Annotated in this window: 45 protein-coding genes, 6 tRNA genes and 1 riboswitch; of the genes, 24 read left to right on the top strand and 27 right to left on the bottom strand. The window is 72.4% G+C overall.

The genetic code is table 11. From position 1 onward, the window contains the following. Window positions 1–34: 34 nt before the first annotated feature. The gene (locus IG02_RS0109015) at window positions 35–910 is read right to left on the bottom strand and encodes an LLM class F420-dependent oxidoreductase (RefSeq protein ID WP_030743977.1); all 876 of its coding nucleotides are present in this window, start codon (window positions 908–910) and stop codon (window positions 35–37) included. A gap of 366 nt (window positions 911–1,276) precedes the next feature. Here IG02_RS0109015 and IG02_RS0109010 point away from each other — a divergent pair, with 366 nt between their 5' ends. The 4 genes from IG02_RS0109010 (at window position 1,277) to purM (ending at window position 6,237) form a co-directional block, all read left to right on the top strand. Beyond that, window positions 1,277–2,089, top strand: a complete 813-nt coding sequence (locus IG02_RS0109010; RefSeq protein ID WP_030743975.1) for a maleylpyruvate isomerase family mycothiol-dependent enzyme — start codon at window positions 1,277–1,279, stop codon at window positions 2,087–2,089. A 173-nt stretch (window positions 2,090–2,262) separates the two neighbouring features. After that, on the top strand, window positions 2,263–3,258 hold the full coding sequence (locus tag IG02_RS0109005; protein ID WP_030743972.1) for an META domain-containing protein: 996 nt from the start codon (window positions 2,263–2,265) through the stop codon (window positions 3,256–3,258). A 130-nt stretch (window positions 3,259–3,388) separates the two neighbouring features. Further along, window positions 3,389–4,915 carry an amidophosphoribosyltransferase gene (gene purF / locus IG02_RS0109000; RefSeq protein WP_030743970.1) on the top strand — a complete coding sequence of 509 codons (1,527 nt, stop codon included), beginning with the start codon at window positions 3,389–3,391 and terminating at the stop codon, window positions 4,913–4,915. 251 nt (window positions 4,916–5,166) lie between these two features. Next, window positions 5,167–6,237: a phosphoribosylformylglycinamidine cyclo-ligase gene (gene purM / locus IG02_RS0108995; RefSeq protein WP_030743968.1), complete on the top strand. Its 1,071-nt coding sequence runs from the start codon at window positions 5,167–5,169 to the stop codon at window positions 6,235–6,237. Between the two features lie 231 nt (window positions 6,238–6,468). Here the strand turns inward: purM and IG02_RS0108990 are convergent, their stop codons facing one another. Beyond that, entirely contained in the window at window positions 6,469–6,720 is a 252-nt protein-coding gene (locus IG02_RS0108990; protein WP_030743966.1) for a DUF3073 domain-containing protein, read from the bottom strand. A gap of 489 nt (window positions 6,721–7,209) precedes the next feature. After that, window positions 7,210–8,310 carry a Leu/Phe/Val dehydrogenase gene (locus IG02_RS0108985; RefSeq protein ID WP_030743963.1) on the bottom strand — a complete coding sequence of 367 codons (1,101 nt, stop codon included), beginning with the start codon at window positions 8,308–8,310 and terminating at the stop codon, window positions 7,210–7,212. A 191-nt stretch (window positions 8,311–8,501) separates the two neighbouring features. On the opposite strand from IG02_RS0108985, the gene IG02_RS0108980 reads away from it, so the two are divergent. Together IG02_RS0108980 and bldC are read left to right on the top strand one after the other, a co-directional pair. Beyond that, window positions 8,502–9,365 (top strand): hypothetical protein, encoded by an 864-nt coding sequence (locus IG02_RS0108980; protein ID WP_030743962.1) that lies wholly within the window; start codon window positions 8,502–8,504, stop codon window positions 9,363–9,365. A 688-nt stretch (window positions 9,366–10,053) separates the two neighbouring features. Next, the gene (gene bldC, locus IG02_RS0108975; RefSeq protein ID WP_030743960.1) at window positions 10,054–10,260 is read left to right on the top strand and encodes a developmental transcriptional regulator BldC; all 207 of its coding nucleotides are present in this window, start codon (window positions 10,054–10,056) and stop codon (window positions 10,258–10,260) included. A gap of 583 nt (window positions 10,261–10,843) precedes the next feature. On the opposite strand, the gene IG02_RS36115 is transcribed toward bldC, so the two are convergent. The 8 genes from IG02_RS36115 to IG02_RS0108935 form a co-directional block, all read right to left on the bottom strand. Further along, window positions 10,844–11,071: a DUF6274 family protein gene (locus tag IG02_RS36115; protein ID WP_037802628.1), complete on the bottom strand. Its 228-nt coding sequence runs from the start codon at window positions 11,069–11,071 to the stop codon at window positions 10,844–10,846. 595 nt (window positions 11,072–11,666) lie between these two features. Continuing rightward, window positions 11,667–11,741, bottom strand: a tRNA-Asp gene (locus tag IG02_RS0108965). A 194-nt stretch (window positions 11,742–11,935) separates the two neighbouring features. Continuing rightward, window positions 11,936–16,201 (bottom strand): ATP-dependent RNA helicase HrpA, encoded by a 4,266-nt coding sequence (gene hrpA / locus IG02_RS42650; RefSeq protein WP_030743958.1) that lies wholly within the window; start codon window positions 16,199–16,201, stop codon window positions 11,936–11,938. 182 nt (window positions 16,202–16,383) lie between these two features. Beyond that, window positions 16,384–16,460 (bottom strand) — tRNA-Phe (locus IG02_RS0108955). 21 nt (window positions 16,461–16,481) lie between these two features. Further along, window positions 16,482–16,556 (bottom strand) — tRNA-Asp (locus tag IG02_RS0108950). 39 nt (window positions 16,557–16,595) lie between these two features. Then, window positions 16,596–16,668 (bottom strand) — tRNA-Glu (locus IG02_RS0108945). A gap of 129 nt (window positions 16,669–16,797) precedes the next feature. Then, entirely contained in the window at window positions 16,798–18,687 is a 1,890-nt protein-coding gene (locus IG02_RS0108940; RefSeq protein ID WP_234314671.1) for a metallophosphoesterase family protein, read from the bottom strand. Window positions 18,688–18,888: 201 nt separating this feature from the next. Next, on the bottom strand, window positions 18,889–19,239 hold the full coding sequence (locus IG02_RS0108935; RefSeq protein WP_030743955.1) for a metallopeptidase family protein: 351 nt from the start codon (window positions 19,237–19,239) through the stop codon (window positions 18,889–18,891). A gap of 211 nt (window positions 19,240–19,450) precedes the next feature. Here IG02_RS0108935 and IG02_RS0108930 point away from each other — a divergent pair, with 211 nt between their 5' ends. The 3 genes from IG02_RS0108930 to IG02_RS0108920 all read left to right on the top strand — a co-directional run bounded on the left by IG02_RS0108930 (window position 19,451) and on the right by IG02_RS0108920 (window position 22,788). Further along, a complete protein-coding gene (locus IG02_RS0108930) occupies window positions 19,451–20,110 on the top strand; it encodes a hypothetical protein (protein ID WP_051764725.1) in 660 nt (219 codons plus the stop codon). A gap of 326 nt (window positions 20,111–20,436) precedes the next feature. Then, on the top strand, window positions 20,437–22,512 hold the full coding sequence (locus IG02_RS0108925) for a DEAD/DEAH box helicase (RefSeq protein WP_030743951.1): 2,076 nt from the start codon (window positions 20,437–20,439) through the stop codon (window positions 22,510–22,512). A gap of 203 nt (window positions 22,513–22,715) precedes the next feature. Continuing rightward, window positions 22,716–22,788 (top strand) — tRNA-Lys (locus tag IG02_RS0108920). Window positions 22,789–22,944: 156 nt separating this feature from the next. Here IG02_RS0108920 and IG02_RS0108915 read toward each other — a convergent pair. From IG02_RS0108915 to IG02_RS36105, 5 genes are all read right to left on the bottom strand, one after another. After that, window positions 22,945–23,382, bottom strand: a complete 438-nt coding sequence (locus IG02_RS0108915; RefSeq protein ID WP_030743949.1) for an NUDIX hydrolase — start codon at window positions 23,380–23,382, stop codon at window positions 22,945–22,947. A 456-nt stretch (window positions 23,383–23,838) separates the two neighbouring features. Beyond that, entirely contained in the window at window positions 23,839–24,237 is a 399-nt protein-coding gene (locus tag IG02_RS36110) for a hypothetical protein (RefSeq protein WP_234314670.1), read from the bottom strand. A 244-nt stretch (window positions 24,238–24,481) separates the two neighbouring features. Then, window positions 24,482–24,730, bottom strand: coding sequence for a hypothetical protein (locus IG02_RS0108895; protein ID WP_030743947.1), 249 nt, complete (start codon window positions 24,728–24,730; stop codon window positions 24,482–24,484). Beyond that, entirely contained in the window at window positions 24,727–24,942 is a 216-nt protein-coding gene (locus IG02_RS0108890; RefSeq protein WP_030743945.1) for a hypothetical protein, read from the bottom strand. Before IG02_RS0108890 ends, IG02_RS0108895 begins: the two co-directional genes overlap by 4 nt. Next, the gene (locus IG02_RS36105; RefSeq protein ID WP_051764721.1) at window positions 24,939–25,406 is read right to left on the bottom strand and encodes a hypothetical protein; all 468 of its coding nucleotides are present in this window, start codon (window positions 25,404–25,406) and stop codon (window positions 24,939–24,941) included. Before IG02_RS36105 ends, IG02_RS0108890 begins: the two co-directional genes overlap by 4 nt. A gap of 166 nt (window positions 25,407–25,572) precedes the next feature. Between IG02_RS36105 and IG02_RS0108880 the strand changes: the two genes are divergently transcribed. The 4 genes from IG02_RS0108880 (at window position 25,573) to IG02_RS0108865 (ending at window position 30,640) form a co-directional block, all read left to right on the top strand. Further along, complete coding sequence (locus IG02_RS0108880) at window positions 25,573–26,853, top strand: tetratricopeptide repeat protein (protein WP_158712265.1); 1,281 nt, start codon at window positions 25,573–25,575, stop codon at window positions 26,851–26,853. After that, a complete protein-coding gene (locus IG02_RS0108875; RefSeq protein WP_051764719.1) occupies window positions 26,850–27,338 on the top strand; it encodes a GNAT family N-acetyltransferase in 489 nt (162 codons plus the stop codon). Before IG02_RS0108880 ends, IG02_RS0108875 begins: the two co-directional genes overlap by 4 nt. A 433-nt stretch (window positions 27,339–27,771) precedes the next feature. Further along, the gene (locus tag IG02_RS0108870; RefSeq protein WP_030743932.1) at window positions 27,772–28,026 is read left to right on the top strand and encodes a hypothetical protein; all 255 of its coding nucleotides are present in this window, start codon (window positions 27,772–27,774) and stop codon (window positions 28,024–28,026) included. 445 nt (window positions 28,027–28,471) lie between these two features. Beyond that, window positions 28,472–30,640, top strand: a complete 2,169-nt coding sequence (locus IG02_RS0108865) for a peptidoglycan recognition protein (RefSeq protein WP_234314669.1) — start codon at window positions 28,472–28,474, stop codon at window positions 30,638–30,640. A gap of 216 nt (window positions 30,641–30,856) precedes the next feature. Here IG02_RS0108865 and IG02_RS0108860 read toward each other — a convergent pair whose 3' ends face one another. Next, entirely contained in the window at window positions 30,857–31,852 is a 996-nt protein-coding gene (locus IG02_RS0108860; protein ID WP_030743927.1) for a helix-turn-helix transcriptional regulator, read from the bottom strand. A 94-nt stretch (window positions 31,853–31,946) separates the two neighbouring features. On the opposite strand from IG02_RS0108860, the gene IG02_RS0108855 reads away from it, so the two are divergent. Further along, on the top strand, window positions 31,947–32,345 hold the full coding sequence (locus IG02_RS0108855; RefSeq protein ID WP_030743926.1) for a VOC family protein: 399 nt from the start codon (window positions 31,947–31,949) through the stop codon (window positions 32,343–32,345). A gap of 330 nt (window positions 32,346–32,675) precedes the next feature. Next, a complete protein-coding gene (locus IG02_RS0108850; protein ID WP_030743923.1) occupies window positions 32,676–33,419 on the top strand; it encodes an SDR family NAD(P)-dependent oxidoreductase in 744 nt (247 codons plus the stop codon). 65 nt (window positions 33,420–33,484) lie between these two features. Here the strand turns inward: IG02_RS0108850 and IG02_RS0108845 are convergent, their stop codons facing one another. Both IG02_RS0108845 and IG02_RS0108840 read right to left on the bottom strand, forming a co-directional pair. After that, a complete protein-coding gene (locus IG02_RS0108845) occupies window positions 33,485–33,805 on the bottom strand; it encodes a hypothetical protein (RefSeq protein WP_051764717.1) in 321 nt (106 codons plus the stop codon). 263 nt (window positions 33,806–34,068) lie between these two features. Next, a complete protein-coding gene (locus tag IG02_RS0108840) occupies window positions 34,069–34,302 on the bottom strand; it encodes a hypothetical protein (protein ID WP_037802667.1) in 234 nt (77 codons plus the stop codon). Window positions 34,303–34,493: 191 nt separating this feature from the next. Between IG02_RS0108840 and IG02_RS0108835 the strand changes: the two genes are divergently transcribed. Further along, a complete protein-coding gene (locus IG02_RS0108835) occupies window positions 34,494–34,709 on the top strand; it encodes a hypothetical protein (protein ID WP_030743914.1) in 216 nt (71 codons plus the stop codon). A 28-nt stretch (window positions 34,710–34,737) separates the two neighbouring features. Here the strand turns inward: IG02_RS0108835 and IG02_RS0108830 are convergent, their stop codons facing one another. After that, window positions 34,738–35,415, bottom strand: a complete 678-nt coding sequence (locus IG02_RS0108830; protein ID WP_030743912.1) for an HAD family hydrolase — start codon at window positions 35,413–35,415, stop codon at window positions 34,738–34,740. 94 nt (window positions 35,416–35,509) lie between these two features. Here IG02_RS0108830 and IG02_RS43605 point away from each other — a divergent pair, with 94 nt between their 5' ends. The 4 genes from IG02_RS43605 to IG02_RS0108810 all read left to right on the top strand — a co-directional run bounded on the left by IG02_RS43605 (window position 35,510) and on the right by IG02_RS0108810 (window position 39,238). Then, a complete protein-coding gene (locus IG02_RS43605; RefSeq protein ID WP_324604724.1) occupies window positions 35,510–35,773 on the top strand; it encodes a hypothetical protein in 264 nt (87 codons plus the stop codon). 84 nt (window positions 35,774–35,857) lie between these two features. Beyond that, a tRNA-Met gene (locus IG02_RS0108820) sits at window positions 35,858–35,931 on the top strand. Window positions 35,932–36,538: 607 nt separating this feature from the next. Then, a complete protein-coding gene (locus IG02_RS0108815; protein WP_051764715.1) occupies window positions 36,539–37,627 on the top strand; it encodes a PP2C family protein-serine/threonine phosphatase in 1,089 nt (362 codons plus the stop codon). Window positions 37,628–38,027: 400 nt separating this feature from the next. Beyond that, window positions 38,028–38,180, top strand: a riboswitch (cyclic di-AMP (ydaO/yuaA leader). An 11-nt stretch (window positions 38,181–38,191) separates the two neighbouring features. Next, complete coding sequence (locus IG02_RS0108810) at window positions 38,192–39,238, top strand: M23 family metallopeptidase (RefSeq protein ID WP_030743905.1); 1,047 nt, start codon at window positions 38,192–38,194, stop codon at window positions 39,236–39,238. A gap of 245 nt (window positions 39,239–39,483) precedes the next feature. Here IG02_RS0108810 and IG02_RS0108805 read toward each other — a convergent pair whose 3' ends face one another. From IG02_RS0108805 to IG02_RS0108790, 4 genes are all read right to left on the bottom strand, one after another. Then, on the bottom strand, window positions 39,484–40,782 hold the full coding sequence (locus IG02_RS0108805; protein WP_051764714.1) for a PrsW family intramembrane metalloprotease: 1,299 nt from the start codon (window positions 40,780–40,782) through the stop codon (window positions 39,484–39,486). Window positions 40,783–41,008: 226 nt separating this feature from the next. Beyond that, on the bottom strand, window positions 41,009–41,758 hold the full coding sequence (gene trmB, locus IG02_RS0108800) for a tRNA (guanosine(46)-N7)-methyltransferase TrmB (RefSeq protein WP_234314688.1): 750 nt from the start codon (window positions 41,756–41,758) through the stop codon (window positions 41,009–41,011). 211 nt (window positions 41,759–41,969) lie between these two features. Then, window positions 41,970–43,187, bottom strand: a complete 1,218-nt coding sequence (gene lhgO, locus IG02_RS0108795; protein ID WP_030743899.1) for an L-2-hydroxyglutarate oxidase — start codon at window positions 43,185–43,187, stop codon at window positions 41,970–41,972. 359 nt (window positions 43,188–43,546) lie between these two features. Continuing rightward, window positions 43,547–45,073, bottom strand: a complete 1,527-nt coding sequence (locus IG02_RS0108790) for a hypothetical protein (RefSeq protein ID WP_030743897.1) — start codon at window positions 45,071–45,073, stop codon at window positions 43,547–43,549. Window positions 45,074–45,869: 796 nt separating this feature from the next. Here IG02_RS0108790 and IG02_RS0108785 point away from each other — a divergent pair. Beyond that, window positions 45,870–47,984 (top strand): asparagine synthase-related protein, encoded by a 2,115-nt coding sequence (locus tag IG02_RS0108785; protein WP_030743895.1) that lies wholly within the window; start codon window positions 45,870–45,872, stop codon window positions 47,982–47,984. A gap of 240 nt (window positions 47,985–48,224) precedes the next feature. On the opposite strand, the gene IG02_RS36100 is transcribed toward IG02_RS0108785, so the two are convergent. Further along, window positions 48,225–50,192, bottom strand: a complete 1,968-nt coding sequence (locus IG02_RS36100) for a sigma-70 family RNA polymerase sigma factor (RefSeq protein WP_051764712.1) — start codon at window positions 50,190–50,192, stop codon at window positions 48,225–48,227. Window positions 50,193–50,458: 266 nt separating this feature from the next. After that, a complete protein-coding gene (locus IG02_RS0108770) occupies window positions 50,459–51,271 on the bottom strand; it encodes a TetR/AcrR family transcriptional regulator (RefSeq protein WP_030743891.1) in 813 nt (270 codons plus the stop codon). A gap of 336 nt (window positions 51,272–51,607) precedes the next feature. On the opposite strand from IG02_RS0108770, the gene IG02_RS0108765 reads away from it, so the two are divergent. Beyond that, window positions 51,608–53,077, top strand: a complete 1,470-nt coding sequence (locus IG02_RS0108765) for an NAD(P)/FAD-dependent oxidoreductase (protein WP_051764709.1) — start codon at window positions 51,608–51,610, stop codon at window positions 53,075–53,077. A gap of 233 nt (window positions 53,078–53,310) precedes the next feature. After that, window positions 53,311–55,212, top strand: coding sequence for an ATP-binding SpoIIE family protein phosphatase (locus tag IG02_RS0108760; protein WP_030743888.1), 1,902 nt, complete (start codon window positions 53,311–53,313; stop codon window positions 55,210–55,212). A 21-nt stretch (window positions 55,213–55,233) separates the two neighbouring features. Here the strand turns inward: IG02_RS0108760 and IG02_RS0108755 are convergent, their stop codons facing one another. Then, complete coding sequence (locus tag IG02_RS0108755) at window positions 55,234–56,565, bottom strand: MFS transporter (RefSeq protein ID WP_051764708.1); 1,332 nt, start codon at window positions 56,563–56,565, stop codon at window positions 55,234–55,236. A gap of 146 nt (window positions 56,566–56,711) precedes the next feature. On the opposite strand from IG02_RS0108755, the gene IG02_RS0108750 reads away from it, so the two are divergent. Further along, complete coding sequence (locus IG02_RS0108750; RefSeq protein WP_030743886.1) at window positions 56,712–57,278, top strand: MarR family winged helix-turn-helix transcriptional regulator; 567 nt, start codon at window positions 56,712–56,714, stop codon at window positions 57,276–57,278. Window positions 57,279–57,671 lie beyond the last annotated feature (393 nt).

Below are 57,671 nucleotides of genomic sequence, written 5' to 3'. Positions count from 1 at the left end.
CACGGGTGGTGGTGCGGTGGCGGGGCCGGCCGGCTCAGGTCAGTACGTCGGCGAGGCGGCGCCACTGCGCACGGGGCAGGGAGGCCGGGCCGCTGAGGGTGGTGTCCGGGGTGACGATCTGAAGGGCCACGTGGTCCGCGCCGGCCGCGTGGAAGGCGTCGACGCGGCTGCGGATCTGTTCGTCGGTGCCCCAGGCGTAGACCGCGTCGATGAGCCGGTCGCTGCCGCCGCCTGCGAAGTCGTCCTCGGTGAAGCCCAGCCGCTGGAAGCTGTTGGTGTAGTTCGGCAGGGCCAGGTACCCCGCGAGGTAACCGCGAGCGGTGGCCCGGGCCGTGTCCGGGTCGGCATCCAGGACGACCTTCAGCTCCGGCGCGAGGAGGGGGCCGGCGCCCAGGATCTCCCTGGCCTGTGCGGTGTGCTCGGGGGTGACGAGGTACGGGTGGGCGCCGCCGGTCCGGTCGCGGGCGAGTCCGAGCATCTTCGGGCCGAGGGCGGCGAGCACCACGCGCTCCGCCGGGACACCGGCCGCGTCCAGGCCGTCCAGGTAGGTGACCATGGAGGAGTAGGGGCGCCGGTACTGCGAGGCGATCTTGGCATGGCTCGCGCCGATGCCGAGCACGAACCGTCCGGGGTGTGCGGAGTCCAGCGCCTGGAACTGGCCGGCGACGTCGGTGGGCTCGTGCTGCCAGATGCTGAGGATGCCGGTGGCGACGGTGAGCGCGGAGGTGGCCTCGATCAGGGGTACCGCGTGCTCGACCGCGCTGTTGCCGCCCAGCCAGACGGCTCCGAAGCCGAGTTCTTCCAATTCCGCCGCGGCCTCGGGGATCTCGGCACGGAGTGCGGACTCCTCGGAGCGCAGTTCCGCGCTCCAGATTCCGTAGCGGCCCGGCTTGTCCTGCGGCGCTGCCATGGTGTCTCTCCTGACGTACTGGAAGTCTGGACTCTGGACTTGACGTGCTCCGAGTTCGGCGACGAACCGTGGAAACGGGGACGCTCGATCCGCCGCACGTCCCAGGGACCGGTCCCCGCGGAGCGGTCCCCACGGCCGGTACCCACGGTGGCACAGGGGGATGGCCGGTGGCGCGCCGACCCGCACGTCCCGTCAGGGGTGTGGCGTGGCCGGCCAGTTCGGTCGGGGCGCGCAGTCGCAGGCCTTTTTGGGGGAACGCACACTCGTGTCAGGCGTTGCGTTGCAGGCGCTCGCCGACGCTCGACCGGCGCGGACTTCACTATCGCGGCTGTGACCGGCGCGCTGCCACGGCATAGCCTCACCCCCATGCCACCTGCCAAGAAGCGCCCGCGCGGTTACGACCCCGTCAGGACCCGGGCCGCCGTGCTCGCGCAGTTCGGGAACGTACGGGAGGCCGTGGGCGGGTTGTCGGAGCGGCAGCTGGCGCTGCCGGCCGGGCTCGGGGGCTGGAGCGTGCGGGAGCTGGTGGCGCACATCGCCATGGGCGTGGACTCCGTCAGCCGGTACATCGAGCAGCCCGCACCGCCCGGGGCGGGGAGCGGGCCCGCCGGTCCCGTCGTCGCGCTCACCGAGTGGCCCTTCGCCACCGCCCGGCACGCCGGCGCCATCTCCGAGGACGTGGCGGCCCTCGCCGCCTCGGCGGAGCCCGCCGAGCTGTTCGAGCGGGTCGCCGAGCGCTGCGCCGCGCTGTGGCCCGGGGCGTCCGGGGAGCGGGTGCTCGCGGTACGCGTCGGGGCCATGCGGCTCGCGGACTACGTGGTCACCCGCGCCGTCGAGCTCGTCGTCCACACCGACGACCTGAACCGGGCGGCCGGGTTGAGCATCCCGTACGACCGGCAGGCGCTCGCCGCCTGTACGCGGGTGCTCGCCGACGCCCTCGCGGTGCGGGCGCCCGGCGCGTCGACCGAGGTCCGGGTGCCGCCGTACGCCGTCGTGCAGTGCGTGGCCGGTCCCCGGCACACGCGTGGCACCCCGCCCAACGTGGTGGAGACCGACCCGCTGACCTGGGCCCGGCTGGCCACGGGCCGCACCACCTGGACCGAGGAGATCGCCGCCGCGCGGGTCACCGCGAGCGGGGAGCGCGCCGACCTGGGCGGGCTGCTTCCCCTGATGCGGTGACGCCTTGACGCGGTGAGGCGCTGATGGGGTGACGACTTGAGGCGGTGACGCCCTGACGCCCTGACGCCGCGACAACACGGCCCCCGCGAGGCCGCCGCACCCGCGATACCCGCGACACCGCGACGTCGGGACACAGGACGGAACCGCGACCCCGCCCCTCCCGTCCCATCGGCATGCGGAAACAGCAGATCATTCCTGTCACTGCCGTCACTACCGTCGCGCTGCTCTCCCTGGCCGCCTGCGGCACGGAGTCCGGGTCAGGGTCCGGGTCCGGGGCGTCCGCCTCGAAGCAGGGCAAGGGGAGCGGTTCGGTACGTACCGACCTCCCGCTCACCGGCGTCCGCTGGAGCGTCGACAGCGTCACCGTCGACGGCGAGAAGGCCGTCCCGCCCGCCGACGCGAGCGTGGAGATCGACGACCGGGGCCGGGCCAGCGCGCGCACGGGCTGCAACTCCATCGGCGCGAAGGTCACCGTCGACGGTGACACCGTCACCGTGGGCGACAAGCGCACCACGGAGATCGGCTGCGAGAAGGAACTCCAGGACTTCGAGAAGGCGCTGAACGGCGCGTTCTCCGGGAAGCTCACCGCGAAGGTCCAGGGCGAGGCGAAGGACAGGCGGCTCACCCTCACCACCTCCGACGGCGCCGCCACCATCGCACTCAGTTCCCAGCCCGACTCCTCCCTCATCGGCACCAAGTGGAGCGTCAGCGCGCTGACCGACGGCGACGTCGCCGCCTCCCTGCCCCGGGGCACCGACGGCAAGGCGTACTTCACGTTCAGTGAGCAAGCCGGCAAGGAGGCCGGCAAGGAGGCCGGCAAGGAGGCCGGGGGAGGCACGGACAAGGCCGAGGGCGCGAAGGGCGAGACCGAGGGGGCCAAGGACAAGACCGAAGGCACCCTGAAGGGCAACCTCGGCTGCAACCGCTTCAGCGCCCCCGCCACCGTCTCCGGACCCACGATCAGCGTCGGGCGGATCGTCTCCACCCGGATGTCCTGCGCGGAGCCCGAGATGAAGCTCGAACAGCAGGTGAGGAAGGTGCTGGAGGGACAGATCACATATGAGCTGCGCCACCGTTCCCTGACGCTCGAGACGGAGGGCGGACAGGGTCTCGACGCCGTCGCCGCCTCCCAGGAACCCTCCGGGAGGGCCGCCCCGCCACGGGCTTGACGCGCGTCCGGCGTACGGCCTGGCATGCGCCTGATCAGGCGGCTCCGTCACCCCCGCCGGAGCGCCCCGCCCGCGCCGGGCCCGTATCCCCAATTCGGACCAGTGGTCGATCTCGCCTACACTCGGTGGCGTGCCTCGTGGTGATGGACGACTCAACCACGACCTGCTCCCCGGCGAGAAGGGCCCCCAGGACGCATGTGGCGTCTTCGGAGTCTGGGCTCCGGGCGAAGAGGTCGCCAAGCTCACCTATTTCGGTCTGTATGCCTTGCAGCACCGTGGACAGGAGTCCGCGGGCATCGCAGTGAGCAACGGGTCCCAGATACTGGTCTTCAAGGACATGGGCCTGGTCTCCCAGGTCTTCGACGAAACATCGCTCGGCTCGCTCCAGGGCCACCTCGCGGTGGGCCATGCCCGCTACTCCACCACCGGAGCCTCGGTGTGGGAGAACGCGCAGCCGACGTTCCGGGCGACGGCCCACGGCTCCATAGCGCTGGGCCACAACGGCAACCTGGTCAACACCGCCCGGCTCGCCGAGATGGTCGCCGACCTCCCCAAGGAGAACGGCCGGGCCACGCAGGTGGCCGCCACCAACGACACCGACCTGGTCACGGCGCTGCTGGCCGGGCAGACGGACGACGACGGCAAGCCCCTCACGGTCGAGGACGCCGCCGCCCGAGTCCTGCCCGAGGTCAAGGGCGCCTTCTCGCTCGTCTTCATGGACGAGGGAACGCTGTACGCGGCCCGCGACCCGCAGGGCATCCGCCCGCTGGTCCTCGGCCGGCTGGAGCGCGGCTGGGTGGTCGCCTCCGAGAGCGCCGCGCTGGACATCTGCGGTGCGGCCTTCGTCCGGGAGATCGAGCCGGGCGAGCTGATCGCGATCGACGAGAACGGTCTGCGCACCCAGCGATTCGCGGAAGCGAAGCCCAAGGGCTGCGTCTTCGAGTACGTGTACCTGGCCCGGCCGGACACCGACATCGCCGGCCGGAACGTCTACCTGTCCCGGGTCGAGATGGGCCGGAGGCTGGCCGAGGAAGCCCCTGCCGAGGCCGACCTGGTCATCGCGACGCCCGAGTCCGGCACCCCCGCCGCGATCGGCTACGCGGAGGCCAGCGGTATCCCCTACGGCTCCGGGCTCGTCAAGAACGCCTACGTCGGCCGGACCTTCATCCAGCCGTCCCAGACCATCCGCCAGCTGGGCATCCGCCTGAAGCTGAACCCCCTCAAAGAGGTCATCCGCGGCAAGCGCCTGGTCGTGGTGGACGACTCCATCGTCCGCGGCAACACCCAGCGCGCCCTGGTCAAGATGCTCCGCGAGGCCGGCGCCGCCGAGGTGCACATCCGGATCTCGTCGCCGCCCGTGAAGTGGCCCTGCTTCTTCGGCATCGACTTCGCCACCCGCGCGGAGCTGATCGCCAACGGCATGACGGTCGAGGAGATCGGCGTCTCGATGGGCGCGGACTCCCTCGCCTACATCTCGATCGACGGGATGATCGAGGCCACGACCATCGCCAAGCCGAACCTCTGCCGGGCCTGCTTCGACGGCGAGTACCCGATGGACCTGCCCGACCCCGAGCTGCTCGGCAAGCGGCTGCTGGAGACGGAGCTGGCGGCGGGCACGGCGAACACGGCGGCGACCGACGCGCTGCGGCGCCCGTAGGACCGGCGCCCGCTCGCGTCCGCCTCCGTACGCTCATGTCCCGCCGATGCCCTCGCGTCCGCCCGCGCCGCCCGCGCCCGCCCGTGGCCGGCGCTCCCGCCCGCCCGCTCGTCCGCGACAGCGCCACGCCGGGCGCCCACAACAGCCCGTACGCCCCCGACACGCCGTACGCCCGTACCGCCCCGTCCGACGGTGACGGCGCACCGCACGTACCGTCCGACGACCGAACGCCGACAGGAAAGTAGCCAGCCATGTCCGAAACGACCACTGGTGCCAGCTATGCCGCCGCGGGCGTCGACATCGAAGCCGGAGACCGCGCGGTAGAGCTGATGAAGGAGTGGGTGAAGAAGACCCGCCGCCCCGAGGTCCTCGGTGGCCTCGGCGGCTTCGCCGGCCTCTTCGACGCCTCCGCCCTCAAGCGCTACGAGCGCCCGCTGCTCGCCTCCGCCACCGACGGTGTCGGTACGAAGGTCGACCTCGCCCGGAGGATGGGCGTGTACGACACGATCGGCCGCGACCTCGTCGGCATGGTGGTCGACGACCTGGTCGTCTGCGGGGCCGAGCCGCTGTTCATGACCGACTACATCTGTGTCGGCAAGGTCCACCCGGAGCGGGTCGCCGCCATCGTCAAGGGCATCGCCGAGGGCTGTGTCCTGGCCGGCTGCGCGCTGGTCGGCGGCGAGACCGCCGAGCACCCGGGGCTGCTCGGCGAGGACGACTTCGACGTCGCGGGCGCCGGTACGGGCGTGGTCGAGGCGGACCGGCTGCTGGGCCCGGAACGTATCCGTACGGGTGACGTGGTGATCGCCATGGCGTCGTCCGGTCTTCACTCCAACGGGTACTCGCTCGTCCGGCACGTGGTCTTCGACCGGGCCGGCTGGGCGCTGGACCGGGAGGTGCCGGAGTTCGGCCGGACCCTCGGCGAGGAACTGCTGGAGCCCACCAAGATCTACTCGCTGGACTGCCTGGCGCTGACCCGGACCACCGAGGTGCACGCCTTCAGCCACATCACGGGCGGCGGACTCGCGGCCAACCTGGCCCGGGTCATCCCCGAGGAACTGCACGCCACGGTGGACCGCTCGACCTGGACGCCCGGCGCGGTCTTCGACGTCGTCGGAACGGCAGGCCGGGTGGAGCGCCTGGAGCTGGAGAAGACGCTGAACATGGGGGTCGGGATGATGGCCGTCGTCCCGGCCGAGTCGGCCGACGCCGCGCTCACCACGCTGGCGGACCGGGGGGTGGACGCCTGGGTCGCAGGAGAGATCACCGAGCGGGGCGACCACGTGGAGGGCGCCGCGCTGACCGGCGACTACGCCGCCTGAGGCGGAGGCGGACTCCGGTGCCGGGAAGGGCCGAGGGGGCCGACGGGATCGTCGGCCCTGTCCGACCCCACGGTCACGGACCCCACGGTCACGGACCCCACGGTCACGGACCCCACGGTCACGGACTGTTCCGGCTCACCGGCGTACGGGCAGCACAGAACCCGGCCCGGGGCGGTGGCCCCGGACCGGGTCCGCGAGGTACTGCTGCGAGGAAGACGGACGATCTGGACGTCAAGCGCCGCGGCGCTGCGTCGAGGGCCCGGCCTCGTCGTCCTCGTCCTCGTCGGTGTTGTACCGATCCGCGTACTGTGCGTACGGGTTGTCGTCCTCGTCGTCGTCCTCGAACGGCTCGCCGTTCGGCGGCTGGCTCGAGGTCGACGCGCCCAGCTCGTTGGCCAGACGCGACAGGTCAGTCCCGCCGCTGTTGTACTTCAGCTGGCGGGCGACCTTCGTCTGCTTGGCCTTGGCCCGGCCGCGCCCCATGGCTCGACCCCCTCGGTGACGGGGCTCGACGGCCCCAGAGTCTTGACACGCGTTCATGAATCAGAACGAGCTCCCCGCGGAGAGACCCGTCCGTAGGGCTTCAACGGTACCTGCTTCTGCGGCCATACGGTACGCCGCCCGCATGACGCGCCCTGGCGCAGGCCCGGCGAGGCGCCCCGTCCTCGCTGGTCAGCTGCGATTTTAACCTCTTCTGGGCGGGGCGACCCGCCGACCGGCGTGAGTCTCGTCTCCTGTACCGCGACGGGTCGCCCCTCGCGAGCCGCCTATGTCATGGACGCGTCAATCACCACGCATCCACGTCGCCTCCAGTGTCGATTTTCCGTCGTTCTTACGGCGATTTTCAGACACCACGGCGACGGGTACGGGCCGCCCCGGCAAGGCCGGCGCGGTTCCGCGGCGGCCGGCGCGCGGTCTGTGACGGCCACCGCGCGGTCCCGTGACGGCCGGTTCGGGGCGGCCCGGTGACGGTCAGCGCGAGCCGGCCTCCAGGGCTCCGGCCATCCGGTGCTCGGCGAGCCGGTCCGCCGCCGCGGCCGGCGGAATGCCGTCCGTCTTCGCACGTGCGAATATCCCCAGCGTCGTGTCGAAGATCTTCGCTGCCTTCGCCCGGCACCGCTCGAAGTCGAAACCGCGCAGTTCGTCGGCGACCTGGATCACACCGCCCGCGTTCACCACGTAGTCGGGCGCGTACAGGATGCCGCGGTCCGAGAGGTCCTTCTCGACGCCCGGGTGGGCGAGCTGGTTGTTGGCCGCGCCGCACACCACCGCGGCGGTCAGGACGGGCACCGACTCGTCGTTCAGCGCGCCGCCGAGCGCGCACGGTGAGTAGATGTCCAGGCCCTCCGTGCGGATCAGGGCGTCGTTGTCGGCCACGGCCGCGACCTGCGGATGGCGGTCGGTGATCGCCCGTACCGCCTGCTCCCGTACGTCCGTCACGACGACGTGGGCGCCGTCCTGGAGCAGGTGCTCCACCAGGTGGTGCCCGACCTTGCCGACGCCGGCGACGCCGACCGTGCGGTCCCGCAGCGAGGGGTCGCCCCACCGGTGCTGGGCGCTCGCGCGCATGCCCTGGAAGACTCCGTAGGCGGTCAGGACCGAGGAGTCGCCCGCGCCCCCGTTCTCGGGGGACCGGCCCGTCGTCCAGCGGCATTCACGCGCGACCACGTCCATGTCCGCGACATAGGTGCCCACATCGCACGCCGTGACATAACGGCCCCCCAGAGAGGCAACGAACCGGCCATAAGCGAGCAGAAGTCGCTCGGTCTTGATCTGTTCCGGATCGCCGATGATCACGGCCTTGCCGCCGCCGTGGTCCAGTCCCGCGAGGGCGTTCTTGTACGACATGCCGCGGGAGAGGTTCAGCGCGTCGGCGACGGCGTCCTCCTCGCTCGCGTACGGGTAGAAGCGGGTGCCGCCGAGGGCGGGGCCCAGGGCCGTCGAGTGGATGGCGATGACGGCCTTGAGGCCACTGGCACGGTCCTGGCAGAGCACGACTTGCTCATGGCCGCCCTGCTCGGAGCGGAACAGGGTGTGCAGCACATCGACAGGCACGCCGGTCACATCGGTCACGGTGGTGACTCCCAAGTACGAATCGGCGATGGGGAACGACCCTCCTGTGGGTGGGGAGGGCCGCCGGGCGGGCGCGGCGGACACGCGCCGCGGGCCGGGCAAGCAAGAGCGTAAGTCCTCCGGGGGTGTGGATCAGCCGCAGTGCTGTGGATCACCCCCTTGCGGAGTACGGGCATGGGACGATGCGCCGCATGCCGGCGGTGTCTGCGATTCTCGTCCCTTACTCGTCCTACCTGCGGATCTACGAGCCGTTGGCGGCGTTCCCCGAGCCCGAGAGGGCGCACTGGGCGCGTTACGCCAAGCGGGACCGTACGCCGACCGCACAGGACGAACTACGGCGCTCCCTGGCCGATTTGGTGCCCACCCCACCGGTCCCTGTGCCGGTCCACGAGAGCGGCGACGCGTTCGTCACCGAGGTGGACGGCGTGGTGTGCGTCTGCCCGTGGCGGACCCGGCTGCGCGGCTGGCTGGCGCTGGAGGAGCTGAGGGAACAGCTCCCGGCGCCGCTGCTGGACGCCGTGCTGCCCCCGGTCGTGCGCGGCCAGGCGGCGGCCGACTACGAGCGCTGGCGGGAGGGCAATCCGGACGCGCGGCCCTGGATCAGGACGGCGGTCTGGCAGGTGCCGGCGCGCTGGTTCGCGCTGTTCTCGGACGACGAGCGGCTGTACGAGGCGGGCGGTACCGGAGCCGGGAGCGACGGCGGCGGGGCCGCCCCGGTCCTGCGCTACCGGACGCCGATGGTGCAGGCCAGGCGGCGTCTCGCCCGCGCGCTGAAGACGCTGCGGGACACGATGGACGACGGGCCGCTGATCGAGGGGCTGGTGGACGTGGGGCGGTGGCTGGAGGAGTTCCACCCGCGCTCGCTGGTCGAACTGGACTACGGCGGGCTGGTGCACGCCCTGCCCGAGTCCGCACTCGCCGAGGACCGCTCGGCGGCCGACGTGGCCGCCGCGATCGCCGCGCTGCGGGACGGCGACGGCGAGGGCGCGGGGGAGGCGTACGGGCGGCTCATGGAGCGCTGGCGGGCCGTGCGGGAGCGGCAGTTCGCCAACTGAGCGGTCGATCGTCCGCCGACTGGCTGGTTCGTCCACCGTCCCCCGAGAAAGCCCTTACCCTTTGTGATCCGTGACTCACGAGGCTCACGGGTTTCGCGGGAACCATGAGGCTCCATGAAATTCATGTAACCCATGCGACTCGTGGGGTTTCTGTGAGCTCATGAGTCACTGAGGTGTGCGTGACTGGTGTTACGTGGCTCACGTGGCTCACGTGGCTCAAGCGGTTCGTCGCCCCGGGGGAGGGGCGGAGGTCCTGATCCGGGCTTTTGCCTCAAGCGTGATGGACCGCACTAACAGGGCTCTTGCGCCCATCGCCCACCCTCGTGTCAAAATAGGACAAGGAGTCCGGGGAGGGTTCCTTCCGCCCAACCATGGGCGGAATGCTCGGCATTGCCACTCTATATGGGGGGTCCGGTGACTCCTGATCGCTGTGTGACTGATCGTATCTGTGACGTGACTGTCCGCTATGAGATGGTCCATCGGCTTCCGCCGCTGATGAACACCTCAGAGGGCAATTCCATCGGTTTGGCCGACGCGGCTGGACGGATGGTGTAGTTGTAGTGCCGAGGACAAGCCGTTCGTCCTATAACCGACTCGGCCTGCGTCTGCCATTTCGGGCAACGTGGGTCAAGGTGCAGAATTTAGAGGAAAGAACCGAGATCGTTCGGTTCTCCCGAGGAGGCCGCTCATGACCGCTCGCACCCCTGAAGCTGAGGCGCTGCTGACTCCGGCTGAGGTTGCCACGATGTTCCGCGTGGACCCGAAGACGGTCACGCGCTGGGCAAAGGCCGGCAAGCTCACGTCCATCCGTACCCTCGGTGGGCATCGTCGGTACCGCGAGGCAGAGGTCCGCGCACTGCTCGCGGGTATCCCGCAGCAGCGCAGCGAGGCCTGAAAACCCCCATCCGAGCCCTTTTCGGGCTCATGACCAGGGTGCAGCCGGGCCCCCCAATCTCGGTCGTTCCCGCCCCATAGCTCCACACGACGGGCGCCTGCCCCAACAGGCCCCATGCCCACGCAACATGGGTACGTCGTCGACCGCGCTGGACTCCGCCGGGTCCAGCGCGGTCTTTTTTCATGTCCCGGGGAGGCGGGAGTCGAGGCCCTGTTGGCGGTGCGGGGAGGGCTGAGGAGGGCTGGGGGAGGAGTGGGGAGGGGGCGGGGAGTGGATCGGGGAGCGTTGGTGGGATGGTGGGCAGAGAGCTGAAAAGAGGGTGCAATTGCACATATTAAATTGGTGGTTTGTATGGACCCGGTAAATGCCCTCTTTTTCGGAACGGATTCGGTGATGCCCATCACATGGCGGGTCTCTTGCCAAGAGAGGGCGCGTCCACTAATGGATCTTGAGGATTCGTAGGCCGATGGAGCGGAGTCCGGGAGACCGGTCGTGAAGATCTGGTCGCCGGGGACGGTCGTGGGGACGGGGACGGGGGCGCGGGAGTCGGTCGCGAGGGCCGGCCCGCGGTCCGGACGGCGCGCTACCGGCTGTCGGTCAACCGGCCCGCGAAGAAGCCCCCTTCGAGGAAACCGTCGTCGATGCTGTCCTCGGCCGACCTGCGCTCTCTGGCGAGCCGTTGGAGGCGGTGGCAGATGGCGCAGGCGCCGGTGCGGTGCGGATGCCCGGAGGCCGCCGCCAGGCCGGACGCGGCCACCAGATGGGCGCGTAGCAACGCGCCGGTCTCGTGCTTCGTCGTCGATGCGGTCACGCCACCACCCCCGGTGTGGGTCCCCGGGATGCGATGAGCGGGACCCTGATGCTTGAGTACCCCCCGGCCGTTGGCGTCGTCAAGACAGGAATGGCCAGGCCCACCCGATTTGGGGGCGCCATTACTGCCGCGTTACCGCGCCGTCGACGGCACTTGCCGTATGCAATGGGGTCCGTTTCATACAGCCGTCTACGCGCCAGGGAGACGCGCGAGGGAGGGCGAACGGCTCGCGACGGCGTCCCGGCGGCGCGCGAGGCAGCACTTTCCGGCCTCTTCGGGGGGGGCGGGCATCGGGTACGCGAAGCGGCCCGCGTCTTCGGTAAGACGTGGGCCCCTTGGTCGCTGCGGTCCTGACGGGATTTGCTGTGTCCGATGGCGGCTCCGCCGCGGGCGCGGCCTCTTCGGGGGGCGGGCGTCGGGTGTGCGAAAGGGCCCGCGTCCTCGGTGAGACGTGGGCCCCTTGGTCGCTGCGGTCCTGACGGGATTTGCTGTGTCCGATGGCGGCTCCGCCGCGGGCGCGGCCTCTTCGGGCACCGGGCACCGGGCATGCGAAAGGGCCCGCGTCTTCGGTAAGACGTGGGCCCCTTCGTTACTGCGGTCCTGACGGGATTTGAACCCGCGGCCTCCACCTTGACAGGGTGGCGAGCACTCCAAACTGCTCCACAGGACCAGACGGCCGCCGCACCAGCGGATTCACCGGACCGTTCCGTCCGATCGCCCGCTGTTCCGTGGCTGCGAGGAAGACTGTACAGCAGCTCAGAGGGTGCGGTCGAACTGAGGACGCGCGGCTCACTCCGGCCGGGCCGGAGGCCGCTCGCGCCACGCCGCGACCGCGTTCCGGCACGGCCCCCGCCACCGCCCCCGCTACGGCACGGCCGCGTCGATCGCCTTCACGATCCGCTTGTCCGAGACGGGGTACGCCGTGCCCAGGGCGTGCGCGAAGTAGCTCACCCGCAGCTCCTCGATCATCCAGCGGATCTCCAGGACCTGCTGCGGGACCGGCCGCCCCTGGGGCAGCTGCTCCAGCAGCCAGGCGTACTCGTCCCGCATCTCGTGGACCTTCTCCATGCGCGTGGTGTCGCGCTGGACACCCGTCGGCATCTGTTGCAGCCGGCGGTCGACGGCCACGAGATAGCGCATCAGGTCCGGCAGCCGGCGCAGCCCCGCGCGGGTGACGAAGCCGGCCGGTACGAGGCCCGTCAGCTGCTCCCTGACGTCCTGGACGTTCTTGACCAGGGCCGGGCTGCTCGTGGCCTTCAGACGGCGCTCACAGGCCTGCCAGGCGGCCAGGACCTGCCGTACCTGGTCCACCGCCCGCACCGTCGCGTCCACCAGGTCCGCGCGCACCTTGTCGTACAGCGCCCGGAACGACGCCTCGTCCCAGGCCGGGCCCCCGTGGTCCGCGATCAGTTTGTCGGCGGCGGCCGTCGCGCAGTCGTCGAACAACGCCTGGACCGAGCCGTGCGGGTTGCTCGACAGCGCCAGCTTCTGCTGGTTGGTGAGCCTGTCCGAGGCGAACTTCGCCGGATTGACCGGGATGTTCAGCAGGATCAGCCGCCGGGTGCCCGCCCACATCGCCTGCCGCTGCTCGGCCTCGGTGTCGAAGAGCCGTACGGCCACGCTCGCGCCCTCGTCGACCAGTGCCGGGTACGCCTTGACGGGCTGGCCCGCCCGCCGCGTCTCGAAGACCCGCTCCAGCGTGCCGATCGTCCAGTCGGTCAGCCCCGTCCGCTCGACGGCCGCGCCGCCCGTCCGCTCCGCGGTGGCCGCGGCGGCCTTGGAGAGCGCCTGCCGGGCCTTGGGGCGCAGTTTCAGCCGCAGGGCCTCCAGATCCTTGTCCTCGGCGATCCCGCGCCGCCGTTCGTCCACGATCCGGAAGGTGACCTTGAGGTGGTCGGGCACCCGGGACAGGTCGAAGTCGTCGGCCGTGACCGGGACGCCGACCATCCGCTTCAGCTCGCGGGCCAGCGTGGCGGGCAGCGGCTCCGCCAAGGGGTCGGGGAGGGAGGCGACACGCTCCAGGAACGCCTTCGCGTAGTTCGGCGCGGGCACGTAGTGGCGGCGGATCGGCTTGGGCAGGGAGCGGATCAGCTCCATGACCACCTCCTCGCGCAGGCCCGGGATCTGCCAGTCGAACCCCTCGTCAGAGACCTGGTTGAGCACTTGGAGCGGGATGTGGACGGTCACGCCGTCCGCGTCCGTACCCGGCTCGAACTGGTACGTCACCCGGAACTTCAGCCGGCCCTGGCGCCAGGAGTCCGGATAGTCGTCCTTCGTGACCGACCCGGCCTTGTCGTTGATGAGCATCGACCGCTCGAAGTCGAGCAGTTCGGGCTCCTCGCGGCGCTTCTTCTTCCACCAGGAGTCGAAGTGCGCGCCGGAGACCACCTCGGCCGGCACCCGCTGGTCGTAGAAGTCGTACAGGGTCTCGTCGTCCACGAGGATGTCGCGGCGCCTGGCCCGGTGCTCCAGCTCCTCGACCTCGCCGAGGAGTTTGCGGTTGTCATGGAAGAACTGGTGGTGCGTACGCCAGTCGCCCTCCACGAGCGCGTGCCGGATGAACAGCTCGCGCGAGATCTCCGGGTCGATCCGGCCGTAGTTGACCTTGCGCTGCGCGACGATCGGCACCCCGTAGAGGGTCACCTTCTCGTACGCCATCACGGCCGCCATGTCCTTCTCCCAGTGCGGCTCGCTGTACGTACGCTTCAGCAGGTGGCCGGCCAGCGGCTCGATCCACTCGGGCTCGACCTTCGCGTTGACCCGCGCCCACAGCCGGGAGGTCTCCACCAGCTCGGCGGACATCACGAAGCGCGGCGGCTTCTTGAACAGCGCGGAACCGGGGAAGACGGCGAACTTCGCGCCGCGCGCGCCCAGGTACTCGTTCTTCGCGCCGTCCTTCACGTCCTTCATGCCGATGTGCGACAGCAAACCGGCGAGCAACGACACGTGGACGGCCTGGTCCGCCGCGTCGTCCTCGTTGAGATGGATGCCCATCTGCTTGGCGACCGTACGGAGCTGGGAGTAGATGTCCTGCCACTCCCGGATCCGCAGGAAGTTCAGGTACTCCGCCTTGCACATCCGGCGGAAGGCCGACGAGGACAGCGCCTTCTGCTGCTCCCGCACGTACCGCCAGAGGTTGAGGAAGGCCAGGAAGTCCGATGTCTCGTCCTTGAAGCGGGCATGGCTCTGGTCGGCCTGGGCCTGCTTCTCCGCCGGGCGCTCGCGCGGGTCCTGGATGGAGAGCGCGGCGGCGATCACCATCACCTCGCGCACACAGCCGTTGCGGTCGGCCTCGATGACCATGCGGGCGAGCCGCGGGTCCACGGGCAGCTGGGAGAGCTTGCGGCCGAGCGGCGTCAGCCTCTTCGAGGAGTCCTTCCGGGAGCCCCGGCGGGAGTCTTCCCGGGGGCCCTTCCGGGACTCCCGCACGGGCTGCTCGGCGTCCTGCCGTACGGGCTGCTCCGCGTCCTGCTCCTGCCGTGCCGCCTGTCCCGATTCCTGCCGTGCCGCCTGGGCGACGTCGAACGCGCCCAGTTCCTGGAGCAGTTGCACACCGTCCCGGATGTTGCGGTGGTCCGGCGGGTCGATGAAGGGGAACTTCTCGATGTCCCCGAGGCCGGCGGCGGTCATCTGGAGGATGACGGACGCCAGGTTCGTCCGGAGGATCTCGGCGTCCGTGAACTCCGGGCGCGACTCGAAGTCCTCCTCCGAGTACAGCCGGATGCAGATGCCGTCGGACGTACGGCCGCACCGGCCCTTGCGCTGGTTGGCGCTGGCCTGCGAGATCCGTTCGATCGGCAGGCGCTGGACCTTCGTGCGGTGGCTGTAGCGCGAGATACGGGCGGTGCCCGGGTCGATCACGTACTTGATGCCGGGCACGGTCAGCGAGGTCTCGGCGACGTTCGTGGCCAGCACGATCCTGCGACCGCTGTGGCGCTGGAAGACGCGGTGCTGCTCGGCGTGCGAGAGGCGCGCGTACAGGGGCAGGATCTCGGTGTTCCTGAGCCTGCGCTTCTCCAGGGCGTCGGCGGTGTCACGGATCTCTCGCTCGCCGGAGAGGAAGACGAGGATGTCGCCGGGCCCCTCGGCCTGGAGCTCGTCCACGGCCTCGGAGATGGCGGTGATCTGGTCGCGGTCGCCCTCGTCGCCGTCCTCCTCCAGGAGGGGGCGGTAGCGGACCTCCACGGGGTAGGTGCGGCCGGACACCTCGATGACGGGGGCGGCGGCCACGGCGGGGCCCGCCGGGCGGGGGCCGGCGACAAGGCCGCCGGCCGTGGGGGCCGCCGGGCCGGGGCCGGCGCCGGTCGCCTCGACGGTGCCGGTCGCGGTCGCGGTGCCGGGGCCCTTCGCGTCGCCGGGGCCCGGCACGTCGCCCGGTCCGTTCGGGCCGCGCGCGCCCACGGTGGCGAAACCGCCGAAGTGGCGGGCGAAGCGCTCCGGATCGATGGTCGCGGAGGTGATGACGACCTTGAGGTCCGGCCGTCTGGGCAGCAGCTGGGCGAGGTAGCCGAGCAGGAAGTCGATGTTCAGGCTGCGCTCGTGGGCCTCGTCGATGATGATCGTGTCGTACGCGCGCAGCTCGCGGTCCGTCTGGATCTCGGCGAGCAGGATGCCGTCGGTCATCAGCTTGATGAACGTCGTGTCCTGGTTCACCTGGTCCGTGAACCGGACCTTCCAGCCGACGGCCTCACCGAGCGGGGTGTCCAACTCCTCCGCGACGCGCTCCGCGACCGTACGGGCGGCGATCCTGCGGGGCTGGGTGTGCCCGATCATGCCCCGGACTCCCCGGCCCAGCTCCAGACAGATCTTGGGGATCTGCGTGGTCTTGCCGGAGCCGGTCTCGCCCGCCACGATCACGACCTGGTGGTCGCGTATCGCCTTGAGGATCGCGTCCTTCTTCTGGCTGACCGGCAGCGCCTCGGGGTACGAGATCCTGGGCACCCGGGCCCCGCGCAGCCGCGTCCGCTCGGCGGCCTTCTCGGCCTCGTCCGCGATCTCGTCCAGCACGGCCTGCCGCGCCTCGGGTTTACGAATGCGCCGGGCGCCTTCCAGGCGGCGGCCCAGCCGGTGTGCGTCACGGAGCGAGGCGTCGGCGAGCAGGGTCTGGAGGTCGGCGAAGGAAGTAGACATACCGAAACCAGGATCTCATTGGGCGCGCGCGGCTTGCGAACGCATTTCGCGCGGCGGTACGGGAGGGCGGGGAGGCGGCCGGTACGCGACGGCCGGGCCGTACGAGCGCCCGCGCGCACCCCGAACGGAAAAGCCCCCGCCGAAGATCTCAGATCCGGCAGGGGCCGTGCCCTCGCGGGCGGTGGTGGCTGGGGCCGGGATCGAACCGGCGACCTATCGCTTTTCAGGCGATCGCTCGTACCAACTGAGCTACCCAGCCACGCAACCTCACGGTTGCAAGCGGTCCTGACGGGATTTGAACCCGCGGCCTCCACCTTGACAGGGTGGCGAGCACTCCAAACTGCTCCACAGGACCAAACAATGTGCGAGCACCAGTCTCGCACACGGTGTTGCGTGCCCCCAACGGGATTCGAACCCGTGCTACCGCCTTGAAAGGGCGGCGTCCTGGGCCACTAGACGATGAGGGCTAAGGGCCCGCCTGGGCGCTTTGCAGCGCGTCGGGGACGTGAGAAGCATATGGGATGGCAGGAGCGATCGCCAAAACGCTTTACGGGGGCGCTCCCCGGGCCGCCGGTCGGGACACCCCGCGCAACGCCCTACGGGGTGGAGGCCGGGGCGGGCGCCCGCGGCGAGGGGGCGGCCCGGGCGTCGGACGGCGAGGGACGGGGGCCCGGTGGCACGGGCCGGGCGCCCGGCGGCGCGGCACCGGGCCGGTCGTCGGAGGCGGGGCCCGGAGGGGTGCCCGAGGGCCCGGCGGCGGGCGGGACCGACGTACTGGGCGACAGGGACGGTGACGGGGACGGTTCCGCGCCCGGCGCCCCCGCCTCCTGCGGCAGGTGCCTGCTGACCTCGGCCGTCGTCAGGCCGAGACCGCCCAGGGTGATCTCGTCCCACGCCTGGAGCCGCTTGGTCTCGCGGTCCAGGTAGAGCACGGAGGTACGGACCTTCTCGGGCGCGTCGTTCTGCACGGCGCGCAGCCCGCCGCCGCCCGTCGAGCCCTCGATCTTCAGCCGGGTCCCCAGCGGCAGGACCTCCGTCTCGCGGTGGTGGACGTGGCCCGAGAGCACGAGCGGGACCACGCCGTCGGTCTCCCGCGCGGCCACCGGGTTGTGGGCGACGGCGATGTCCACGGGGGTGCCGGCCCGTTCCTGGTCGCGCAGGGCGGAGGCGAGCCGGATGCCCGCCAGGCGCTCCGCCGGGTCGCCCTGGGCCTCCACCGAGCGGTCGGGGGTGTACTGCGGGTCCCCCGTGCCCGCCACGCGCACCCCGGCCACGGTCACGGCCCGGCCGTCGTCCAGCACCCGGACGTTCTTCATGCGCTTCAGGTACTCCTGGGTGCCCTGCGAGTCGTGATTGCCGCGCACCCAGACATAGGGGACGCCGAGGTCGGCGACCGGGTCCAGGAAGGTGTTCTCGGCGGCGGCGCCGTGGTCCATGCTGTCGCCCGAGTCGATGATGACGTCGATCTTGTACTGCTCCACGAGCGAGCCGATGATGTGCCAGGCCGCCGGGTTGAGGTGGATGTCCGAGACGTGCAGCACCCGCAGGGTGGCCGGGTCCGGCTGGTACGTGGGCAGCGCGGAGGTCGCGTCGTACAGCTTGGTCACATTGGTCACCAGCCGCGCCAGCTCCTTCTGGTAGACGTCGAAGTCGCTGACGATCGAGCGCGCGTTGCCGACGACCTGCGGGGCGGACGAGAGGAGCCCCGAGAACTTGGGCTCCAGGACGGACTTCGGGTTCCAGGTGGCGTACGCGCCGACGCCGGACGCGGCGAGGAGCGCCAGCGCGAGACCGCCGGCGGCCAGCGCGCGGCCGGGGCGTCGGTAGACGACGAGGCCGAGGGCGGTGGCGCCGGAGACGACGGCGACGCAGGAGCGGACGGCCAGGTCCGTGGTGCCGTTCAGGACGTCGTGCGAGACCTCGTCCTGGAGGCCGGAGAGCCGCTCGGGGTGTTCGACCAGGGCCGTGGAGCGCACCGGGTCGAGCTGGTCGACGTCCACGTCGAGACGGATGGGCCCGGTGTGGGTGTTCAGCTCCAGCGCGCCCAGCGGCGAGACGTTGATCTTCGTGCCCCCGGCCAGGGAGGGGCGCAGGGTCATGCTCGTGTCCATCGGACCGACGGGGGTCCGTACGCTCCCGACGATCAGCAGCCCGAGCCAGGCACCGAGCAGGACGACCGCGGTCAGGGCGAAGGCGCGGGCGTACGGGTTCGGGGGGTCGGCGGGGAGGAGGGGACCGGGCAGGGGCGCTTCGGCACGGGTACGGGATGGGGACCGGAGTCGTGACCGGTCCGGCCACAGGGACCGGACGCGGGCCCACGACCGGGAATCTGACCGGGACCCGGTTCCGGACCGGGGTTCGGTTCCGGGCCGGGGTCCGGGGCGCGGCGAGGGCCGGAACCGCCGGGGGAGCCGGGACCGGAGACGGCCTGTGATGCGGCCGAAGGCGGAACGGAGGGACGAGCGGCGGCGTACATCACGGGCCATTGGGCGCGTATTCCCTGCGGGGCGGGCGGACATGCGCGCATTGGGCCGGGTGGCCGCGCACGCCGCCGTACGCGCGGTGCGGGGACCTCTTGCGTCGCCGTACGTCGTCCCGCGCCGCCGCGGCGCGGGACGGCCCGTTCGGCTTCCGGGGCCGGCGGCCGGTGGCCGGGTGGTGAACGGTTCCCGCGCGGCGCCCGGCCGTCAGCCCCAGCCCAGTTCGTGCAGCCGCTCGTCGCTGATGCCGAAGTGGTGGGCGATCTCGTGCACGACGGTCACCGACACCTCCCGCACCACCTCGTCCTCCGTCGCGCAGTGGCGCAGGGTCGGGCCCATGTAGATCGAGATGCGGTCGGGCAGGACGCCCGCGTACCACTCGCCCCGGTCCGTGAGCGGTGTGCCCTCGTACAGCCCCAGCAGTTCGGGGTCGGAGGGGTCGGGTTCGTCCTCCACGAAGACCGCGACGTTGTCCATCACCCGGGTCAGCTCCGGGGGGATCCGGTCGAGGGCGTGGCTCACCAGCTCTTCGAACATCTCGCGTGTCATCTCCAGCACATGGTCATTGTCCAGTGCCCGCCTGTGGTTCCGCGCCGGTCCGCCGGCCGGCCGTCCCGTCCGCCGCCGCCGAGGAGCCGGGGCCCGGGCCGCGCTTCTCGTACGAGCTACCGGTCCGGGCGTGTCCCTGGTGGCGGAAAGGAAGTTGAGCAGTGCGATCGACCTCCGCCGTCGGCGGGGAGATTCCGTCTCGCGCCCCCCGGAGGCCCTCGTGCGCCAGTTGTCCGCCCCAGGCCGTCTCGCCGTCTGGATCGCCGCGTCGCTGGCGGTCGCCGCGACCGGGGGCTGTATGAACGTCGGTGACGACGGAGGGAAGCCCGTGCCGTCGCGGTCGGCGGACCGCGTCGAGGACGGGACGGAGCCCGACGGCGGTACGGACGAGGTCGGGGGAGCGCCGCACTCCTGGCACGGCCGCGCGGGCGACGGGAGCGGGGCCCATGAGCACGGGGACGCCAAGGGGGGCGCGGACGGCAGGGACGGCGACGGTGACGGCAGCCGGGGCGGCGGGGCCGAGCGGGCGCGCGGCGCCTCCGCGGAGCCCGGGGCGCGGACCGAGCCCTCGCGGCCGTCGTCGGCCGGTGGCGGGAAGGCGCAGGGGGGCGACGGGCCGAGCGCGCCGGGCCGGGACGGCGAGCCCGCTCCGGAACCCCCGCACACCACGCCGAGCGCCCCCGTGCCCCCGGCGCAGAGCCCGGACCCGGGCCCGGGGCCCGTACCGGAACCGGAGTCGCCGAAGCCGGCGGACCCGTCCACGACCCCGTCGGCCGCGGTGCGTTCGGGCGGGCTGGCGGCGGCCGGCGGGGCGGGGCCGGAGACGGGGCAGGGGATGCGGGACGAGCGGGAGGCGTCGCCTCAACTGGGCCCGAGGTAGCCCCTGAACGCGGCCGCGGCGGTCGCGCGTCGCGTGCCGGTACGGGGGTGCGGGGTGTGCGGTGCGGTGGCGCGGGGTGCCGACGGCCGGCCGTACGGTGGGCGGCCGTACGGGCGGGCCGTACGGACGATCCGGAGGCGGTTTGCCTTACCGGGGGGTGGGTGCGTATGGTAGTAGATCGTTTGATCATTGCCCGGCGCCGAAACAGAAGAGCGCCGTGTGGCGCGTACTCTCCCTCTGCCGTGGCAGACCGCATTGAGGCGGTCGAAATGCGAAATCACGGGGTTTGGGCGCGTGCCGAGACTCCGGAAGGTTTCGCATTTCGCATGTCCATTTCCAGCGCTGACCGCGTCGTCGTGTCCGAGGACGACTTCATCGACAACGAGCGTGACGACCAGCCCGCGCCCACGGCCGCCGAGGACGCCGTGGCAACCGACGGGGCCGGGGCCCCGGAGGTCACCTTCGCCGACCTGGGCCTGCCGGACGGCATCGTCCGCAAGCTCGCCCAGAACGGCGTCACCACCCCCTTCCCGATCCAGGCCGCGACCATCCCGGACGCCCTGAACGGCAAGGACATCCTGGGCCGTGGCCGTACCGGCTCCGGCAAGACGCTCTCCTTCGGCCTGCCGCTGCTGGCCACGCTGGCCGGCGGCCACACGGAGAAGAAGAAGCCGCGCGGCGTCATCCTCACGCCGACCCGTGAGCTGGCGATGCAGGTGGCGGACGCGCTCCAGCCGTACGGCGACGTGCTCGGCCTGAAGATGAAGGTCGTCTGCGGCGGGACGTCCATGGGCAACCAGATCTACGCCCTGGAGCGCGGCGTCGACATCCTCGTCGCCACCCCCGGCCGGCTGCGCGACATCATCAACCGGGGCGCGTGCTCGCTGGACCGGGTCCAGATCGCGATCCTCGACGAGGCCGACCAGATGTCGGACCTGGGCTTCCTGCCCGAGGTCACCGAGCTGCTCGACCTGGTGCCGGCCGGCGGCCAGCGCATGCTCTTCTCCGCGACCATGGAGAACGAGATCGGCACGCTGGTCAAGCGCTACCTGACCGACCCGGTCAGCCACGAGGTGGACAGCGCCCAGGGCAACGTCACGACCATGACGCACCACGTGCTCGTGGTGAAGCCGAAGGACAAGGCCCCGGTCACCGCGGCGATCGCCGCCCGCAAGGGCCGCACGATCATCTTCGTACGGACGCAGCTGGGCGCCGACCGGATCGCCGAGCAGCTGCGCGAGGCCGGGGTCAAGGCGGACGCGCTGCACGGCGGCATGACGCAGGGCGCGCGGACGCGGACGCTGGCCGACTTCAAGGACGGTTACGTCAACGCGCTGGTGGCCACCGACGTCGCCGCCCGGGGCATCCACGTCGACGGGATCGACCTCGTACTGAACGTGGACCCGGCCGGGGACCACAAGGACTACCTGCACCGCTCGGGCCGTACGGCGCGGGCCGGCAAGTCCGGCGTCGTCGTCTCGCTGGCGCTGCCGCACCAGCGCCGGCAGATCTTCCGGCTGATGGAGGACGCGGGCGTCGACGCCTCGCGGCACATGGTCGGCGGGGCCGGGGCGTTCGACCCGGAGGTCGCGGAGATCACCGGAGCCCGGTCGCTCACCGAGGTCCAGGCGGACTCCGCGAACAACGCCGCCAAGCAGGCCGAGCGGGAGGTCTCCGACCTGACCCGGCAGCTGGAGCGCGTCCAGCGGCGCGCCGTGGAACTGCGCGAGGAGGCCGACCGGCTGGTGGCCCGCGCCGCGCGGGAGCGGGGCGAGGACCCGGAGGCGGCGGTGGCGGAGGTCACGGCCGAGGCCGAGCGGGCGCTGGAGGAGGCCGTGGCGGCAGCGGCGGCGGCCGCCGTACCGGCACAGCGGGAGGAGCGCCGGGGCGGCCGCGACGAGCGGGGCAACTTCGGCCGCCGTGACGACCGCGGCGAGCGCAGCGGGCGAGGCGGCGCGCGGGGCTACACGCCGCGTGACGACCGCGCCGGTGACCGCGGTGAGCGGAACGACCGGGGTGACCGTGGCGACCGTGGTGGCTTCCGCCGGGACCGGCGCGACGACCGCCGGGACGACCGGGGCGGTTTCCAGCGCCGGGACGACCGGGGTGACCGGGGCGGCTTCCGCCGTGACGACCGGCGCGACGACCGCAGGGACGACCGTGGCGGGCGCTCCTTCGAGCGCCGCGACCACCGGGGCGGCGACCACCGGGGCGGCGACCGCCCCTTCAACCGCGACCGGCGCGACGACCGCCCCTCGGGCGGCTACCGCTCCGGCGGCCACGACCGCCCCGCGACCCGCCGCGACGACCACCGGAGCGACTTCCGGGGCGGCTCGACGGGCACCGGCACCGGATCCTTCGGCCGCCGCGACGACAAGCCGCGCTGGAAGCGCAACGGCTGACGCGTGAGTCCGAACGGCCCGACGCGGCCCGTGACCTGACGCTCCACCAGGGCCCGTGCCCCACCCCCGGGTGAGGCACGGGCCCCGCGCCACCTCCGCGACACTCCCCGAGAACACGCCCCACCCCGCGCGACATCCCCACAGGGGGGATACCCGATCGGCTCACCGCCCCGGGCGGGCTATGCTCGTGTGTGTTGTGCCGAGGGCCGTTAGCTCAATTGGCAGAGCAGCGGACTTTTAATCCGTTGGTTGTGGGTTCGAGTCCCACACGGCCTACCGATCGCAGGGCAAGGAAGCATCCTCTGACCTGCTACTCAGCGCCTCGACCGACCGAAGCCGGTCGAGGCGCTTCGTCGTACCCGGACGCGTGCACGCCACCCGGGCCGGCTCATCTCAGTGGCGGCCCAGTGGCATGTTGACGTACTCGAAGGCTCAGAGCGATGTCTCGCCTCCGAGACTTCCGGTAGTGATGGCGCCCCGCAGGACGTGAGCGATCTCCTCGGGCTTGAGGTCGATGCCGTCGAGCCCCTCCGCGGTCAGCGGGATCTCCTCCAGCGCGTATTCGCCGCGGCCCTCGGCGCTGAACTCGGGACCGGTGCGGTCGTCGAAGGACCAGGTCGCGATGCGGGCGAGGTAGAAGAGCTGACGCTCGTCGTGGGACTCCATCGTGTGGAGGAGGCGGATGATGTCGGCCTTCCCCGCGATCTCCTCGTGGATCTCCCGGTGGAGGGCGGCCTCCCGGGACTCGTCGCCGGGTTCGACGCCGCCGCCGGGCAGTACCCAGTACTCGGGGATGTCGGGCCTGGTGCGGCGGATGACCAGCATCGTGTCGTCAGCGGTGACGAGGACGGCGCGGACTCGTTCGATCATTTCGGTTCGTCTCCTTGCTTGTTGGCGGTCTCAGTGCAGCAGCCGGCCGCCGTCGACGTGGACGGACTCGTGGCGTACAGCACCGCGAAGGCCGGGCTCCTGGGCCTGACCGCCGACCGGTCGGGGCGAGACAGGGACCCCGTCGGCAGGGTCAGGCGGCGCCGCCTCCGCAGCACAGGCATGGCACGGTGACCGGCCCGGCGGCGGTGGCCATTACGGTGAACCCGCCTCCGAGACACCGGGGTGCCCCAGCGGCACGCCTCTTGGGCCGCCGCGCGGCCACCGTCCTCCACCGGCTATGGAAGGCCAGGACGGCGGCCATCTGCCGATCACGAGGTGTAGTCATGTCGACACCCTGGAGTCGCGGTGTTCAGTTCGGGGACGGATCGCAGGTGGGTGCATCGCATGGGTAGTCCTCGCAGGAGCTCGGGCTGTGCCGGCAGTCGGCGGCCACCCTCATGGACCGGTCACGCGCCGGCTGCCACAGCTCCTGATCGACGTCGAAGCCGGCCGCGTTGATGGCGGTCTGCGTGACCTCCAGGATGCCGGGGGCCCGGTCGGCGTCCGGCGCCTGGGGCACGTGGTGGACGTACCCGCCGAGATCCCGGCAGAGCCGGTGTAGACGCGGGTGTGCAGAATCAGCGCGTGCCACCCCTCGTCCACGACCCGGGACGGCGCCAGCTGGAAGCCGGGCCGGGCCGCCGCGGTGGCCACGAACTTCAGGCTCTCGGTGACGACGCGCCCGGCGTTCGTCTCGTCCAGGTCCGGGTTGGCGCGCTGGACGGTTCCGGCGACGGCCACGAACTCCTTGGCCGTCAGCAGGTTCCGGGCGTCTCGCTCGGCGGTGATACTCATCGTGCCTCCTGTTCTCGGATGGGTGGTGGAACCTGCCCCGGCCGGGAGTCCTGCCAGGGATGCCTCCGGCCGGGGGCGGAGGATCAATGGGGGTGGCCGGCGGGGGCCGGACCGGGCCGGGGGCATGCGTTCCGGTGGAGGAGTACGTCGGCAGCGGCGGCCGAGCCCGTGTCCACGATGTGGCGGTCGATGTCGTCCGGTGCGATCGGCTGATCGCAGCGAGCACAGAGCATCAGGTCCTCCGTCAGCAAGGATGGCCGGCGGTTACGTACGGCCGGGCCGGGTCGGCGTGTGCGGTGTGGTGCATGAGCATCAGGTGTCCCAGGCAGCCGCGGCAGACGAACAGTGGTGTGTCGTACGCGTCGTGCCCGGGACCGCCGGGGCTGGACATCGTGCCGATCCGGACCGTGGCGAGCTCGGGCCGACGGCAGACGAAGCAGGCGCCGAGCTTCCAGTCGACGGCTCCGGGAAGTGCGAGCCCGAGGGAGATCACGGGCAGGCCCAGACCTCGGCGTTCAGGACGTGCGCGCCCTGCGAGCCACGGGACCACCCGGCGTATACGGCGCCGGATGTGAGCCGGGCCTCACACGCGTAGCAGTTCCAGACGCGGGCCTGCCCGTACGTGAGTGCGTGCACGGACGGGACAGGCGCCTCGCGGCAGGGGACCGACGCGACCGTCGGAGGCGGCTCGGCCGGTGCGGTCACCAGGCGCTCCCCCGGAGATCGGCGGCGGTCAGGAGCTGGGCCACCGCGTCGGGTTCGCACAACTGGCGGGGTTGCCTGACCGGGACGGCCCAGTGGGCGCCCGTCGGTCCCGTGCGGTCGATCCGAGGGGCGGCGAGGTACGCGCCCCTGCCGAGAGCGACCGCGTCCGGCGAGCGCCAGGACGACGCGGTGCCTGCTGGCACGAGCGCGTAGTGCCGGCAGGCGGGGGCCCAGACGACAGGGCCGCCCAGTGTGGCCAGGGCGGCGGACACGGTGCTTCGGTCGGTGGTGCCGGCCGCCGCGTAGACGACACGGTCAGGGATTTTGATGGCGTCGAATCGGGTACCGAGCGCGAGCACGGCAGGCCGGCCGTTGCTCCAGTCCCAGGCCGCAGAGGTGCGGTCGGCGTTCGCGGCCGCCAGCCACTCCTCTGCGGAGGTGAGGGCAAAGTGATGCTGCGTCATGGTGGCTCCATGTGACGGCTGTATGGCTCACGTCACACCGTCCCGCGTCGGGTGGAGACGCGAAAGGAAAGTCCTTCGGCAGCGACTTCACGGGAGGGGGAAACTTCCCTTCGCAGCGAGTCACCACCCGGCTACCGTGGCGACCGACACGCGGCAGGGAGTCTTGATGACCAGCCATCACTCCAACGAGACACTGCGGCGCCTCATGGCCGCCTTCGGGTTCACGCGGGAGTCGCTCGCAGACGAAGTGAACACCGTAGGCGAGAAGATGTTCGGAACCGAGGGCAGATGCTCAGCCCGCCTCGTCGGCCTCTGGACCAGCGGGAAAGTCACCTGGCCCCGAGACCGAAGTCGGCTTCCGCTCGAAGCGATCTTCTGCAGGCCTGCCAGCGAACTCGGCTTCCGGGCTCCCAGCTCAGCACCCAGGCGCGTTACCGTGCGAAGACCCGCACACGCCACACACCAGGACGCTCCCGTGCACCGTCGACGATTCGTCCTCAACCTGACGGGCACCCTGCTCGCACTCCCCGCCCTGCCCGAATCCGGCCGTCTCGGTATGGCCGACGTAGACCGCGTCCGGACCGTCGCCGTTCGACTTCATCAACTCGATGACAGTCACGGGGGCGCGGAACTGTCCGCAGTCGCCGGCCACTACATCCAGCACGTAGAGGAAGCGGCCCGGCGCTGCACTTACAGCGACCGCGTACAGACCGGCCTCTACAAAGCGCTCGGCGAAGTCGCCACGTCGGCCGGGTGGTTCGCCTTCGACACGGGGAACCAGCGGACAGCTCGACGGTGGTGGGACACCGGGCTCCGCTACGCCATGCTGGCGCAGGACAAGGCGCTCCAGGCCCGCATCTGGTCGTCGATGTCCCACCAGGCCGCCGTCCTGGGACACGGAGGCGAAGCGGTCGCCATCGCCCGAGCCGCGCTCGCTGAAACACGGGGCCGACGGGACGGTCAGCTCTCGGCCCTCCTGCACACCCGGGTCGCCCGGGGGCACGCGGTGCAGGGGGAATCGGGGCGGTACGGCCAGTCCATGCTCCGGGCCGAGCAAGAGTTTGAACGGCACCCCGAGGAACCGCAGCGCTGGTTGAGGTTCTTCAACTCGGGCGAGATCTCGAGCGCGGCCGCGCTCTCCGCCCTCGACCTGGGCCGGCCCGACAACGCGGTGAAGGCATCACGGGAAGCGCTGGCCGTTGTGCAGGCAACGCCGCTGCGGCGAAACGAGTTCGCAGCACACGTCAGGCTCGGGCGGAGCCTGGCCGCTGCCGACGAACTGGATGAGGCCATCGCGTCCGGGGACAAGGCGCTCGACCTGCTCCCCGGGGTGAGCAGTCCCCGTATCAGCGCCGTCTTACGACAGCTGCGAAACGATCTGCTCGACCGCTGCTCAACCCGAGCTGCGGATTTTTCAGCGCGCTACGAGGCGGTGGCTACCTCATGACCGTAGATCTGCTCACGATCACGTACTACACCCGAGAACGGCTCCCGGAAATCCGGGACACCATCCTGGACGTATACGCCGATGTGTACGCGGACGAGGTCGCGACCAATCCGTTCTTCTCCATGGACCGCTTCGAGGAGCGACTGCAAGGACACACCTCCGCCCCGGGATGGTCCTGCGCCGTGGCTCAAGTCGGCGACCAGGTCGCGGGCTACACCTACGGATTCACGGCCCGGGACGAGGCCGGAACGTTCAAGCTGTGCGAAAACATGCTCCGGCCAACCTGGCGCAAGCGGGGCATCGCCAAGCTGATGCACGACGAACTCGTGGCACAGCGGACAGAGGAGCGTATCCAGCTCCTGGTGCGCCGCGAGCGGCCCCGCCTCCGGGCGATGTACGAGCGGTGGGGATACGAGCACGCGGGCGAGAAGCTGCCGTTCCCGGACTCGCCGCTGTACGACGTGATGGTCCTGCCACTGCGCTGAACAGCCGGAACGACGAAAGCGCCCCTGCCCTCCCGGAGGCTTAGGTTCTCACGGTCGCTGCGTCTACCGGCTCGGGCATCGTGCGAAGTGCGGGCGCGGCGCCGGCGGGGGTGTCTCCGGTGAGGGAGAGGCCGGCGAGCAGAGTCGGCGCGGCGAGGACGGCCGTACGACGTGGATGACGTGTCATGTCGCTCATGCTCTGAGGCGTGCGGTCAGGGGGAACGTCTCTGCAAACGGGAATCACTCGAATGCATGACGACGAACCAGAAGTCAGGTCGCTTCCACGGCAGGCGACGCCGGGTGCGGTTACTTCTCAGGGGTGGTTTGGCAGATGGATCCCCCATCTGGCGGTTGAGGGCAATCCGGGCGGGCGAGCGTAGGGGTGCGCGAGGCCCGCCGATGGCCTGCGCTCCCGGGCAGGAAGGAGGAAGTCATGGCCACGTACAACACTGAGATTCAAACCGGTGGTGGCGGCTGGCAACGAGATGAGCCGCTGGAACTCAGCATCAAGAACCGCCGCAGCGTTGTCCCCGCGGACGGCCGCCCCGCAGAGGGCACGACGGTGAGCTGGAGCAGTGACGCGGGGAAGGGGTCGGTGACCTTCTTCGACGGCGGGAACAACTTCCAGGGGACTGCACAGTTCCCGGGCGAGGGCCCAGTCGCGTACCGGGGCCAGTTCCGGGGGTGACCCGGCTTATGCGTAATGGGCTCCCCCGCCCGGCAACAGCCAGGGCGGGGGAGCCCATTACGTGCTGGTTCGTCGGAGGAGAGCGAGGGCGGCCAGTCGCGGTGCCGGTCACCCCGGCGAGGGAGGCGATCGTCGGGCGCGGCCACCGCACCCGCTTCCCCCAGGGCGGATGAAGCGGGTGCTTCTCGTGTCGGTGTATGTTCCCGGCGGGTGCCGAAGGTGACGATATGGGTGCGCTTTCGGCTCATACGCATTCATACATGGACAGGGGTGGGGCTGCGTGAAGCGGCGTCTGGTGTGGAGTGCCGCGGCTGTCGCCGTGGCGGGGGTGACCGGTGTGCTGGTCGTGCAGGGAGGCGTTGGGGGTGATTCCGCTGATTCCGCCGGAGGGGGGTCTTCGGACAGCAGACCCGGGCCCGTCAGGGCGCAGGCGGAGACGGCGGGCATGAAGCGGGGAGAGGACGGCCGGAGTGCGTCGCTGGAGCGACGGGACACCCGGCCGTTCAGCATGGTGGGGGTGACGTGGACGGATCCGGCCGCGCGGGTGACCGGGACGGTCGAGGTCCGGGCGCGCGAGGCGGGGAGTGGCGCGTGGTCGCCGTGGCTGCGGCTCGACGGTGACAGCGGGCAGGGGGAGAGCGGGGCCGCCCGGGGCGGTACGGAGCCGGCCTGGGTGGGGCCGTCCGACGGGGTGGAGGCGCGGGTGCGTTCCGCGGCGGGGACCTCGGCCGGCCTGCCGGCCGGGCTGCGGCTGGACCTGATCGACCCGAAGGCCGCCCCGAGTTCCGAAGATGCCAACGCCATGGAGCCCGCCGCCTTCCGTGTCGGGGAGGTCGGGGAGAGCGACGAGCCCGTCCCCGACGGAAGCGGGCCGGCCTCCCAGGACCCCGCTCCGGACGGTTCGTCGGATCCGGCCCCCCAGGAGACGGAGGAGCCCGCGCCGGAGGTGTCGCCGTCCGTACCCGAGACCTCCCCCTCCGCGCCCGCCCCGGGTGGTTCCGCGTCGCCGTCCACACAGCCGTCGCCGTCCGCCCCACCGTCGGCGAGTGCCACGCCGAGCGGGACGCCGTTGCCGCCCGCGCCGCCGTCCACCGCGCCCAGGCCGCCGATCACTTCGCGGGCCGGGTGGGGAGCGGACGAGTCGATCAGTCCGGAGGAGCCGGGGTATCTGCCCGACGGCAAGGTCAAGGCGGTCGTGGTGCACCACACCGCCGAGTCCAACAGCTATACCTGCGCCCAGGGGCCCGCTGTCGTGCGGGGCATCTACGCGTACCACGTCAAGCAGCTGGGCTGGAAGGACGTCGGCTACAACTTCCTCGTGGACAAGTGCGGCACGGTCTACGAGGGCCGCAAGGGCGGTGTCGACCGTCCCGTGATGGGGGCGCACGCCTACGGCTTCAACGCCGAGACCACCGGCATCTCCGTGCTCGGCACCTACACCGACACCGCGCCGCCCCAGGCCGCGATGGTCTCCGTGGCGCGGATCGCCGCGTGGAAGCTCGGCCAGTACGGTGTCGACCCGGCCGGCACGACCACACTCACCGCGGGCGACAGCGGCCGCAACTACACGGGGAAGACGTGGGCCAAGGGCGCCGGCATGACGTTCCCCACGATCCACGGCCACCGCGACGGCTACAACACCCAGTGCCCCGGTGACGCCTTCTACCAGCAGCTCGCCACCTTGCGCTCCTGGGCGGCGGGACCCGTCACCGGTCTGACCCTCTCCTCGGTGACCGGCGCCGGAAAGGCCGGGACCACGTACTACACCAAGGCCGGGATCACCGTGAAGTGGTCCGCCACCACGCCCACCGCGCTGATCAAGCAGTACGAGCTCCTCGTCGACAACAAGGTGGCGGCGACCACGACGGGCGGCGCGACCTCCGCCACCGCCAGTCTGGCCGCGGGCAAGCACGCCGTCGCCGTACGGGCCGTCCACCAGTCCGGCAGGACCACGACCACACCGGCCGTGACGGTCGTCGCCGAGACGACCGCCCCGTCCTTCACCACCAAGCCCTCCCTCGCCCTGCGCACCGGCACGGTCAGCACCACCGCCGTACCCGTCACGCTGGGCTGGAAGGCCACCGACGCCGCCGCGCTGAAAGAGGTACGGCTGACGGCGCCGGTCGCCAAGGTCTACGGTCCCACCACCTCCAGCGCCGCCCACACGGCCAAGCCGGGCACGGCGACGGCCTGGAAGATGACGGCCCACGACCAGGCGGGGAACACCGCGAACGCCTCGGTCACCCAGACGCCGGTGATCGTCCAGGAGACCTCGGCCACCCGGGCCGGCAGCTGGACGGCCAAGTCCTCCAGCAGCTACCTCGGCGGCAAGTCCTACTCCAGCTCCGCCAAGAACGCGAGCCTGAGCTGGACCTTCACCGGCAAGTCGGTGGCCTGGATCGTCTCCCGCGCCTCGTCCTCCGGCCAGGCGCACGTCTACGTGGACGGCACCAAGGCGGCGACGGTCGACCTCAAGTCCGCCACCACCAAGTACCGCGACGCGGTCTGGACCAAGACCTGGTCCACCAACGCCAAACACACCATCAAGATCGTCGTCGTCGGAACCTCGGGCCGCCCGACCGTCACCACCGACGGGATCGCCTACCTCAAATAGGGGGAGCGAAGCGGCACGACGTCGGGGGGCGGAAGACTGGCGAACTGCTGGTCTCCCGCTCTCCGTTCGCCGAGCTGTCTCTCGACAGCGGGTTCCTAGGGGCGTTCTCGTCCCGGCCGGCTCGACCGGCCCGCGGCCGGCTGATGTGAACCGTCGCCGGCAGGACCCGCTCACCTGACGCGCGGTGTGCCGCCTCATGACAGCGGGTCCTCGCCGTCAGGCTCGGCGGGCGTAGGACGTGAGGCGCTCGGCGAGCGCGACGACGAGGTCGCGCAGTTCGTCGGGGCGCTCGACCACGAACGGCCGGTCGAGTGAAGCGAGTACCGGAGGCAACCAGTCGAGCCGCTCCACCCGCAGCTCGACGCGCAGCCAGCGCTCGGTCGCCCGGTCCGCGACTGCCGCGGACTCGTACTCCTCCGTCTCCAGACCGGCGACGGTGGCGGGAAGGCGGGCGCGGATCTGCTCGACTGTCCCGTGGATCCGCAAGGTCACCTCATGCCGGTACTCGGCCGTGGCGAACGCTGCCAACACCCGTTGTGCCGGACCGGGACCCACGGGCGGTTCGAACGACCCGGGCAGCGGCCGCGCGTCCGCGATGCGATCGAGCCGGAAGGTCCGGTCCTCGCCGATCCGGTCGTCCTTGCCCGTGACGTACCACCGGCCCGCATGGGCGACGATCCCGTATGCGTGCAGCGTGCGTTCGCTGCGCCGGCCGTCGCGGTCGGTGTAGCGGATCGAGACCGGTCGGCGGTGGCGCACCGCGTCGGCGACGGCGAGCAGGACCTCGGCGTCCGGGGTGTCGAAATCGCCGGGCTGATCCGTGAAGGCGAGAGCCTCCAGAAGTGTGTCGAGCCGACGGGCGAGGTGCTGGGGCAGCACCCGCCGGATCTTCGCCGACGCGGTCTCGCTCGCCGTGTGCTCCGTCGTCGTCAACCCCGCTCGGCGGCCGGCGACCAGGCCGAGCAGCACGGCCAGCGCCTCGTCGTCGCTGAGCATGAGCGGAGGCAAACGGTACCCGGGGGCGAGCCGGTACCCGCCGTAGCGGCCGCGCACCGATTCCACGGGCACGTCGAGGTCGATCAGATGGTCCACATACCGCCGCACGGTGCGCCCTTCGACGCCGAGCCGGTCGGCGAGTTCGGCCACGGTCCGGGTGCCGCCCGACTGCAGCAGCTCCAGGAGTGTCAGCACGCGGCCGGTGGGTCGAGGCATGTTTTGCAGCCTAACGCGAATAGTGGACCGATTCTGTCCACTATTTCTCCTAGTCTGCGACCTGTACGCCGTCGGCACAGCCAAGGAGATTCCCATGGACTTCGTCTCGATCCGCATCATCACCAGCGACGTGGCGCTCCTCGTCGAGTTCTACGAGCGAGCCACCGGGACGCGGGCGGCCTGGGCCACCGAAGACTTCGCCGAACTCAAGACCGCGGGCGCCACCCTCGCGATCGCCGGCAGCCGCACCGTCCCGCTGTTCGCCCCGGGCTCCGCCCGCCCGGCGGACAACCACAGCGTGATCACCGAGTTCCTCGTCGACGACGTGGACCGCGTTCACCAGAACCTGACCGGCTTCGTCACCGACTTCGTCAACGGGCCCACCACGATGCCGTGGGGCAACCGGTCGCTGCTGTTCCGCGACCCCGACGGCAACCTCGTCAACTTCTTCACCCCCGTCACCCCGGCGGCCATCGAAAAGTTCGCACGTTGACGCCACTCCCTGTAAGGCGCTGCGCCCGGGAAGGCTCGCCCGGACGGCTGTCCGTCGATCCCCGGGCGATCGGTGCCGCCACTCGTGTGCGCGGCCACGGCTGGCTCTCGCTCAGCCGGCCGGGCATCGGCCACAAGAACCTGGACGCTCTCGTGCGGCCGTGAGCCGGCGCTCACCCGACGCGACCGGCCTGCCGCGTCCCGCCCCACCGGCGTGTGCCTCCCCGGCCGGGCGTGGGAACCGAACGTGAGGTCGAAATGCCGCCAGACTCCTCGCCCCGGACGTACGAGCATCGGCATGTCCGCGAACACGACAGAGGGATGGGCGAACATGACCGCGGTGCTTGAGGGCAAGGTGGCATTCGTGACCGGTGGCAGCCGGGGCATCGGCGAGGCGGTCGCGCTGAGGCTGGCCGAGGACGGCGCCGATGTCGCGCTGACCTGTCAGCACGGTGTCGAGCGCGCGGCCTCCGTGGTGGACCGGATCAAGGCTCTGGGCCGCCGCGCCTGGGCCGTCAGCGCCGACTGCGCGGATCCGGCGGCGGTGCGCGACGCGGTGGATCGGGCCGCAGCCGAGTTCGGCCGGCTCGACATTCTCGTCAACAACGCGGGGGTCGGTGTGCTCGGCCCCGTCGAGGACCTGTCGCCGGCGGACGTCGACCGCGTGCTGAACGTCAACGTGCGGGCGCCGTTCATCGCGTCCCAGGCCGCGCTCCGGCACATGACCGAGGGAGGGCGGATCATCAACATCGGCAGTTGCATGGCCGAGCGCGTCGCGTTCCCCGGGGGTTCCCTGTACGCGACGAGCAAGACCGCCCTGACGGGCCTGACGAAGGCGCTCGCGCGTGAGCTGGGTCCGAGGGGCATCACGGCCAACCTGATCCACCCCGGGCCCATCGAGACCGACATGAACCCCTCCGACGGCCCGGGCGCCGAGACGCAGCAGGGTTTCACCGCGCTCGGCCGCTACGGGCAGCCGTCGGACGTCGCCGCGACCGTGGCCCACCTCGCCGGTGCGGGCGGCCGGTACATCACGGGCGCCGCCATCGCCGTGGACGGTGGCTTCGCCGCCTGAAGCCGCCCGGCACCTCGGGATCTCGGCCGCGTCGGCGGGCGTGGCCGGTGCGCCGGCGGGGCGTGTCACAGGCGGGGATAGGGGAGCGTGCGGTTTCCCGCGTGGGGGGTGCGGGCGGCCGGCCCCGTCCTGGCGGATCCGCAGCCGCGGCACGCTCTGCGGGTCGCGGCGAGCACGCGGCCGGCCGGGCCGTACCGGTAGCGGTCCTCGACCATCCCGCCGCACCCGGCGGTGGAACACCGCGCGGTCACCCGGGCGGTCGAGAGCACCGGGCCGGGGCTCGGCGGGCGGTCGCAGAAGAGGCACGGGAAGAGGGTCTGGCCGTCCTCGTTCTCCACGTAGGCGATCGCGTCGGCGGCCTTGCAGTGGGGGCAGATGAGCGCCATGGCGTCCAACCTCGTCTTGTGGGGACGGACGAGTTCTATGCCATGGAGTGACGGGTGTGGGCCGGTCCGGGCTGTTCTCACCCGGTCGGGTGGATCCGCACGGCCGGGCGGATCCGCGGCGGGCGGATGGCGCCGCACGGGGCGGTGTGCGCCCGGGGCGGGGTGTCCGCACGGGCGGGTGGGGCCGCTCGGCCGGCGGGACGTCGGCGGGCCGTCGGCAGGACGTCGGCCGCCGGGGCCGCCAGGGCCGTCGGGCCCGGTGGTCAGGCCAGGCGGTTCTGCATGTCCGGATCCTCGGCGGCGGTGGGCAGGGGGCGGTGGCCCTCGGAGTGGTGGTTGACCCAGCCGCAGACCCCGCAGCTGTAACGGCCGTCGAGGCCGGCGATCTGCGTACCGCACTTGCGGCACTCCGCGTACGTGATCTGCGGGCCGTCCTCCGGCTCGGGAGCCGTGACCGGCTCCACCTCGGGAGGCCATGTGCCGATGCGCTCGCTCATGTACCGGAGGTTACCCAGCATCGGCGCGGGCACCGCGCCGGAGTGTGACCATCGCACCGCAGGGTGGGGGTGTGACAGCCGGACAGGTCCTGGACCGTCGGGCACCGCGGGCCGTCGGGAGCCGCGGACCGTCGGGAGCCGCGGACCGTCCGGAACTGCGGACCGGTCCGGAACGTCGCACCCTGGGGCCTATGGGTGAGGCTCCGATCGTCGTTCACCGGCCGTCCAGGACGGGCGGCAGGAGGGTCACGGTACGGGGGCGGATCATGGGGCTCGCCCATTCGGACGACCATCTGATCGAATTTCTGCGCCAGGCGGGGCTGCCGGACGCGTGGGAGCTGCTGGACGATCCCCGCTGGGTGGAGTGGCAGGGCGGGGCGCCGCACGAGTACGACGCGGGCGTGTGAGCGTTCGAGCGGCGTTCCCGGAGGCGGTTCAGCCGCCGGCGTCCGGCTCGCCCGGTGTGTTCCCGGTGCCGCCGCCCGCGATCGCCGTCAGTTGCGCCAGGCCGTCGATCCGCCAGTCCGCCGCCGCCACGACCTCGGGGGCGTCCGCCCACAGGTAGCCCCACGGCCCGCGCCGCAGATGCGCCGTCCGCAGGCCCGCCGCCCGCGCCGGGAAGAGGTCGTACGCGGGGTGGTCACCGACGTACACCGTCCGCTCGGGCGCCGTCCCGGCCACCTCGATGACGCGCGCGAAGAACTGGGGCGAGGGCTTGGCCACACCCCATTCGGCCGAGGTCGCCACGAGATCGGCGGGCAGGCCGAGGCCGCGCAGCAGTTCACCGGCCCGGTGGGTCTGGTTGCCCGCCAGGACCACCCGGACGCCGAGCGCGCGGACGTCGGCCAGGGCGGACCGTACGTCCGGGTAGAGGTCGCTCTCGTCCAGGTGCTCGCCGTGCCCGGCCGCCTCCCGGGCCCGGTACGCCTCGTCCAGGTCCAGGCCCGGCCGGAGGAGCCGCAGCGCGTCGCCGGCGTCGTGGTTCCGTACGGTGGCGGCGCCGACGAGCGCGGAAACGGTGTGCCGGGGGACCCCCAGCCAGTCGGCCCACGAAGCCCACTGACGGTCGTCGCGGACGAGTGTCTCGCCGATGTCGCACACGATGGTTTCCATGGTCGTCAAGGGATCAACCATCGGTCCCACTCCCGGTGTTGGATTACGGGACACGCTCTGCCCATTGTCAGTGGCGGGCCGTAGCCTAGTACCCATGTCCGCATCCTCACCCGCTTCCTCAGACGACCGTGTGACCGACCGTGCCGACGACGCCGCCACTGACGGTGGTGCCGCCGCTGCTGCTGCTGCTGCTGCCGCCGCTGCCGCCGTTCGCTCCGCCGCTGTGGTCAACGCGGAGATCCGGGCCCTGTGGGGCCGGGCCGGCGGTGCGCTCTCGCCTGCCGAGCAGGAGCACTATCAGCGCCTGCTGGTCGAGTGGGCCGCCGCCGTCCGGGCCGATGTGGTCGAGGCGGCCTGACGCCGGCCCGTGGTGGTTTTCGTCAGCCCGCGGCGGGATGTGGTCATGAGCTTGCTCAGGATGGCGTAGAGTTGTGTTCACCGACGCGGGGTGGAGCAGCTCGGTAGCTCGCTGGGCTCATAACCCAGAGGTCGCAGGTTCAAATCCTGTCCCCGCTACTAGTAGGGCGAAGGCCCGGATCCTCCGAGGATCCGGGCCTTCGCCGTTGTCCGGGCGCGCACCGCCCCCGCCCGGGTGCGCCGACCGCCGCGGCCTCGACCGGCCGATCGCTCCATCCGTCGTCTTCCGACCGCCCCGTTGTCCACGTATTGGACGCTTCGCCCACTCGGCGGACGGCGAGTCGCCGCTCGGGCGAACAGCGGTCAGCCTGGATAGGCAGGGCGCGGTACCGTCCGCAGCCGCAGGCGGACCGGCAGGAGACCTTTCGTGGGGATGCTGACGAAGCTGCGAGAACGCGCCGGCCGTGACGGCGGTGCGAACGCCGGGGGCGGGCGGGGGGCCGACGCGTGCCCCGACGAGAGCCGCGCCGGGCGCGGGCCGCGCGGGCAGGCAGGGCGGACCGGGTCAGGAGCCGGCTCGGGGGCGGGAGCCGGATCGGGCACCCACTCGGGCTCAGGCGCGGGCGGCGACCGCGGCGGTCTCGGCGGACACCACCTCAGTGGTCTCGGCGGCGGTTTCGGCGGCGGTCGTGGTGACAACCCCGGCAGCGGACGCGGCGGTCATGCTCGGAGGCCTCGCCGGGGCGCCGCCGCCGGGCGCCGGCTCGTGCGCTACCTGCCCGCCCTCGTCATCGTCGCGGGGCTGCTCTTCGACTACCTCACCCCGTCCCGTATCACCGCCTCACCCCTCTTCGCCGCGGCACCGCTCATCGCCGCCCCGTTCTACTCGCTGCGCGGCACCCTGATGGTGGCCGTCGCCGCGCTGCTCTCCGAACTGGGACTGCATCTCTACGTCGGATCCGCCTACAAGGTGGAGTCGATCAGTGAACTGCTGACCGTCCTGGTGGTCGCCGGCCTCGCGCTGTACATCAACGGTGTCGTGCGCCGCAGCGGTCAGCGCCTCGCCTCCGCCCGCATCATCGCCGAGACCGCGCAGCGCGCCGTGCTGCCCCGGCCCGCCGAGCGGATCGGCGGGCTGCGGGTCGCCGCGCGGTACGAGGCGGCACAGGAGGGCGCGTTCATCGGCGGTGACCTGTTCGCCGTGCAGGAGACGCCGTACGGGGTGCGGCTGGTGGTCGGTGACGTACGGGGGAAGGGACTGGTGGCGGTCGAGGCCGTGGCCGTCGTCATCGGAGCCTTCCGGGAGGCCGCCGAGCAGGAGACGTCGCTGGAGGGGGTCGCGCGCCGGCTGGAGCACTCGCTGACCCGCGAGATGCTGCGACGGGAGGGGCTGGACGCCGTCGAGGGCTTCACGACGGCCGTCCTCGCCGAGATCCCGCCCGACGGCACCGTCGTCCGGCTGGTGAACCGGGGACATCCGGAGCCGCTGCTCGTGAACGGCGACGGCGCGGTACGGACCCTGGCACCCTGCGACACCTCGCTGCCGCTCGGGATGAGCGAGCTGGGCGGGTGGCCGGACCGGATCGAGCAGGCCGCGTACCCGCCCGGCGCGACGCTGCTCTTCTACACGGACGGCCTCTCCGAGGCGCGGAACCCCCAGGGGGTGTTCTACGTCCCCAGCGAGCGGCTGGACGGGCGGGTCTTCCAGGGGCCCGACGAAATGCTCCAGGCGCTGATCGACGACGTGCGGGTGCACACGGGCGGCGGCAGCCAGGACGACATGGCGCTGCTGGCGGTCACCAGGCCCCCCGAGGGAGCCCCGGAGCGCCGCCGGACCATACCGATCGTGCCGTGACGGCCCGCGGGGACCGGACGGGCGGGGGCGCCGTGACGATCCGGCCGGTCCGCCGGACACCGACGGGCATCGCGAGGCGCCGTCGGACCGTGCGGGGGGCCGCGGGCAGCCAGCCGTATCCGGGCACCGCCGGGCACCGTCGGCCGCCGGTAGTCGCCCTCGGGCGCCCATGGGCACCGTACGTAATCGAAAGATCTCCCTCCGCATAACAGTTGACATACCGTCAGGTTTGTTGTCGCCCCCGAAAAGCGGTCAACTCGCCCTGTTGTGCCCGCGTATGCGCTGGTGCGTCCGTTGCGAAGTTGTTAACGATCACTCGGAACAGCTTGGAATAAGGCCCCGACGTCTATTAACGTTCGATAACGCAGCGCGGTCGTCCCAGTCGTCGCCAGAGACGACGCCGTGCGCGGCGCCGAATCCCGCAAGGGAACCGGGGAACCACCACATGGGGTGAATCGGACGTCTTTTGCCGCCCTGGCGGCCGAAGCGCCCGTAGGAGACCTTCCTGCTCCGAACCCGTCAGCTAACCCGGTAGGCGAGAAGGAAGGAAAGGAGCACGCCCCAGTGGCGTCCAACAAGCCTGCCCCCGCGGCCACCATCGAAACCCACTCCTTCGCGGCGACGGACGCGACGAGGGAGTCGGAGGCGACGTGGGGGGAGTGGAATCCCACCGCGGAATCCATTCGTCCCGTCCGCGGCAGGCACCGCGTGACCAGCAAGCGCAACGGGCTGGCCCGCAGCTCCACCGTCCTCGGCGTCGGCGTCATCGCCGCCGTCGGCGCGGGTGGCATCGCCACCGCGCAGGACAAGCCCGCGGTCTCCATATCCCTGCCCGACGCCATCGCGGACAATCTTCCGGACGCCTCCTCCCTGCCGGGCATGAGCTCGCTGGCGACGGACGACTCCGAGACCGAACTCCTCGCGAGCGCGCCGCTCACCACCGCCGGGCTCACCGCGGAGGACGCGGAGCAGGGCACCGCCGACGCCGGCGAGGCGCTGCGCGCCCGTATCCTCCAGCAGGCCGAGCAGCAGCAGTCCGCGGCCGAGGCGGCGCGGCTGGCGGCCGCGGAGACGGCGGCGGCCAAGAAGGCCGCCTCGGACGCCGCCAAGCAGCAGTCGCAGGCCGAGAAGGAAGCCGCCGAGGCGAAGAAGAAGGCCGAGGAGGAGGCCAGGGCGAAGGCGGAGGCCGAGCGCCTGGCCAAGCTGGCCGCCAGCTTCTCGCTGCCGACCTCCTCGTACACACTGACCTCCACCTACGGTGAGTCCGGCTCCCTGTGGTCCTCCGGCTACCACACCGGCCTGGACTTCGCCGCCCCGACCGGTACGCCGGTCAAGGCGGTCCACGGCGGCACGATCAAGTCGGCCGGCTGGTCCGGCTCGTACGGCTACCGGACGGTCCTGGAGCTCGACGACGGCACGGAGATCTGGTACGCCCACCAGTCCTCGATGACCGTCAGCGCCGGCCAGAAGGTCACCGCGGGCGAGGTCATCGGCCGGGTCGGCGCGACCGGGAACGTCACCGGCGCGCACCTGCACCTCGAAGTGCACACGGCAGGCGGCTCGGGCATCGACCCGATGGCCTGGCTCCAGAGCAAGGGCGTCACTCCTTGATCCTCGTAATCCCCGGATCTCCGTGATCCTCGGGACCCCGTGATCCCCGGGGCCTCGTGATCCTCGGATCCCCCTGATCCACAGCAACGTCCCCGCCCCGGAGGGCCGGCCGCACACCGCGGACCGGCCCTCCGGCGCGTGGCCATCTGCTGTCGGTCGCCGGTGCTCGGTCCTCGGTCCTCGGTGCCGTCCGTCGGCAGTCGGGAGTCGGCGGTCAGCCATCCAGTCGTCACCGGCCCCCACCGCTACTGGCGGTAGGGGTTGTAGTCCTCGTAGTCGACGTACTGCGGCGGTACGGCCATCCGGCCCGTGGCCCGTGCCGCATACGTGAGCGCGGGCCCGGCCGTCTCCCTGCGCTGCCACAGGTGGTGGAGCAGTTCCTGCTCGCGCGCCACGAAGTCCGGCTCCGCCGAGCCTCGGTGGGCCCGGTGGCGCAGGAAGGCCAGTGAGGTCGCGAACGCCTCGTACTCCCCGACCGAGCGTGCCGCCGCCGCGCCGTACGTCCGCCTCGCGAAGTCACGTGCCATCGTGCGTGCCCGCATCGAGGAGAGCGCGTGCGCCGCGGCGGGGGCGAGCCAGCCGGCGGCGGCGTACGCGGGCAACTCGGCCGCTATCGTGCGCAGCTCGCGCTGCCGGGTCCATATCGACAACCAGGTCAGCAGCGCGAACACCGGTGCCATGAAGGCTCCGTAGACGATGTAGAAGCCGAACGGTCCGAAGAGGCCCGTCGAGCCGTTCCACAGGGCGTGCATGCCCATGGCGAGCGCCAGACCCAGCAGCGGCAGGACGACCCGGCGGACCCTGCGGCGCCCGGCGGCCGCTGCCGCCAGCCCGAATCCGATGCCGGTGAGCACGGTGAACAGCGGGTGTGCGAACGGGGACATGACGACCCGCACGAAGAAGGTCGCGACCGTGACGGAGGCGAGGCCCGAGCGGCCCATGTTCTCGTCCTCGCCGAAGGCGTTGCCGAGATACAGCACGTTCTCGGTGAAGGCGAAGCCGGTGGCGGTGAAGCCCGCGATCACGACGCCGTCCACGAGCCCGGTGAAGTCGCGCCTGCGGAAGAGGAAGACGAGCAGGACCCCGGCCGCCTTGGCGCTCTCCTCCACGACCGGCGCTATCACCGTGGCGCCGAGTGATTCGGCGCTCGCCGGGTCGGCGGTGGCGGTGGCGATCCACTCCGTCGCGAAGGAGTTCGCGATGATCGAGATCAGGGCCGCCGCGCAGGCGCCCCAGGAGAAGGAGAACCACAGGTTCGCCCAGGGGCCCGGCTCGACCCGGTCCAGCCAGCGGAAGGCCGCCAGGAGGAGCGGCACCGGCAGGACCGCCAGACCGAGGCCCACGACGAAGCCGCGCGTGCCGGTCTCGTCGCGCACGAGCGCCAGGATCAGCAGCCCGCAGAGAGCCAGCAACGTGAACACGGCGGCGGCCCGGAACGCTCCGTGCCGCCAGAACGCGCGGCGCGGCCGGTAGCGCCCGCGGCCCGGGGCCGGCACCGCGGCCCACAGGTCACCGTCCCGGAGCTGCCGCTCGTACACGGGCATCTCCGGGCGGCCGTGCGGACCGGTGGGGCCGGGGGGTTGAGGATGTGGTTCTGACACCTGACGACCCTAACGACGACGACCGACATCGTGACGACCGACATCGTGACGACCGACATCGTGAGGACGGACCAGCGCCATTACCTTCGGTCACACCTGGGGCCGCCGCCCCGGGGCCCCGCCAGAGGCGCACGCCCGGGGTCACGCGTCCGCCGCCAACGGGTCCCGGTCACTCCGCGAGTGGCTCCTCGGCCCGGCGGAACAGCAGGTCGTGCACGACATGCCCCTTCTCCAGGCCCTGCCCCTCGAACCGGGTCAGCGGACGGTACGCGGGCCGTGGCGCGTAGCCGCCACCGGGCGCGGTGTTCTCGAAGGCCGGGTGTGCCGTGAGCTCCGCGAGCATCTGCTCGGCGTACGGCTCCCAGTCGGTCGCGCAGTGCAGTACGGCACCGGGCTTGAGCGCTCCCGCCGCCAGCGTGAGGAACTCCCGCTGGATCAGCCGCCGCTTGTGGTGCCGCTTCTTGGGCCACGGGTCGGGGAAGTAGATCCGCAGTCCGTCGAGGGACGCGGACGGCACCATCTCCCGGAGCAAGATGATCGCGTCCCCGTTCGCCACGCGTACGTTGGTGAGCCCGGCGCGCTCGGCGAGACCCAGCAGGTTGCCCTGGCCCGGCGTGTGAACGTCGACGGCGAGGATGCCGGTGCCGGGGTCGTCGGCGGCCATCCGCGCGGTGGCCTCGCCCATCCCGAAGCCGATCTCCAGGACGACCGGCAGCCCCCCGAACATCTCGTCCAGGTCCAGTACCCGCTGCCCGTCGATGTCCAGGCCCCACACCGGCCACAGCCGCCGCAGCGCATCGCCCTGGCCCGCGGTGACCCGGCTGCGGCGCGGCTGGAAACTGCGGATGCGCCGCTCGAAGTGCGACCCGGCGGGATCGGCGGCGGGCCCGGACCCGTCCGGGAACATCCGGCTCATCATCCGGTCACCGGCGCTGGGCGCCGCACCGGTCGGCCGGCCGTTCTCGGTCGGCTGGGCCGTCTCGGCCATGTCAGTCATCTCGGTCTTCTCGTGCTCGGCCACAGTGCTTCCGATTCTACGGAGACCGGGCCGCCCCCTGTTTTCCCCTTTTTCTCCCGCTTCCTTCTGCCTTCTCCTGCTTTCTCCCGTTCTCCTCCGGTCGTCGCCCTCCTCAGCCCGCGGTCAGCAGCTCCAGTGTCCGGCGGGCCACCTCGCGCCCGATGGGCAGGGACGCGGTGGCCGCGGGCGACGGGGCGTTCAGGACGTGGATCGTGCGCGGGCGCCGGGCGATCAGGAAATCGTCGGCCAGGGTGCCGTCCCGCAGCACGGCCTGGGCGCGTACGCCGGCCTCCGTCGGCCGCAGGTCCCCGTCCTCGACCGCGGGCAGCAGCCGCCGCACCGCCGTGGCGAAGGCGTGCTTCGAGAGGGAGCGGTGCAGCTCGCCCGCCCCGTACCGCCAGTGCCTGCGGGCTATCCGCCAGGCGCCCGGCCAGCCGAGCGTCCCGGCCAGCTCGGCCGGGCGTACGTCGGACCAGGCGTACCCCTCCCGGGCCAGCGCCGGAACCGCGTTCGGCCCCACGTGGACCTGTCCGTCGACGCCTCGGGTCAGATGCACCCCGAGGAACGGGAAGGCCGGGTCCGGCACCGGATAGACCAGCCCCCGAACGAGACCGGGCCGGGCCAGTTCGTAGTACTCACCGCGGAACGGCACGATCCGCATCTCCGGCTCGTCGCCCGCCAGCCGCGCCACCCGGTCGCAGTGCAACCCCGCGCAGTTCACCAGCGCCCGGGCCCGGACCACCTGGCCCGTCGCCGTACGGACCGCGACGCCCCAGGGGCGGCGGTCGACGGCCGCGACCTCCGCGCCGTACCGCACGGACGCGCCCGACGCCTCCGCCGACTCCGCGAGCCGGCGCGCGACCGCCGTGAAGTCGCACACACCGGTCGTGCCGACGTGGATGGCCGCGAGGCCGCGCACCTGCGGCTCGTAATCGGTGATCTGCGCGGGGCCCAGCTCGCGCACCGGGATCCCGTTCTCCCGGCCGCGCTGGACCAGGGCGTGCAGCCGGGGCAGCTCGTCCCGCCGCGTGGCGACGATGAGCTTGCCCGTGGTCTCGTGCGCGATGCCGTACTCGGCGCAGAACTTGACCATCTCGGCACCGCCGCGCACCGCGTACCGCGCCTTGAGCGAGCCGGGCCGGTAATACACCCCGCTGTGGATCACTCCGCTGTTGCGGCCCGTCTGGTGCCGCGCGGGCCCGTGCTCCTTCTCCAGCACCACGATCCGGGTCCCGGGGGCGGCACGGGTGATCGCGTACGCCGTCGACAGGCCGATGATCCCGGCACCGATCACCAGCACGTCGCAGTCGAACCCGGCGCGTCCGCCCATCGCCGTCACCTCCCACCCCGATAGTGCACTGGCCCGCTGACAACGCGCTTAAACCCGTGAGCGCGCCGGTTCGACAGGAAAACGGGGGAGCCGGACCGCCGGGGCTCGTTCGGCGGCCGGGCGGTGGCCGCGTGGCGACCGGGCGGTGGCCGATCGAGCGCGGCCCGACGCGGCCGGAGCCGTGGCGCCGTAGCCGTGGCATCGCGGCCGTCGCGCCGCGGTCCTGACGTCACAGCCGTGGCGCCGCGGCCGTCGCGCCTCAGCCGTCGACCGGGCGGCCCCGGGCACGGCCGGGCACGACCCGGTGCCGACGGTCGCGTGCCCCCGGCACCGCCGGATGGGCCGGTGCGGCCCGCCCGTTACGCCGGTGCCACCAGCAGCGGGCGCGCCCGCTCGCGCAGTTCGACCACGCGCGGCTCGTCCCCGTACGGCTCCAGGCGGTGCAGCAGGTCCCGTACGTACTCGGTCGTCCGCGCCGACGAGATCCGCCCGGCGACCTCCACCGCGCGCGTGCCCGCCGCGCAGGCCGCGTCGAGATTGCCCGACTCCAGCTCGGCCACCGCGCTGACGACCAGGCGCAGGCCGTGCGAGCGCACGAACTCCTCCGTCGGCCGGGACAGCGCCTGCTCCGTGAACTGCCGCACCTGGCGCGGTGCCTTCAGGTCGCGGTAGCACTCGGCCGCGTCCGCCGCGAAGCGGTCGTACGAGTAGAAGCCCAGCCACGCCGGGTCCGCGTCGCCGTCCCGCGAGCGCTCCAGCCAGCCCTCGGCCGCCTTCAGGGCCGCCCCGGCCGCCACCGCGTCGCCCGCCTTCGCGTGCGCGCGCGCCTCCACCAGCCGGAAGAAGCTCATCGTGCGCGCCGTGGCCAGGCCCCGGTTGCGCTCCAGCGCCGCCTGCGCCAGGTCCACGCCCTCGTCCGCGAAGCCGCGGTAGATCGCCTGGAGCGCCATCGAGGCGAGCACGTAGCCGCCCAGCGGTACGTCGGCGGCGGCCCGGGCCAGGCGCAGGGCCTGGATGTAGTAGCGCTGCGCGGCCTCCTGCTGGCCGGTGTCGAAGGCCATCCAGCCCGCCAGCCGGGTCAGTTCGGCCGTCGCTCCGAACAGGCCCCGGCCCACCTCGTCGCTGTACGCCCCGAGGAGCAACGGCGCGGCGTCCACCCGCAGGCACTCCGGCACCATGGACGAACGCCAGTCCCCGCCGCCGTACTTGGAGTCCCAGCGGCGGGCGTCGGACGCGGCCTCCCGCAGCTTGGCGACATCGCTGTGGCCCACGCGCAGCGCGGATATCTCCCCCTGCGCGCCTCCCGCGCTCCCCGCGCCGCCCGGACCGGCGCCGTCCGCGCCCGGTCCGCCCCCGCTGCCCCCGGCGCCTCCGCCGTGCGCTCCCTGCGCCGCCTCCGCGACGGCCGCGTCCCGGGCCACCGAGGAGTCGGCGGGGGTTATCAGCCAGCGAGAGGCGGGAGTGGCGTAAGCGCTCACTGCGAAAGATCCGGCCAGCGACTGCCAGATGCCCCCGCTGCCCGCGCGCCGGCCCGCGAGGTCCAGCCGGTACAGCTCCGTCGCCGCGTGCACCGCCGCCCCGACGTCACGCGGGAAGGCCAGCCCGACCTCGGGGGCCGGATCCGCGTCGGCGAGGCCGATCTCATGAAGCGGGACGGGGCGTCCCAGTTTCGCCCCGATCGCGGACGCGATCAGATGCGGCGCCGCCCCCTGCGGCACCATCCCCTTGGACACCCAGCGGGCCACCGACGTCTTGTCGTAACGAAGGGTCAGACCGCGCTGGGCGCCGAGGTCGTTGACCCTCCGGGCGAGGCCGGCGTTGCTGATTCCCGCGAGGGCGAGAACAGTGCCGAGTTTTTCGTTCGGCCCGCGTTGCTCCCTGGACATGCGCCACCCCTCGACACAGACGGCCGCCGCGTCCGCGGCATAGGCGCGCGGCATTCGTAAACCCAGCGTAGTTCGACACATCCCGACCGTTAAGGGGCGGACTTCCGTATGGCGGGATTGTTGTCCGTGTCCCCGGGGGGCGTCGCGGGGCTGCGGGGCCCTTATCGGGGCCCCGTGCTCCGCCTGTGTGGCCGTGCGCCCGGCCGTGCGCTCTTCACCTGGATCAAGAGGGGGCGCTTCCATGAGACCTGCGTGGGTCGGCCCACTGCGTACTGGAACCAGTGGGCTGGGGGATACCGCCGCCCCAATCCCCGCGGGCGGCGGATCGGTCCGGGAGGCGTGCCGCGCCTTCCGGACCGAGCGCGCGCCGGCGTCGAAGCGCCGTGCGCGGCACGGAGATTGGCCGAATCATGCCCATCGGCCGAGGGTCATTTCTTCGCCATGTGGCGAATGCCAGGGGCGCATTCCTCTCGTCACCCGCGCTTCCGTAGCCCCTCCTGTGCGCTGTTGTCATGGCAGCATGTTCCCGAACGGCTCCGGTACGGGCTCGGGTCCGGCCCGGCAGCCGAGGATGACATGACGGACGGGGCAGGCGCGACGACACGACGGCATCGTCGTACGCGGCGGACACGGCGGGATCGTCGTACGCGGCGGTTCGGTCGAAGCGGCGGACGTGGCCGGACCGGTCGACGCGGTGGACGCGCCGGCACCGGTGGACGCCGCGGCCGCGGCGGTATCGGTGACGCGACGCACGGCCTCGTCCACAGGCTGTGGACGCGCGAACGTGGAGGCGGCGATGCGCTGGTTGGTGGGGTGGAGCAGTATCGCCGCGCGCTTCGGGACGGCCGGATCGGTCGGCCCGGTGGACGACATCGGCGACGGCGGCGGCACGGTGCACCCGGTCGGTTCCCAGCTCCTGTGGGGCGACCCGGACCCGCTGTGGGCCGTCGGCGACTGGCGGCCCGACGAGGTACGGGTCGTGACGGTCGACCCGTTCACCCGGCTCGCCGTGCTCGGCTCGTGCGGGGCCGGTGACGAGGAGCTGCGGGTCGGCCTGTTCGCGGCGCGCGGCGGGGCGCTGCGCCATCTGACCGCCTGGCCGGGCAGCTACACGGCGGTCGCCCAGATCGGCCGGCGGGTCACCGTCGTCGGTGACCTGGCCGGCGCCCGGCCCGTCTTCTACACGCCCTGGGCGAACGGCACGGCGTACGCGACGGCCGCCCTGCCCCTGGCCGACCTGATAGAGGCCCAGCTCGACATCGGGCACCTGGCGGCGCTGCTGGCCTGCCCCGAGACCCCGGAGGCGCTGCGCGACTCCACCCCGTACGAGGGCGTGAAGCGCATCCCGCCGGGCCACGCGCTGGTCCTGCGCGAGGGCTCGCGCGAGATCACCGGCTACGAACCGGTCGCCTCGCTCGCCGTCGCGGGCCCCCAGCGGGACCCGGACCTGGCGGTCGAGGGCGTACGGGACGCGCTCGTCGACGCCGTACGGGCCAGGCTCCTGGCGCCCCGGCACGCGCCCGAGACGACCCTGCCGCCCGACCCCGGGCCCGTTCCCGGCATGGGCCCCGCCGACCGGCGGGCGGCGCGCGGGGCGCCGGTGCCCGGCATCGGCGCGGACCTGTCCGGCGGCAGCGCGTCCGCCACCCTCGCGCTGCTGGCCGCCGGGCTGCCCGGCGCGCCCGGCACCGTCCTCGGGCACGGCACGGGCGCCGGGGAACGGCTGCTCGCCGTCACCTTCAACGACCTGTCCTCCGCCGGACACGACGAGGCCGAACTGGAACGGGCCCGCGTCATGGCCGCCAACCCCCGGCTGCACCATGTCGTCGTCCCGGCGGGCGACGAGGCGCTCCCGTACGCCGAACTGGAGGGACCGCTCACCGACGAGCCGGGGCCGTCCCTGGTCACCGCCGAACGGCACCGCCGCCGGCTCGCCGCGGGCAGCGCCGACCACTTCACCGGCGGGGGTGCGCGTGAAGTGCTCGACGCGCACCCCGCGCGCCTGGCCGATCTGCTGCTCGACCGGCGCAGACGCCACCTGTTGCAGCCGGTCACCGCGCTCGCCCGGGCCGAAAGACCCTCGCCGGCCTCGGTGTTCATCCCGCTGACCGTCTACCGGGCCGCCCGGCGCCTGGCCCGTACGCCGTACCGCTCCGGCCTCGAAGAGGCCGCCGCCCGGCTGCCCGAGGCCAACAGGGCTCCGCTGTCCGCCGCCGCGAACGGCCCGCTGGGCGCTTCGCTGGCCGCCATGACCTGGTCGAGACCCGGGCCCGCCGCGCGCTGGCTGACGGGTGAGGCGCTCGCCGAAGTTTCGGTTCGGCTGACGGGCGCGGCGACCCGGCCGACCTCCGTCCAGCGCCCCGGCGAGGCGCGCGCCCGCGCCGCGCTGGCCCGCCACGCCGCCGACCACCGGGTCTTCGAACAGGCCGCGGAGATCCGCAGCCAGCGCCTGCACGCCCCCTTCCTGGACAACCAGGTCGTACGGGCCTGCCGTGAGCTCCCCGAGGCGCTGCGGGTCCAGCCGGGCGCCCGCGCGGAGATCCTGCGCACCGTGCTCGCCGGAGCCGGTATCCACGACCTGCCGCCGGGCTGGGGCGCCACGTCCCGGCCGAGCGAGGCCGCGGCGGCCCACACGGGCCTGCGGGCGGCCGTCGGCGCGCTGATCACCCTCTTCGACGCGCCGCTGCTGGCGGACGCGGGCCTGGTGGAGGCCCGTGTCGTACGCAAGGCGCTGCGCGCGGCGGCGGAGGGCGAACCGGTCCCGCTGGACGGGATCGCGGACCTGGTCTCCACGGAGCTGTGGCTGCGGCGGCTGCTGGCGCGGCGCGGCACCTGCTGGACGGGGACGGCGGCGCCGAGGCAGCGCGCGGTGGCGGGCGGAGTGGTGCCGAGGCCGTCGCTGCACGGGTGAACGCGGCCGCGGGCGACGGGAGCGCGGGACGGGCGCCCGCCACAACCGCCCGCCGTCCCCGTACACGGAGAAGCGCGGTACACGGAGAAGCGCGCGGAACCGGTGCCTGGTGCCGCGTCAGCCCGGGCTCGCTCCGCTCGCCGCCCCGGCACGGCCATCCGCGGCGTTGCCGAACCGACCGGGCAGGCCCACTACGGGGCCGATCCGGCGCCGTGCGGCTGACCGCGCCAGGACGCCCCGCTACCGGGTGGACCCGGGCTGACGCGGCGCCGACGTCGGGTCGTCCACCGCGACCGAGGCCGTGTACGCGGCGCGGGGGCGGTCGAGGCCGACGGTGACGGACGACCCGGCCCGCACGGTCGCGCCGTGGCCGATGCGGACGCCGCCGACCGACACGCCGACACGCTGCCGGAGCCGGCCGCCGCCGTCCGGCCGCACCTCCGGTTCGGTGCCGTCGCCGAGGACGGCGTACGCCAGCAGGCTCAGCCGGTACTCGGCCGACGCGGGCGGCGGTGGCTCCGGGCTCGGCGGGGAGCCGGGCGCGGGGGTGGGCGGGACCGTCGGCCCGGGGGCCGGGGACACCGGTGGCCGCGCCGGCGGCGCACCGGCGGGCGGTGACGCCTTCGGAGGTGGAGCCGGCGCGGCCACCGGGGCGTCGGGCGGCGCCGGCTTCGGGGCGGTGGAGGGGGCGGGATTCGTCGGCGGAGGGGTCGGAGAGGCCGGAGGCACCTGACTCGGCGCGGGCCGGGGCGCGGCCGGTTCGGCCGACTCGGGCCGCGCGGGCACGGGGGAGCGCGGGACGACGGGCTGCGCGACCGGCGGCCTCGCCTTCGGTGGCGCGGCTTGCTCGGCGTCCCTGACCAGCGCGTAGACGAGCCCGGCGGTCGCCGCGACCGCCAGCAGCCCGGCGATCCCCGCCTTCAGCGGGGCACCGATCCCCTCCGACACGGCGGCGCCACCCTGCCCTCCGCCGGAAGCACCCCCACCGGCTCCACCGGCTCCACCGGCCCCACCCGTTCCGGCCCCGGCGGACGCGCCGCCGCCCGCTCCCGCTGCCCCGCCCGCCCCCGTGGCCACGGCCGCACCGCCCGCGCCCGAAGCCCCTGCCACCGCACCGCTGGCTCCCGTCGCCGCGGCGGCCGCACCCGCTCCCGCCGCTCCCGCGACACCGCCCGCCACGGCTCCCGCGGCCTTGAGCGAGAAACCGGCGGCGAACCAGCCGATCACCGCGACCGGCAGCAGCGCCGGGATGGCGCTGTTGACCTGGGCCAGCTCCCCCGCCGCGAGGCGGCACTTCGCGCACTCCGCCAGATGCTTGCGCAGCCCGCGCTCGGCGCGTGTCCGCAGGCCGCCCCGGGCATACGCCCCGAGCCGGTCGGCGTACCGGGCGCAGTCGCCCCCCGAGGTGAGGGCGGCACTCACATGCGCCTGCAGATATGCCTGCTTGAGCCCCTCGCGCGCCCGGCCGGCCAGGACGGCTGTGGCGTTGGCGGACAGCCCGAACAGCGGCGCGACCTCGCTCGGCGACTCCTTCTCGACCGTCGTGTGCCAGAGCACCGCCTGCCAGCGCTCGGGCAGGCTCCGGAACGCCCGCACCGCCATCGAGCGTTCGGCCTCGCGCATCGCGAGCACGTCGGCACCCAGGTCCGTCGTCTCCTCCTCGGACACCTCACAGGCGCGGCCGGACTGCGCGGCGAACACCGCGAAGTCCTCGACCAACTGCTCCCGCCGGGCGGACCTCGTCCAGCTCGCGGCCACCCGCCGTACGGTCGTCAGCAGATACGCCCGCACCGCCTGCTCGGGCCCCGCACCGCCCCGTACGGCCTGTAACGTGCGGGCGAAGACCTCTGCCGTCAGGTCGTCGGCGGTATGCGCGTCCCGGCAGCAGGTACGGGCGTACCGGCGCACGGCGTTCGAGTGCCGACGGAACAGTTCCGCGTACGCGCTGTCGTCGCCGTCGCGCATCCGCTGCACCAACTCGCCGTCCGACGGCGGAAGTCCGACGGCCCGTGAGGCGTCCGTCGCCCATGAGCCGTCTTCCGCCCGGGAGCCGGCCCCGGCCCCGGCCCCGGCGTCGCCCCCGCCCGCGCCTGCGCCCGGGGTCCCGCTTCCTCGTCCCCGTCCGCCCTGGTCCGGCACCTGCCGGTCCGGCGCCCTCCGGGCGTTCCCGCCGCCACCGAGCGATTCGTCCCGTCCGTCACCGCTCATCGCGGAAGCCCCCGTAACGCACCCGCGCACACTTCACGCGCGCTTTGACCCCAACATCGGGTCAGCGTGCCACAGTGCGTCGCGCGGCCCAGCCCTTCGAGCCCGCAACCACTCGTCCGGGGACGTTTCCGGAGAAGGAGCTTTGACCTTCACCCTTCCGGGGAATGGTCAACGCCGTTCATCTGCCAGTCAGTTCGACGGCGCCCCCCTCGCCGCGGGGGGCGCCCCCACCGCTCACGCGGGCCGACCGGTCCGACGAGCACGGCTCACGCGGGCCGGGGCCGCAGTCCCTCCAGCAGGATGTCGAGCAGCCGCGCCGAGGCCGCCGCCTGCTGCGCCGCGTCCGGCAGCGAGGGCGCGGCCGTGGCTATCACCAGCAGGATGTCCGCCACGGTCACATCGCCCCGCAGCTCACCCGCCTGCCGCGCCCGGTCCACCAACTGGCCCACGACGTCCAGCAGTTCCACCGCGCCCGGGTCATCCGCCGGCGCGTCCGGGCTCCCTCGGCCGACCACGCGCAGATCGGGCTGACCGGCCTGCCGCTGCTGCGGCACCCGCGCCTCCTCGGGCACGTCGCGCACCCCGCCCGCCGAGGGCCCGGCGGTCTCCGCCGTGTCCTCGCCGTCCACGCCCACCCGCAGCACCTGCGGAGGAAGCAGCCGGCCCGCGCCCGACGCCACCGACGTACGCAGGAACCTGGAGAGTGCCGGCCACGGCTCGTCCTCCTGGCCCAGGGCCGTCCGCGCCTGGTCCGTGAGCCGGGACGTCTCCTCCTCGGCTATGCGCCGGACCAGCACGTCCTTGCTCGGGAAGCGCCGGTAGACCGTGCCGACCCCGACCCGGGCCCGCCGCGCCACGTCCTCCATCGGCGCCCCGTATCCGAGCTCGCCGAACACCTCACGGGCGGCCCGCAGAACATGCTCCAGATTGCGCTGCGCGTCCACGCGCAGCGGTGCCGACCGGCCGACAGCGGCCCCGGCCCCGCCGACTCCGGTCCCCCCGCCGCCCGTCCGCCCGGCGCCGGACGCGCTCACCGCGCCGACAACGGCCTGGCCCTGTAAATCCTGAATGCGTGTCATTGTTCCCCCGGTACATGATGTCTCCCCCCGGAGACTCCCCGCCCTGAGTCCTGGCAGCACGCTGCCGGACCGGTCGGAGGCTGGACACTCCGACGACATACGAACATAGTTGAGCCCGGGGCAATTCAGAAGAGGGTAGTTCCGCACATAGCGCCCCCTGATCGGAGCAAGACCGGCGAGACGCCTTTCCGCCCCCGGTGCCCGCCCCCGCCCGCCCCGCTGACCTGCACCCCTGCCGGCAGCCCCGGGCCCTTCCCCGCCCGCCGCCCGCCGCGGCCTCCGGTCACACAATCTGTCGTGCCTGTGGACAAACACCGGGGCCCGTTGCCTCATGGGATGGTGAAGGCTGAGATCTCCGAGGGGACGACCCCCGCACCAGCGTCCGGAGCACGCGTTCTCGTCGTCGGCGGCGGCTACGTCGGGATGTACACCGCCCTGCACCTCCAGCGGAAGCTCAAAGCCAAGGGGAGGAAGAGCAGGAGCGGGGACAAGGGGGGCAGAGAACACGGTCGGCCGGGGCAGCACGGCGCACAGGATGAAGCGGAGATCGTCGTCGTCTCACCCGACCCCTATATGACGTACCAGCCGTTCCTCCCCGAGGCGGCCGCCGGGAACATCTCGCCCCGCCACGTCGTGGTCCCCCTCCGTCGCGTGCTCCCCGGGTGCACCGTCCTCATCGGCGAGGCCACCGCCATCGACCACGCGCGCCGCACCGCCACCCTCAGGACCCTCGGCTCCGAGGCGGAGGGCGCGGGCACCGTCGAACTTCGCTACGACGAGCTGGTGCTGGCGCCGGGCTCCGTCTCCCGTACGCTGCCGGTCCCCGGCCTGGCCGACCACGGCATCGGCTTCAAGAGCGTCGAAGAGGCCATCGGCCTGCGCAACCACGTCATCGAGCAGATGGACATCGCCTCCTCCACCCGTGACCCCGCGGTCCGGGACGCCGCCCTGACCTTCGTCTTCGTGGGCGGCGGCTACGCGGGTGTCGAGGCGCTGGCCGAGCTGGAGGACATGGCCCGCTACGCCACGCGGTACTACCACAACGTCAAGCCCGAGGACATGAAGTGGATCCTCGTCGAGGCCACCGGACGGATCCTGCCCGAGGTCGGCGAGGAGATGGGCCGGTACACCGTGCGCGAGCTGCGCGCCCGCAACATCGACGTACGGCTCGACACGCGCCTCGACTCCTGCGAGGACCGGGTGGCGGTCCTGAGCGACGGCGCCCGCTTCCCGACCCGTACGATCGTGTGGACCGCGGGCGTCAAACCGCACCCCGTCCTCGCCGCCACCGATCTGCCCCGCGACGCGCGCGGCCGGCTGCGCTGTACGGCTCGGCTCGGCGTCGAAGGCGTCGAGCACGCCTGGGCGGCCGGTGACGCCGCGGCCGTACCCGACCTGACCTCGGACGAACCCGGCAAGGAGTGCGCCCCCAACGCGCAGCACGCCGTACGGCAGGCAAAGGTTCTGGCCGAAAACATCCTGGCTTCCCTGCGCGGCGAACCTCTCCGGGACTACCGTCACGCTTATGCGGGTTCGGTCGCGTCGCTCGGCCTCCACAAGGGTGTCGCGCATGTCTACGGCCGTAAGCTCAAGGGCTATCCGGCCTGGCTGATGCATCGCGTCTACCACCTCAGCCGCGTTCCCACCTTCAACAGGAAGGCCCGAGTCCTCGCGGAATGGACTCTTTCCGGACTCTTCAAACGGGAGATCGTTTCCCTCGGCTCACTGGAACACCCGCGCGCCGAGTTCGAGCTCGCCGCGGGCGGCGAACGTCCCAAGGACAGGAACGACACGGACGACACGTGAGGCTCGGGCCCGGTCGGCACGTACGACCGGACCCGGCTCCGGCCTCGTGGGTACGACCGGCCTCCCGCCCGTGGGCCGGGCCTCACCGGACGTGTGACCATAGGTGGGCTCCTACCTGCACAGAGTGATCCGCCGGCCCCTCCGAACGACCAGCAAAAGCCCCGCGGTACGCGGAACCGCAGTACCGCCTACGCCGCCCACGCAGCGACACGACACCATGAGGCTGAGAATCCGTGAACTTCACGCGTTGGAGCGCCCGGCTCCCCGGTACACAGCGCCGCGCCGCAGCGCGGACGGGCCGCGGCGCCGTGCCGGCGGCCCGTGGTGAGTACGAGCGGCAGCCCGGGACCGGGCCCGAGCCGGACCCGGAGCCCGAGCCGGACGTCCCGGCGCTGGAATCCCTCGCCGTACGCGAACTGTTCGACGGCCTGCCCGCCCTTGTCGCACTCGTGTACGGGCCGGACCACCGCATCGCGTATGTGAACGACGCCTACGCGGCGGCCTTCGGACCGCGAGCCACCGGCGGCACCGCGGCGCGGTGCTGCCCCGAGCTGGCCGAACTCGGCCTGTTCCCGCTCCTGGACCAGGTGCTGCGCAGCGGCAGGCCCCGTACGGTCAAGTCCCGCAAGGTCAAGGTCCTCTCCCCGGCACAGCCGCACGAGCCGGGCGGCCGCCGGGAATCGGCCGACGCGTCCCCCGACGGCAAGCCGGCCAAGACGGCCACGTCGAGCCTGCCGGTCACGTCGTCCTCGGACGGCGTTCCGGAGCCGGAGCCGGACCCGGCCCCCGGGCCGGCCGCCGCCCGCAAGCAGGACGAGGACCACAAGCACCATCGCGATCGCAAGCAGGATCGTGACCGCAGGGCCGGACACCACCCGCGGCCGCCCGCCCCGCGCGGCGAACGCTCGTACACCATCACCTGCACCCCCGTCGACTGCCAGGGCACCGGCGGTGTGCTCGTCTTCGCCGCCGACGTCACGGACCACGCCGAGGCCGCCGAACGGCTGCGCACCAGCGAACGCCGGCACCGCCAGACCGCCGTCACCCTCCAGCGCTCCCTCCTCCCGCAGGAGCTGGAGCAGCCCGACGACCTGCGAGTGGCCGCCACGTACCAGCCGGGCGGCGCGGACGCGGCCGTCGGCGGCGACTGGTACGACGTGATCACGCTCGGAGCCGGACGTACCGCCCTGGTCATCGGCGACGTCATGGGCCGCGGCGTCCGCGCCGCGGCCGTCATGGGCCAGCTGCGCACCGCCGTCCGCGCCTACGCCCGGCTCGACCTGCCGCCGCACGAGGTCCTTCAACTGCTGGACGGACTCGCCGCCGAGATCGACCCCAACCAGATCGCCACCTGCGTCTACGCCGTCCACGACCCCAACGAGGGCCGGCTCGTCTACGCGTCCGCCGGCCATCTGCCGATCCTCGTACGGAGCGAGGACGGAACGGTCAGGCGTGCCGAGGAGCCGACGGGACCGCCGCTCGGCACCGGGGGCTGGCTGCACACCTCGGGCTCGATCCCCCTCCCGCCCGGTTCCACCGCCGTCCTGTACACGGACGGTCTGGTCGAACGCCGCGGCGAGGACATCGACGAAGGCGTCGCCTCCCTGGAACGCGCGCTCTCCGGCGCGCGGGGCACGCCGCAGGTCGTCTGCGACCGGCTGCTCCGTTCCCTCGGCATCGCCGCCGACCACGACGACGACGTCGCGGTGCTCGTGCTCCAGCACCCGGCCCGTACGGGAGCCGACGCGGAGCTCTTCCACAACGCGGCGCTCGACCTGCTCGGCGGCGTCGAAGCCGCCCCGCGCGCCCGCGCCTTCGCCACGGGTGTGCTGGCCTCCTGGCGCTTCCCGGTGGAACTGCGCGACCTGGGGGTGCTCGCCACGAGCGAACTGGTCGCCAACTCCCTCCAGCACGGCACCCCGCCCATGCTCCTCAGACTCCGCCGTACCGACCGCCGGCTGATCATCGAGGTGACCGACGGCGACGACCACCTGCCGCGCCGCCGCCGCGCGGAACCGGCGGACGAGGCGGGCCGGGGCATCTCGATCGTCGCTTCGATCGCCTCGTCCTGGGGCTCGCGCCGGACGCCGGGCGGCGGCAAGGCGGTGTGGTGCGAATTCGCCCTGCCGGAGTGAGCGGGCCGGCCGAGCGGTTCCTCATGGAGAAACGGCCTTCGTCGCGTCCGGGTCCGGCAGGTGCCGCGCCACGACCCGCGAACCCGCCGCGAGGAACGGCTGGTCCTGTACGGGCGTGAGCCGCCGCCCCAGCCGCAGCGCCAGCACGGTGACGCCCAGCGAGAACAGCACGAACGTCACGACGTACGGCCCGTGCAGGGCCGCGCCCATCGGCCCGCCGACCGCCGGCCCGACCGCCAGGGCAAGCTGTTTGACCAGCGCGAAGACCGAGTTGTACCGCCCGATCATCGACGGCGGCGCCAGGTCCGCCACCAGCGGCGCCACGGTCGGGGACAGCATCGCCTCACCCAGCCCGAACAGGGCGTACGTCGAGACGAACGCGACCGTCGCCAGGTCCTGGCCGCCGAGGCCCAGCCCGGGCCCGAGCCCGGCGTACCCCGCCAGCAGCCAGGCGACGGTCCAGATCAGTCCGACCAGCGCGATCACCCGGCTGCGCCGGCGGCGCTCGACCAGCCGCAGGACGGCGAACTGCGCGATCACGATCACCGCCGTATTGGCGGCCAGCGCGATGCCCAGCGTCGCGGGGTCGATGCCGGCGGCTTCGGTCCCGTACGCGGCCAGCCCGGACTCGAACTGCCCGTAGCAGGCGAAGAACATCACGAACCCGAGTCCGCACAGCTGCACCATCGCGCGATGACCGAGCAGCGCCCGCAGTCCACCGCCCCCGTCCCGGCCACCGCCGCCGACATCGGCCGCGCCGCCCCCGTCTCCGGCGCCCGGCAGGGAAACGGCGGCGGTAAGACGGGCCGGCCTCGGCAGCCGTACGGTCAGCGCCACGGCGGCGAGAACGAGGAACATCACGGCCTCGACGGAGAAGAGGAGGGTGAAGCTCCCCGGCCGGCTCTCGTCGACGATCTGTCCGCCGATCAGCCCGCCCACGCCGAGCCCGAGGTTGGACAGGAAGAACTGCGTGGCGAACGCGCGGGTGCGGGAATCCGCTCCGGAGCACCACACGATCATCGTGGCGAGCGCCGGCTGCATGACCGCGGTCCCCGCCCCCAGCAGGGCGGCGGCCGGCACGACGGCCGGTACGTTCTCCGCCACGCCCATCGCGAGGGCTCCCACGGCCGCCACCACCGCGCCGCCCACGAGCACGGGCAACGGGCCGCGCCGGTCGATGACGCGCCCGGTGAAGGGCAGCACCACCAGCGCCGCCAGCGCGAACACCGCGAGCACGGCACCCGCCGTGCCCGCTCCCAGGCCCCGGACCTGGGCCACATACACATAGAGATACGGAACCGTGAACCCCAGCCCGAACGCGCTCAGCGCGTTCCCCGCCTGGATCCGGCGCATGGCCGCGCGCGTCGCCGTACCCGTCGTCCTGGTCACACTCACCTGCCTCGACAGCTTGAAGATGAAGACTTCGAAGATAAAATTCGAGGCTCAACAATACACATTCAAGGACTTCAACGCGACGTGGGGCGTGGCATACTGCCCCGATGTCCGACACCCCCGCGAAACCCGCCGCGCCGGGTCTCCAGGAGCCGAGCCTCGACGAGCAGATCGCCGCGTACCAGCGCGAGTTCCGAGACCTCGACCCCCAGGTCGAGCAGATCGTCTCGGCCCTCGGCCGGCTGAACCGCCGGATGAACGTCGCCTACGGCCGCCAGGTATCCGACCTCGGCATCAGCAACACGGAGTGGGAAGTGCTCAAGACCCTCGTGGTCTCCGGAGCCCCCTACCGCCTGGGCCCGGGGGAACTCGCCAAACGTCTCGGTCTCACCCCGGCCGCCATGACCCACCGCATCGACCGCATGGCGGGCGAGGGCCTGGTGACCCGCGACCGGGACGAGACCAATCGGGTACGCGTCATCGTCGAGCTGACGGACGAGGGTCGTACGAAGTGGCTGGAGGCGATGCGGATGGCGTCGGCCTTCGAGGAGGACCTGCTCCAGGACCTCTCGGGTGAGGAACGGGGTGTGCTCGGGGAAATGCTGATCCGGCTCCTGCGCCGGGTGGAACACGCCCAGCCGGACGCCGGCGGTCGGCTGACGGACCTGGACTGACGGCCCGGGGCCGGTGGGACCGGGCGGGTCCGGGCCGGGGCCGTGCTGCCGCGCAAGCCCTCGTTTGACAGGCCCTGAGCCGATCCGTAAGGTGCTTCGAGTTGTCACGGAGCTGGAACGGTTCTGCGACAGCCACTCCCGCCGCTTGGATGCGGCACCAACACTCAGCACGACTCCCGGCCGGGGTCAATTTGGGCATGCCGAAATTGATTTCGAATGACTCGATTATGAGTTGCCTACGGAATCCGCTAAGGTTTGGGACGTCGGAACGGCGCAACAGCCGGGAAGACGCAACCCGCTGACTGGGAATCAGGCCCGAAAGGATCTGATAGAGTCGGAACCGCCGGAAAGGGAAACGCGAAAGCGGAGAACTGGAAAGCGAAACCCCGCTCC

This window comes from Streptomyces sp. NRRL F-5135, from assembly GCF_000719775.1.
Classification (GTDB): Bacteria; Actinomycetota; Actinomycetes; order Streptomycetales; family Streptomycetaceae; genus Streptomyces; species Streptomyces hebeiensis.
This window is presented reverse-complemented; position numbering and strand designations above follow the sequence as displayed.

Coding starts and splice junctions, on each gene's coding strand:
- IG02_RS0109015 (WP_030743977.1), bottom strand. CDS start 910: ATGGCAGCGCCGCAGGACAAGCCGGGCCGCTACGGAATCTGGAGCGCG.
- IG02_RS0109010 (WP_030743975.1), top strand. CDS start 1,277: ATGCCACCTGCCAAGAAGCGCCCGCGCGGTTACGACCCCGTCAGGACC.
- IG02_RS0109005 (WP_030743972.1), top strand. CDS start 2,263: ATGCGGAAACAGCAGATCATTCCTGTCACTGCCGTCACTACCGTCGCG.
- purM (WP_030743968.1), top strand. CDS start 5,167: ATGTCCGAAACGACCACTGGTGCCAGCTATGCCGCCGCGGGCGTCGAC.
- IG02_RS0108990 (WP_030743966.1), bottom strand. CDS start 6,720: ATGGGGCGCGGCCGGGCCAAGGCCAAGCAGACGAAGGTCGCCCGCCAG.
- IG02_RS0108980 (WP_030743962.1), top strand. CDS start 8,502: ATGCCGGCGGTGTCTGCGATTCTCGTCCCTTACTCGTCCTACCTGCGG.
- bldC (WP_030743960.1), top strand. CDS start 10,054: ATGACCGCTCGCACCCCTGAAGCTGAGGCGCTGCTGACTCCGGCTGAG.
- hrpA (WP_030743958.1), bottom strand. CDS start 16,201: ATGTCTACTTCCTTCGCCGACCTCCAGACCCTGCTCGCCGACGCCTCG.
- IG02_RS0108940 (WP_234314671.1), bottom strand. CDS start 18,687: ATGGCCCGTGATGTACGCCGCCGCTCGTCCCTCCGTTCCGCCTTCGGC.
- IG02_RS0108925 (WP_030743951.1), top strand. CDS start 20,437: ATGTCCATTTCCAGCGCTGACCGCGTCGTCGTGTCCGAGGACGACTTC.
- IG02_RS0108915 (WP_030743949.1), bottom strand. CDS start 23,382: ATGATCGAACGAGTCCGCGCCGTCCTCGTCACCGCTGACGACACGATG.
- IG02_RS36110 (WP_234314670.1), bottom strand. CDS start 24,237: ATGAGTATCACCGCCGAGCGAGACGCCCGGAACCTGCTGACGGCCAAG.
- IG02_RS36105 (WP_051764721.1), bottom strand. CDS start 25,406: ATGACGCAGCATCACTTTGCCCTCACCTCCGCAGAGGAGTGGCTGGCG.
- IG02_RS0108880 (WP_158712265.1), top strand. CDS start 25,573: ATGACCAGCCATCACTCCAACGAGACACTGCGGCGCCTCATGGCCGCC.
- IG02_RS0108875 (WP_051764719.1), top strand. CDS start 26,850: ATGACCGTAGATCTGCTCACGATCACGTACTACACCCGAGAACGGCTC.
- IG02_RS0108870 (WP_030743932.1), top strand. CDS start 27,772: ATGGCCACGTACAACACTGAGATTCAAACCGGTGGTGGCGGCTGGCAA.
- IG02_RS0108865 (WP_234314669.1), top strand. CDS start 28,472: ATGAAGCGGGGAGAGGACGGCCGGAGTGCGTCGCTGGAGCGACGGGAC.
- IG02_RS0108860 (WP_030743927.1), bottom strand. CDS start 31,852: ATGCCTCGACCCACCGGCCGCGTGCTGACACTCCTGGAGCTGCTGCAG.
- IG02_RS0108855 (WP_030743926.1), top strand. CDS start 31,947: ATGGACTTCGTCTCGATCCGCATCATCACCAGCGACGTGGCGCTCCTC.
- IG02_RS0108850 (WP_030743923.1), top strand. CDS start 32,676: ATGACCGCGGTGCTTGAGGGCAAGGTGGCATTCGTGACCGGTGGCAGC.
- IG02_RS0108845 (WP_051764717.1), bottom strand. CDS start 33,805: ATGGCGCTCATCTGCCCCCACTGCAAGGCCGCCGACGCGATCGCCTAC.
- IG02_RS0108840 (WP_037802667.1), bottom strand. CDS start 34,302: ATGAGCGAGCGCATCGGCACATGGCCTCCCGAGGTGGAGCCGGTCACG.
- IG02_RS0108835 (WP_030743914.1), top strand. CDS start 34,494: ATGGGTGAGGCTCCGATCGTCGTTCACCGGCCGTCCAGGACGGGCGGC.
- IG02_RS0108830 (WP_030743912.1), bottom strand. CDS start 35,415: ATGGAAACCATCGTGTGCGACATCGGCGAGACACTCGTCCGCGACGAC.
- IG02_RS43605 (WP_324604724.1), top strand. CDS start 35,510: ATGTCCGCATCCTCACCCGCTTCCTCAGACGACCGTGTGACCGACCGT.
- IG02_RS0108805 (WP_051764714.1), bottom strand. CDS start 40,782: ATGCCCGTGTACGAGCGGCAGCTCCGGGACGGTGACCTGTGGGCCGCG.
- trmB (WP_234314688.1), bottom strand. CDS start 41,758: ATGATGAGCCGGATGTTCCCGGACGGGTCCGGGCCCGCCGCCGATCCC.
- lhgO (WP_030743899.1), bottom strand. CDS start 43,187: ATGGGCGGACGCGCCGGGTTCGACTGCGACGTGCTGGTGATCGGTGCC.
- IG02_RS0108790 (WP_030743897.1), bottom strand. CDS start 45,073: ATGTCCAGGGAGCAACGCGGGCCGAACGAAAAACTCGGCACTGTTCTC.
- IG02_RS0108785 (WP_030743895.1), top strand. CDS start 45,870: ATGCGCTGGTTGGTGGGGTGGAGCAGTATCGCCGCGCGCTTCGGGACG.
- IG02_RS36100 (WP_051764712.1), bottom strand. CDS start 50,192: ATGAGCGGTGACGGACGGGACGAATCGCTCGGTGGCGGCGGGAACGCC.
- IG02_RS0108770 (WP_030743891.1), bottom strand. CDS start 51,271: ATGACACGCATTCAGGATTTACAGGGCCAGGCCGTTGTCGGCGCGGTG.
- IG02_RS0108765 (WP_051764709.1), top strand. CDS start 51,608: ATGGTGAAGGCTGAGATCTCCGAGGGGACGACCCCCGCACCAGCGTCC.
- IG02_RS0108755 (WP_051764708.1), bottom strand. CDS start 56,565: ATGCGCCGGATCCAGGCGGGGAACGCGCTGAGCGCGTTCGGGCTGGGG.
- IG02_RS0108750 (WP_030743886.1), top strand. CDS start 56,712: ATGTCCGACACCCCCGCGAAACCCGCCGCGCCGGGTCTCCAGGAGCCG.